Origin of the sequence: Streptomyces odontotermitis (assembly GCF_050510915.1) — a bacterium.
Lineage (GTDB): Bacteria > Actinomycetota > Actinomycetes > Streptomycetales > Streptomycetaceae > Streptomyces.
Window position 1 is genome coordinate 165,080 of the sequence record NZ_JBNJLS010000003.1, and the last position, 55,315, is coordinate 220,394.

A 55,315-nucleotide genomic window follows, 5' to 3' on the forward strand; every position below is an offset into this window, starting at 1 on the left:
CCGCCGCCCGAGAGGGCGAACCGAAGACCAACAACCGAATACCGCTCATCCAGAGGGGCAGAGGGATACGGCCCGTTGAAGCCCCGGCAACCCTCCAGCCGGTCTCGTGGCGACGCCGCAACGTCGACACCGCGAGGCTCCCGGCTAGGGAAGGTGCCAATTCCGTCTCGCGGCGAAGTGCGTCGCGGGGAAGATGAGGAGAAAGGGCCTCGCCTCCATGGCTGTGCAGACTGTCGCCACCACTGGTACCACCACCCCCGTAGACCTCGGTCCGGCCTCCGGCCTCTCCTGCCGTGAGTGCGGAACCCGCTTCGAGCTCGGCCCGATCTTCGCCTGCGCCGAGTGTTTCGGCCCCCTCGAAGTCGCCTATGACTTCCCGGCCACTGGCCCGGAAGCCCTCCGCAAGCAGATCGAGTCCGGCCCCGCCAACGTCTGGCGCTATGCCCCGCTGCTGCCCGTCCCGGCCGACGTCGCCGAGAAGCCGAACCTGAACCCGGGCTGGACGAAGCTGGTCAAGGCCGACAACCTCGCCCGTGAACTGGGCGTCGCGCAGGGCAAGTTGTTCGTCAAGGACGACTCCGGCAACCCCACGCACTCCTTCAAGGACCGCGTCGTCGCGCAGGCCATCGAGGCCGCGCGCGCCTTCGGCTTCACCACCCTGTCCTGCTCCTCGACCGGCAACCTGGCCGGTGCCGTCGGCGCCGCCGCCGCCCGCGCCGGCTTCCGCTCCTGCGTCTTCATCCCGCACGACCTGGAGCAGGGCAAGGTCGTCATGGCCGGTGTCTACGGCGGTGACCTCGTCGCCATCGAGGGCAACTACGACGACGTGAACCGCTTCTGCTCCGAGCTCATCGGCGACCCGCTGGGCGAGGGCTGGGGCTTCGTGAACGTGAACCTGCGGCCGTACTACGGAGAGGGCTCCAAGACCCTCGCGTACGAGATCTGCGAGCAGCTCGGCTGGCAGCTGCCCGACCAGCTGGTCATCCCGATCGCCTCCGGCTCCCAGTTCACGAAGATCGACAAGGGGCTGCAGGAGCTGATCAAGCTCGGCCTCGTCGAGGACAAGCCCTACAAGCTCTTCGGGGCCCAGGCCGAGGGCTGCTCGCCGGTCTCCGTCGCCTACAAGGGCGGCCACGACGTCGTCCGCCCGCAGAAGCCGAACACGATCGCCAAGTCCCTCGCGATCGGCAACCCGGCCGACGGCCCGTACGTCCTGGACATCGCGCGCCGCACGGGCGGTGCCGTGGAGGACGTGAACGACGAGCAGGTCGTGGACGCGATCAAGCTGCTCGCCCAGACCGAGGGGATCTTCGCCGAGACGGCGGGCGGCGTGACCCTGGGCGTCACCAAGAAGCTGATCGAGGCGGGCGCCATCGACCCGAACCTCACCACGGTCGTGCTGAACACGGGCGACGGCCTCAAGACGCTGGACGCCGTCGCCGACAGCTCGCAGGCGACCGCCACCATCCGCCCCAGCCTGGACGCGTTCCGCGACGCGGGCCTGGCCCACTGATCCACGTACGACCGCGTCCGCAGGAAGGACCCACCCCATGAGCGTCAACGTCCGCATCCCCACCATTCTCCGCACCTACACCGGCGGCCGGGCCGAGGTCCCCGCCGAGGGAGCCACCCTCGGTGAGGTCATCGCCGACCTGGAGAAGAACCACACGGGCATCGCCGCCCGCGTCCTGGACGACCAGGGCAAGCTGCGCCGCTTCGTGAACGTGTACGTGAACGACGACGACGTGCGCTTCGAGCAGGGCCTGGAGACCGCGACGCCGGACGGCGCGGGCGTTTCGATCATTCCCGCCGTCGCGGGCGGCTGAGCCGCGAAGGAGGTCCGTCCGCGGACTTCCGCAACAACTCTGCGTTATTCGGATTGCCCCCTCCGGGAGAAAGCGGAGGGGGCAATTCTGTGTCGTTGAGCGCGGTACAGTTGAGGAGCACGCTGTGCCGTTAGTGCCGAGCGCATATACGAAGTCGGCCGCTCGCCCGCCAGAAGTAGCCAAAGTACCTTGCCCATTTGGGCTCATTGCGGCATTTGCCGGGCCCGACTTGCCCTGAACTCCGGCAGAATCGCCGGATATTACCGATCGGGCGTGCCCAGAATTCTCGTCCGATTGACCTGTTGCAGACGGCAGTTGGGCAGATACATTCAGCCGCGGTCGACGCGTTCCGGCGCACACCCCCATCACCAATGGGGCGTGAGGTCTGACCCGGGTCCGCGAAGTGCGGTCCTGCGCAAGGGCCAGTAATAGGGGAGTTAGGCATGGCTCAGGGCACCGTCAAGTGGTTCAACGCGGAGAAGGGGTACGGCTTCATCGCGGTCGACGGTGGTGCGGATGTATTCGTCCACTACAGCGCGATCCAGATGGACGGGTACCGCACCCTTGAAGAAGGTCAGCGGGTCGAGTTCGAGATCTCGCAGGGCCAGAAGGGTCCGCAGGCGGACATGGTCAAGCTGGCCGTCGGCTGAGCTGGCGCGTCCGGCCAACTAGGCACTCACGGCGAGGGCCCGTATCCCGAGAGGGGTACGGGCCCTCGTGCGTGCCGGGGCGCGCCGGTGCGCCCCGTTCGGGATCCGTGAGAGCCGCTTGCACTCGCATGGGTCGAGTGCTAATCATTGGCGTTAGCACTCTACGAGTGAGAGTGACAGAACTTGGATCGGGCCGGTGAGGTCGGCAGACCGGGTGGGGCAAGGAACCACAAGGGCTGCGGGCCGTCCGTCGCGGGCGCCAGTGCGGTCCTGCTTTCCACCCCTGTCCGGGAGGACCACTTCACATGGCCAAGATCATCGCGTTCGACGAGGAGGCACGGCGCGGCCTCGAGCGCGGCATGAACCAGCTCGCCGACGCCGTCAAGGTGACCCTGGGCCCCAAGGGTCGCAACGTCGTCCTCGAGAAGAAGTGGGGCGCCCCCACGATCACCAACGATGGTGTCTCCATCGCCAAGGAGATCGAGCTCGAGGACCCGTACGAGAAGATCGGCGCCGAGCTGGTCAAGGAGGTCGCGAAGAAGACGGACGACGTCGCCGGTGACGGCACGACGACCGCGACCGTCCTGGCCCAGGCCCTGGTGCGCGAGGGTCTGCGCAACGTGGCCGCCGGTGCCAACCCGATGGCTCTGAAGCGCGGCATCGAGAAGGCCGTCGAGGCTGTCTCGGGCGCCCTGCTCGAGCAGGCGAAGGATGTCGAGACCAAGGAGCAGATCGCTTCGACGGCCTCCATCTCCGCCGCCGACACCCAGATCGGCGAGCTCATCGCCGAGGCCATGGACAAGGTCGGCAAGGAAGGCGTCATCACGGTCGAGGAGGCCCAGACCTTCGGTCTGGAGCTGGAGCTCACCGAGGGCATGCGCTTCGACAAGGGCTACATCTCGGCGTACTTCGCCACCGACATGGAGCGTATGGAGGCGTCGCTCGACGACCCGTACATCCTGATCGTCAACTCGAAGATCGGCTCGGTCAAGGACCTGCTGCCGCTCCTCGAGAAGGTCATGCAGTCCGGCAAGCCGCTGCTGATCATCGCCGAGGACGTCGAGGGCGAGGCCCTGTCCACCCTGGTCGTCAACAAGATCAAGGGCACCTTCAAGTCCGTCGCCGTCAAGGCCCCGGGCTTCGGCGACCGCCGCAAGGCGATGCTGAACGACATCGCCATCCTCACGGGCGGCGAGGTCATCTCCGAGGAGGTCGGCCTCAAGCTGGAGAACGCCGGTCTGGAGCTCCTCGGCCGCGCCCGCAAGGTCGTCATCACCAAGGACGAGACGACCATCGTCGACGGCGCCGGCAGCAGCGACCAGGTCCAGGGCCGGGTCAACCAGATCCGCGCCGAGATCGAGAACTCGGACTCGGACTACGACCGCGAGAAGCTCCAGGAGCGCCTGGCGAAGCTCGCGGGCGGCGTGGCCGTCATCAAGGCCGGTGCCGCGACCGAGGTCGAGCTCAAGGAGCGCAAGCACCGCATCGAGGACGCCGTGCGCAACGCGAAGGCGGCCGTCGAGGAGGGCATCGTCGCCGGTGGTGGCGTGGCCCTGCTGCAGGCTTCCTCCGTCTTCGAGAAGCTCGAGCTCGAGGGTGACGAGGCCACCGGTGCCGCCGCTGTGAAGCTGGCCCTGGAGGCCCCGCTGAAGCAGATCTCCGTGAACGCCGGCCTCGAGGGTGGCGTCATCGTGGAGAAGGTCCGCAACCTCACCCCCGGTCACGGCCTGAACGCCGCGAACGGCGAGTACGTGGACATGATCGCCGAGGGCATCATCGACCCGGCGAAGGTGACCCGCTCTGCCCTGCAGAACGCCGCCTCCATCGCCGCGCTGTTCCTCACCACCGAGGCCGTCATCGCCGACAAGCCGGAGAAGGCCGCCGCGGCCGCTCCGGGTGGCATGCCGGGCGGTGACATGGACTTCTGAGCCCCCGAGGTTCAGTAGTTCATGGCGTGACCCGCAGTACCCGCAGTACCCGCTTCACGTCGAGGGCGGCACCCCTTCTCCCAGGGGGGTGCCGCCCTCGGCGCGTGGTGCGGGGCCTGTTGGGGCGGCGGGGCCCGCTGTGCTTGCGGTGGAGTGCACTCCAACTCCTAGAGTGCGGTCATTCTCAGGGCGCGGTCGCCTTCGACGGGCCGCCTTCGGCAAGGGAGTTCACCATGCGCTACCGCGCTCTCGGCGGCACCGGCATCGAGGTCAGCACCTACTGCCTCGGCACGATGATGTTCGGCGCCGTCGGCAATCCCGACCACGACGCGTGCGTGCGCGCCGTCCACACCGCGCTCGACGCGGGCATCAACTTCGTGGACACCGCCGACATGTACTCCGCCGGCGAGTCCGAGGAGATCACCGGCAAGGCGCTGCGCGGCCGCCGCGACGACGTCGTGCTCGCGACGAAGGTGCACTTCCCGATGGGCGAGGTCCCCAACAGGGGCGGGAACTCGCGGCGTTGGATCGTGCGTGCCGTGGAGGACAGCCTGCGCCGCCTCGGCACCGACTGGATCGACCTCTACCAGATCCACCGCCCCGACCACACGACGGACATCGAGGAGACCCTCGGGGTGCTCGGCGACCTCGTGCGGGAGGGCAAGATACGGGCCTTCGGGTGCTCGACCTTCCCCGCCGAGGACATCGTCGAGGCCCACCACGTCGCGGAGCGGCGCGGGCTCATGCGCTTCCGCACCGAGCAGCCGCCGTACTCGCTCCTGGCCCGCGGCATCGAGAGGTCGGTGCTGCCGACCGCGCGCCGCCTCGGTATGGGCGTCCTGACCTGGGGGCCGCTCGCCTCCGGCTTCCTCTCCGGCAAGTACCGCACGGGGCTGCCCGTGGACCTCGACGGCAACCGCGCCAAGCTCAACCGGCAGCGGTTCGACCCGGCCGTTCCCGGCAACACCGAGAAGCTGGCCGTCGCGGAGCAACTGCACCAGCTGGCCGGGGAATTGGGCTGCACGCTGCCCGAGCTGGCGGTGGCCTTCCCGCTCGCGCACCCCGCCGTCACCTCGGTGATCCTCGGCCCGCGCACCCAGGAGCAGCTGGACCTGTTCCTGAAGGGCGCCGAGCTGACCCTCGACGACGCGACGCTCGACCGCATCGACGAGCTGGTCCCGCCGGGCACCGACCTCTACCGGGCCGACGGCGCCTGGACCCCGCCCGCCCTCACCGACACGGCGGGGCGGCGGCGCGCGGCGGGGGACCGGGCCGCGGCCTGAGCCCGGGGCTCACAGGGCGAGGGCCAGGAAGCCCAGCAGGTAGGCGAGGGCGAAGACGACCGGGACCCACTGCTCCACGTACGAGATCTGGAGGTACTTCCTCGGGTCCCGGCCCTCGCCGAGGAAGCCCCACTCCGCGCGCGAGTACGCGTACGCGGGCAGCCGCTCCTCCAGGGCGCCGATGACCTGCCACTTGACCTTGTTGAGCTGGCGGTAGGAGCGCACGAGGACGAACCACGAGACGCACATCGTCAGCAGGATCACGAACCCGGGCAGCAGCAGCCACACCGAGATCCCGTCGCGCAGCTCGGGGGCGGCCGTGGCGAGCACGGTGACGAGGACGCTGTTGGCGGTGAGGAAGAACGTGTTGGAGACGCTGCGGCGCGCGCTGGAGCGGTCGGCCAGCTCCACGCACAGCTTGTACTGCTCGAAGACGGCGGTGCGGTAGCGGTCGGAGGAGTCGGACTCGCGGTAGTCGGCCGGGCCTATGGACTCGTTCCAGAGGGCGTCCCGCATCTCGGTCATGGCGGAATGATGCCGCGCAACTCCCTTGCCCCACCAGACCCTTGGAAACCGTCGGCGGCCGGTCGGCGGCCGGTCACCGACCGTCGGCTAGGGTCCGGGACATGACCATGACCGGGAGCGCCACGACCGCCACGGCCATCGCGGTGACCGGGCACATGGACCTGGCCGGGCCGACCGTGCCGCTCGTACGCGCGGAGCTGGAGCGGCTGCTCGCGCCGTGCGCCGGGGCCGGGCTCACCGGTCTGTCCTGTCTGGCGGCGGGCGCCGACGCGCTGTTCGCGGACGCGGTGCTGGCGGCGGGCGGCCGTCTGGTCGCCGTCATCCCGTCGCGGGACTACCGCGCCGCGCAGGTCGCGCCGTCGTACGCCGCGGACTTCGACCGGCTGGTGCGGGCGGCGGCCGAGGTGGCGGTCATGCCGTACGAGTCGGCGGGCCGGGACGCGTACGAGGCCGCGAACCGCGCCCTGCTCGCGCGCGCCGACCGGCTCGTGGCCGTGTGGGACGGGACCGCGCCCACCGGGAAGGGCGGGGGCACCGCCGATGTGGTGGGCGCGGCACGGGAGTTGGGGCTGCCGGTGGACGTGGTGTGGCCGCGGGGGGCCCGGCGCGGCGCCTAGCGATGCTTCAGGGCGCGGCGCCGAGGGGGTGCTCGGTGCCGCGCCCGGGGGCAGGGGTGCCCGGCGGGTCAGACCTTCGCCGCTTCCGGGGCCGGGGCCGCCGGGCCCAGGGGGTCCGTTCCCTCCGCCCGTGCCGCCGCCGGCTCTCCCGCGGCTGCCTCCTGGGGATCCGCGTTCAGGTCCACCAGCATCTGCTTGCTGAAGCCGAAGAAGTACGTGGTGAAGAAGCCGACCAGGTAGCCGACGAGGAGGCCGCCGCCGTAGATCGCGGCGGTGAGGCCGAGGCCCTTGTTGCCGTCGAGGAGGGGGAACAGGGCCCAGCCGGACGGGCCGATGGCCGTCGAGCCGACCTTGTCGCCGAGCATCGAGAAGGCGCCGATGAACGCGCCGCCCGCCGCGCCGCCCACGCACGCCGTGATGAAGGGGCGGCCGAGGGGCAGCGAGACGCCGTAGATCAGGGGCTCGCCGACGCCCAGGAAGCCTGCGGGGAGGGCGGACTTGATCGTCGTACGGATCGACTTGTTGTGCTTGAGGCGCTTGTAGACCGCGATCGCGCAGCCGACCTGGCCCGCGCCCGCCATCGCCAGGATGGGCAGCAGGACCGTGAAGCCCTGCTGCTCGATCAGGGTGGTGTGGATGGGGATGAGTGCCTGGTGCAGGCCCAGCATGACCAGCGGCAGGAAGAGGCCGCCGAGGACCAGGCCCGCGAAGGCGCCGGTGTTGTCCAGGAGCCAGTTCGCCGCCGTGCCGATGCCCGTGGAGACCTCACCGGCCGCGTACATCAGGCCGAAGATCGTGACGAGGCCGGAGATGAGGACGGTGAGGGTGGGGGTGACCAGGACGTCCACCGCCTCCGGCACCCTTCCCCAAGCTCTCGACTTCGCTCGACCAGGGGAGACCCCATCCCTGCACCACTTCTCGACCCGCGTCGCCAGCCACGCCGCGCCGAGCGCACCCAGCACACCGCCCTGCCCCGGGGAGAGCTTCTGCCCGAACGCCTCGATGTTCGCGACGCCCGCGTACACGATGATCGCCGCGACCGCGCCGCCCAGGATCGGGGTGCCGCCGAACTCCTTCGCCGTGTTGTAGCCGACGAACACCGCGATCAGCGCCATGAAGCCGGAGGCCATCGCGGTCAGGGCGGGCGTGATGCCGGGCAGCCACTCCAGGTTGACGAGGAGGCCGTTGATGCCCGCGATGATGCCGCAGCCGATCAGGGCCGGGATGAGGGGCACGAAGATGTTGGCGATGCGGCGCAGGAAGAGCTTGAACGGGGTGGCGTTCTTCTCCTTCCGCGCCGCCTTGATGGCCGCGCCCTGGGCCGCCAACTCGTCGGCGTTCAGGGTGTGTTCGGGGGCCGGGGCCGTGGGTGCGGCCGGGGCTGCGGCCGCGCGTCCCTCCGCCACCAGCGCCTCGAACTCCGGCGTGACCCGGGCGACCTTCCCGGGGCCGAGGACGATCTGGTACGTGTCGTCCTCGACCACACCCATGACGTCCGGCAGCGCCCTCAGCGCCTCGTCCTGGACCAGGGAGCGGTCGGCGAGGCCCAGGCGGAGCCGGGTCATGCAGTGGGCGACGGTGGTGACGTTGGCCGCCCCTCCCACGAGGGGGAGGATCGCGGCGGCGGTGGCGCGGTTCTTGTCTGTGCTCATGGTGCGGCCTTACGCGGTGCGGTGGTGCTCGGTGGCTCTGGGCTTCAACTGGTGCTCTGGGAAGGGGCGTTGGACAGGGCCGCGCGGAGGTGGCCCTTCGACTCCGTCAGCAGGCGGGCGGCCGTCGGGCCGTCCACGTCGCCGAGGATCGTGAGGATCGCGTTCTTCACCTCCCCGTCCGTCGCGGCGAGTGCGGCCTCGATGGCGGCGTCGTCGGCGCCCGTGGCCAGGGAGACGATCCGGCGGGAGCGGGCCCGCAGCTTCTCGTTCGAAGCGCGTACGTCGACCATCAGGTTCCCGTACGTCTTGCCGAGCCGGATCATCGTGATCGTGGAGAGCATGTTGAGGACGAGCTTCTGGGCGGTGCCCGCCTTCAACCGGGTGGAGCCGGTGAGGAGTTCGGGCCCGACGACGACCTCGATGCCGTGGTCCGCGGCGGCGGCCAGGGCGCTGTCGGCGTTGCAGGAGAGCCCGACGGTGAGCGCGCCGTACCGCGCCTTCGCGTGCTCGACGGCGCCGATCGCGTACGGGGTGCGGCCGGAGGCGGAGATGCCCACGACGGTGTCGTCCGCGGTCAGGTGCAGGGCGTCCAGGTCCGCGGCGGCCAGCTCCTTGCTGTCCTCCGCGCCCTCGACGGCGGTGACCATCGCGCTCGGGCCGCCCGCGATCAGGCCGACGACCTCGTCCGGGCCGGTGTTGAAGGTGGGCGGGCACTCGGAGGCGTCGAGCACGCCGAGGCGCCCGGCGGTGCCCGCGCCCGCGTAGATCAGGCGGCCGCCGCGGGCCATGCGCGCGGCGGTGCCGTCGATGGCGGCGGCGATCGCGGGGAGCTGGGCGGCGACGGCGGTGGGGACGCTGGCGTCCTCCCCGTTCATGATCCGCGCGATCTCCGCCGTGGGCAGCCGGTCGATCTCGGAGAGCTCCGGCCGGAACGCCTCGGTGGTGAGGGTGTCCAGCTGGGCGCGCAGCTCTCCGTAGTTCTCCCCGGGGGCGGCGGCGTCGGTGGTGGAGGTCATGGCGTGCGGCTCTTTCTCAGTACGGGGGAGGGGTGGGGGTCTCGGTGTCTCGGATCCGGTCCGGGGCGGGCCGTGGTCAGCGGCCGGTGCCCCGGGGGCTGTGGCGGGGGGCCAGCGCCTCGTACGAGGCGGCGAGGGCGGGGGCCGCGGTCTCGTACGTCCGCTGGGCGACGCCCACGAACAGGCAGTCCACGACGAGGAGTTGGCTGGTCCGCGAGGACATCGCGGCGGGGCGCAGCTCGCTCTCGCGGGCGGTGGAGGTGGTCAGGACGTGGTCGGCGTACTGGGACACGGGCCCGTCCGGCCGGCCGGTGATCGCGATGGTGGTGGCCCCGTGCTCGAAGGCGACGCGCAGCGGCTCGATGACGTCGCCCGTGGACCCCGAGTGGGTGATGGCGACGGCCACGTCCTTGGCGCGCAGCGTCACCGCGTTCGTCACCGCGAGGTGCGGGTCGGAGTGGGCGTGCGCGACCTGGCCGATGCGCAGCAGCTTCTGCGCCAGGTCGAGGGCGACCAGGCCGGAGGCGGCGACGCCGTAGATGTCCACGCGGCGGGCCCCGGCCAGGGCGGAGACGGCGGCGCCGAGCTGGACCGTGTCGAGCCCCGCGGCGGTGTCGGCGAGGGTCTGCTGCTCGTCGTAGGCGAGCTTGGCGACCACGTCGGCGATGGGGTCGTCCACGGCGATGTCGGCCGTGACGGCCGGGGCGCGGCCCGACTGCTGCTGGGCGGCGAGCCCGGCGAGCGCGAGGCGCAGGTCCCGGTAGCCGGGGTAGCCGAGGAGCCGGGCGGTGCGGACCACGGTGGCCTCGCTGGTGCCGGTGAGCTCGGCGAGTCCGGTGACGGTGAGCGCCGCGCAGCCCGCCGGGTCGCCCGCGACGGCCTCGGCGACGCGCTGCATGGAGCGGGTCATCGACGGCGCGAGGGTGCGCACCTTGGCCGCGAGGGCCGCGGGGGCGGGCGGCGCGGCGCCTGCGAAAATTTCCTTCACGTCATTGCTCACGCTTGAAAGATATTTTCGGAGTCCTTACGCGGTCAAGAGCCCGAAGGTCCTGGGCTTCGCCGGGACTTTCACCGGGGCCTTCGGGCCGGGTGGGGCGTGGGGCGACAATGGACCCATGGATCCATCGGAACAGGCGCTCCACGCGGCCCGCGCCCTCGTCCTCGCCGACCTCGTCTCGGGCGACGTCGCCGAGCCGGACGTCGTCTCGCTGGTCGAGGACTCGATCGTGCAGCGCCGCTGGTGGGTCGGGCAGTGGCCGGAGGGTGCGGAGTACGTGGCGGGGCTCGTCGCACAGGACGTCCAGGACGCGCTCCTGGAGAAGTACGGGCGCTGGCCGCTGTGCCCGGTCTGCGGCTCGGGCGATCCGCATGCGCTGGACGTGGAGCCGGAGCTGGGGGCCGATCCGCACTGGGTGTGCGGGAAGGCGGGGGTGGTGGTTGCGGCGGTGGGGTCGCTGGGATCTCCGGGGGCCCCGGGGGCCCCGGGGGCGCCGGGCGGCTCGTTCTCGTGACCGTGTACATAGACCCGCCGACCTGGCCGGGGCACGGGCGGCTGTGGTCGCACCTGGTGAGCGATGTCTCGTTCGACGAACTGCACCGGTTCGCGCGGGAGTTGGGGGTGCCGGAGCGGGCCTTCGAGCGGGACCACTATGACGTGCCGTCGGCTCGGTACGGGGACGCGGTGCGGGCCGGGGCGGTGGAGGTGGGGTCGAAGGAGCTGGTGCGGAGGCTGACGGAGGCGGGGTTGAGGCGGCCGAAGGGTCGGCCGGCGTAGGGGGCGGGTACCCCTGCCGGGGGCCTTTTCCCCGGATCCCGCCCCTTCCCGAAACCGCTCCCGCGGCCCTGGGGGAGCTCTTACTGGGGCGCTCTTCCTGGGGCTTCGCCCCTAGCCCCCGTATCGGCCTGGACGGCCTCGTCCTCGAACGCCGGACGGGCTGAAAGCGGCTACGGCCGCGCCTCGTACACGCGCAGCTCCCCGCGGTCGGCGACCCGTACGAAGCCGGCTCGCTCGGCCAAGCCCTGCGATGCCCCGTTGTCCTGGTCGACGACGGCGTGCAGCACCGCCGCCTTTTCGGGCTGCTCGAAGGCCCAGGAGACAAGGACACGCAGCGCCTCCGTCGCGTACCCCGCGCCCCGCGCCCCCTCGACCAGGTCGTACCCGACCTCCGCCCGCCCGTCCTCGTCCGGCCGCCCGTGGAAGCCCATGCCGCCCACCGCGACCCCGTCCTCCGCGCGCACGATCGCGAACATGCCCCACTCGGGCCGGTGAGTCCCCTCCGCGTACGCCTTGGTGACCTGGCCCGCCGCCCTGCGCGTCCCCTCGAAGGGGGCGCCGCCGAGCCACTCCAGGAAGCCCGTGCCGCCCGCCGCCAGGTCGGCCGCCGCGGCGGGGGTGACCTCCTTCAGGGCGACGCGTCCGGCGGGGGAGGGGAGGTGGATCGCGTTGTGCCACTTCCACTGCGGCAGGCGGGAGCGGCCGGGGAGCGTGCCGCGGCCCGTGGCCCAGAGCAGCGTGGGCCAGTGCGCGGACGCGTCCGTGGCCGGTGTGACGTGCGGGAAGATCCAGGCCAGCAGGGCCTCGCAGAGGTCGGACGGCGGCTCGTACCCGTCGCCGAGCGCGGTCATGATGTCGTGGGTGTGCAGGAGCAGTTCGGCGATGCCCATGGCGGCGAAGCCGGTCGCGTCGGCGCTGCCGTTCGGATACGGGTGCCAGCCGCGCGCCGTCGCCGGTGCGGTCCTGACGACGGCGGCGAGCAGGCCGCCGGTGGCCTCGACGACGCGGACGGCGCCCTCGGGGTCGGTGCCCTTCTCCAGGATGATGTCGAAGGGGACGTAGTCGCCGTGCGCGGCCGTGCGGCCCGTCACGTTCGTCGCGTATCCGATGAAGTCGCCCGCGATGTGCTCGGCCGTGTAGAGGCAACTCCACTCCAGGCCGCCCGCGTTGACGCTCCAGTCCTGGTCGGTCACGGTGCGCAGCGCGGCCACCGCGTGCGCCACCGCCTGGTCGACTTGGTCTCCACCCATGGCAAGCATGCGCAGAGGGTATGCAGGCGGGGCGTCAGGGGGACAGCGGATTTAGGGCTTCAGGGGTTTCACGGGGACAGCAGGGTCAGCTCCGTGGTCAGGTTCTCGCGGGCCCTGGCCTCCCACTCCTTCGCCCCGTACGGGGTGCGGAACAGGCGGGGCAGGTCGAGGAGCTGGCGCAGCACCGCCGCGCGGCCCTGGCGGAACGCCTCGTCCGGCACGAAGGCGTACTCCTCGCGGACGGCGGCGGCATAGGCGGCGTACGCGTCGTCGGGCGCCGCCAGGATCGCGAGGTCCGCGTCGCACAGCACCTCGCCGTCGCGGTCGCCCTCGGCCGGGTCGTGCGTGACCGTGAGCCGCACCAGGCGGGCGACCTCGGCGGTGGCCTCCTGGCTCAACCCGGCCTCGGGCAGGGCCCGTTCGGCGAGGCGCGCGGACCGCTCCTCGTTCTCGGACCGGTCCGGCGCGTACACGGCGTCGTGGAACCAGGCCGCGAGCCGCACCAGATCGGGCGCGTCCGCGTGCTCCTCCAGTACGTCGATGTGGTCCAGGACCGCCGCGAGGTGCGCGGTGGTGTGGTACCGGCGCCGGGGTTCGGCCCAGCGGGCGAGGAGGTTGTCCGCGTAGGGGGCGGGGTCGGGCGACCGCGCGCCTTCGCGGGCGCGCACCAGCGTCTCGCGCCAGCGGTCGCGCAGCCCCGAGTCCTCTTCATCTGCCATGTGCCGACCCTAACCACCGCGGCACCCATGGCGGACACGCGCCGGCTCCCGCTCGGCTGCTCCCTCCTGAGCGACCCGACGCACGATCCGACGCACGATCCGACGCACGACGAGACGCACGACGAGACGCACGACCCCGAGCGCCGGCGCCGCGTCAGTGCGCGTGCCCGCCGGGGGCCTCGTCGCCGCCCGTGGCCTTGTCGCCCTCCGTGGCCTTGTCGCCGCCCGCCGTCCCCGCGTGCACGGTGAACGCCGCCGTGCGGACCGTGCCCTCGTGCTTGAAGTCGAGGAACAGGCGGTACGCGCCCGGGCTCGCCGCCGTCGCCGTGAAGGAGACGCCGGGGCCCGCCGCGGTCCTGCCGTCGCCCGGCTCGCCGTTCGGGTGCACGTGGAGGTAGGCGAGGTCCCCGGCGCGCAGCGCGACCAGGTGGCCGTAGGAGCCGAGGTAGGGCTGCAGGTCACGTACCTTCTTGCCGTCCTTCGTCACGTTCAGGGTCAGCTCGCTCGCCCGGCCCGCGGTCAACTCGCCCTTCAGGCGCACCTCGTAGCCGTCCACCCGGGCCGTGGCGCTGTGCTCGGGCAGCTCCTTCGGCGCGTACGCGCCCGCCACCGCGAGGTCCGCGCCGAGGGTGAGGCCCTCGTTCGCGTCCGCCGCCCGGAAGTCGGCGAAGACGCGGTAGCCGCCCGCCTCGGGCAGCGTGACCGGTGTCGACCAGGTGCCGTCCGCCGCGCGTGTCGGATGCAGGTGGCGGTAGGTGGTCAGGTCGCGTGAGGCGACGATGAGGTGCAGCTCCTTGCCGTGTTCCGTCCGGTACGCGGTGACCTTGCGCCCGGTGGCGTCCTTGACGACGGCGAACCGCAGCTCCGCGCGCCGGTCGGCGGTCAGACGCGGCGTCTTCAGGTCCAGCGTGTAGCCCCGGTCCGAGATCTGCAGGCCGCCGGGGGCGGCGGCCGCCCGGCCCCCGTGCCCGCCGTGGCCCGTCTGCCCGTCGTCCTTGTGCTTGCCCGTGTGCTCTTCCTCCCCCGAGCCGCCGGCGCCGTCATGTCCCCCGTGCTGTGCCGCCGGGGCCTTGTCCGCGACGGGGTCGACGCCCTTGCCCACCCCGTACGCGGTCCCGAAGGTCGCGGCGACGGCGGCGGCGAAGGCGGTGATCTTCAGTCCCGTGTTCATGACGGCTCCCTGAGCGCTCGGTGGACTCGACTCACTCGAAGATACCCCCTAGGGGTATGAAGTCAAGCGGGATCGACCCTTGCATTGGGTACCCCCCAGGGGTATAAATGTGGTCGTCGGCGATACCCACCCAGGGTATCCGGTCACCCGGCTACCCGAGCACGAGGAGCGGCAGACATGTCCACCACCACACCTGGGCCCGCCGAGGTGGCAGAGGTCGAACTCGCCATCGGTGGCATGACCTGCGCCTCCTGTGCCGCCCGGATCGAGAAGAAGCTCAACCGCATGGAGGGCGTCGAGGCCACCGTCAACTACGCCACCGAGAAGGCGAAGGTCAGCTACCGCGTCGACGAGGGCGCCGCCGTCGCCGTCGCCGACCTCATCGCCACCGTCGAGGCCACCGGTTACACCGCACAGGAGCCCGCCCCCGTACGGCAGGACGCCGCCCCCGGGGAAGAGGGGGAGGACGAGGACGGCGGTGCCGAACTGCGGCCGCTGCGCGAGCGGTTGATCACCGCCGTCGTGCTGTCCGTGCCCGTCATCGCCATGGCGATGGTCCCCGCCCTCCAGTTCGAGTACTGGCAGTGGCTGTCCCTGACGCTCGCCGCGCCCGTCGTGACGTACGCGGCCTGGCCCTTCCACAAGGCCGCGTTCACCAACGCCCGGCACGGCGCCGCCACCATGGACACGCTGATCTCGGTCGGCACCTCGGCCGCGTTCCTGTGGTCCCTGTGGGCGCTGTTCTTCGGCACGGCCGGGACGCCCGGCATGACGCACGCCTTCGAGCTGACCATCGAGCGCAGCGACGGCGCGGGCAACATCTATCTGGAGGCGGCGGCCGGTGTCACCGCCTTCATCCTCGCCGGCCGCTACTTCGAGGCCCGCTCCAAGCGCAAGGCGGGCGCGGCCCTGAAGGCGCTGCTCCAGCTGGGTGCCAAGGACGTCACCGTCATCCACGACGGCGGGCACGAAATGACCGTCCCCGTCGGTGAGTTGAAGGTCGGGGACCGGTTCCTGGTCCGGCCCGGGGAGAAGATCGCCACCGACGGGCGCGTCGTCGAGGGTGCCTCCGCCGTGGACGCCTCGATGCTGACCGGCGAGTCCGTGCCGGTCGAGGTCGCGGTCGGGGACTCCGTCACCGGGGCCACCCTGAACGTGGGCGGGCGGCTCGTCGTCGAGGCCACCCGCGTCGGCGCCGACACCCAGCTCGCCCGGATGGCCAGGCTCGTCGAGGACGCGCAGAACGGCAAGGCGGCGGCGCAGCGCCTCGCGGACCGGATCTCGGCGGTCTTCGTGCCGGTCGTCATCGGCCTCGCCCTCGCCACCCTCGGCTTCTGGCTCGGCAACGGTGCCGGACTCACCGCCGCCTTCACGGCCGCCGTCGCCGTCCTGATCATCGCCTGCCCCTGCGCCCTGGGGCTCGCGACCCCGACCGCGCTGATGGTGGGGACGGGGCGCGGTGCGCAGCTCGGCATCCTGATCAAGGGCCCCGAGGTCCTGGAGACCACCCGCAAGGTCGACACGATCGTCCTCGACAAGACCGGCACGGTGACCACGGGCCGTATGACGCTGCTCGCCGCGCACACCGCCGAGGGCGTCGAGGAGGCCGAAGTCCTGCGGCTGGCCGGGGCGTTGGAGCACGCCTCGGAGCACCCCGTCGCACAGGCCGTGGCGACCGGGGCGGCCGAGAAGGTCGGTGCGCTGCCGGTGCCGGAGGACTTCGCGAACGTCGCGGGCCTCGGGGTGCAGGGCATCGTCGAGGGCCACGCCGTCCTCGTCGGCCGCGAGAAGCTGCTCAAGGAGTGGGAGATCCACCTGCCCGTCGCCCTGGAGCGGGCCAAGGCCGAGGCGGAGGCCGCGGGGCGCACCGCCATCGCGGTCGCCTGGGACGGCGAGGCGCGGGCGGTCCTGGAGGTCGCCGACGCGGTGAAGGAGACCAGCGCGGAGGCGATCCGGCGGCTGCGCGACCTCGGCCTGACGCCGATCCTCCTGACCGGCGACAACAAGGCGGTCGCGGAGTCGGTCGCGGCCGAGGTCGGCATCGCCCCGGAACACGTCATCGCGGAGGTCATGCCGCAGGACAAGGTGGACGTCGTCAAGTCCCTCCAGGACGAGGGCCGTTCGGTCGCGATGGTGGGCGACGGCGTCAACGACGCGGCGGCGCTGGCGCAGGCCGACCTCGGTCTGGCGATGGGCACGGGCACGGACGCCGCGATCGAGGCGGGCGACCTGACCCTCGTACGCGGGGACCTGCGCGCCGCGGCCGACGCGATCCGGCTCTCCCGCAAGACCCTCGGCACGATCAGGTCGAACCTGTTCTGGGCCTTCGCCTACAACGTGGCGGCGCTGCCGCTGGCCGCGTCGGGGCTGCTGAACCCGATGATCGCGGGTGCGGCGATGGCGTTCTCGTCGGTCTTCGTGGTCGGCAACAGCCTGCGCCTGCGGGGGTTCAAGCCGCTGAGCTGAACCCTGTATGGCATGTACATGTACTAAACCTTACGATCGCCCCGGTGCTTCGGAAGCGCGCCGGGGCGATCTGCGCGTACGCTGGTGGATAATTGGACTAGACCTGTGTGTCCCCCGCCTGGTGACCGAACGGAAGGACCCCCATGAGCGAGCGTGCAGTCCTGGAGGTGATCGCCCTCGACGCCGAGGACGCGGTCGCCGCCCAGGCCGGAGGCGCGGACCGGCTCGAGCTGGTCACGGACATGGCCGCGGACGGGCTCACCCCGTCCCGCGAGACCTTCGCCGCGATCCGTGCCTCCGTGGACATCTCGCTGCGCGTGATGCTGCGCCTCGCGGACGGCTTCGCGGCCGGAGACGTGGCGGAGCTGGTCCGCCGGGCGCGCGAGCTGCGCGCCGAGGGCGCCGACGAGTTCGTGCTCGGCTTCCTCACCGAGACGGGCGAGGCGGACCTCGCGGCGGTCGAGGCCCTGGTGGGCGCGCTCGACGGCTGCCGCTGGACCTTCCACCGGGCCATCGACCGCGCCGCCGACCGCGACGCCCTGCGCAAGCAGCTCGCGGACCTGCCGGGCCTGGACACGTACCTCACGGCGGGCTCGGCCGCGGGCGTCGACGACGGGCTGCCGACGCTTCTCGCGGAGGCGGGGCGGCGCGGTGAGCCCGGCTACGAACAGCAGATGCTCATCGGCGGAGGGCTCCGCCTCGGCCATCTCCCGGGGCTGCGCGCCGCCGGGGTCGACGCCTTCCACATCGGCGGCGCGGCGCGCCCTGCGGGCTGGGCCGCCCCGGTCTCCGCCGAGGCGGTACGGGAGTGGCGGGACGCGCTCGACAGCTGAGCTCTCGGCGGGGCGCCCTTCTCCGGGGGCTCCGCCCCCGGGACACCCGTATCGGCCTGAACGGCCTCGTCCTCGAACGCCGGACGGGCTAGTCGGCCAACTCTTCCGGCAAGGGCGCCGCGTGCACCACCGTCAGCCCCGACACCGCACGCGTCAGCGCCACGTACAGCCGCCTCAGGCCCGTCCGTTCGTCGGGCTCGCCGTCGACCACGGCGGCGGGCTCGTCCAGGACCACGTAGTCGTACTCGAGGCCCTTGGCGAGGGAGGCGGGGACGAGGGTGAGGCGGGTCTCGGCCGTCGTCTCCTCGCCCGGGGAGAGATGGGTGAGCCCGGCCGCCGACAGCGCCGCCGCGAGGGCGGGGACGCGGGCGTCCGCCGCGATGAGCCCGATCGAGCCCTCGCGGCGCAGCGACTCCTCGACGGCCGCGACCACGTCGGCGTCCGAGGCGATCGCGCGGACGCTGAAGGCGCCCGGGTTCTCCCGGACCGAGGAGACCGGGGTGAGCCCCGGCGCGATGTGCGGGAGCAGGCGCGAGGCGTACGTGATGACGTCCGTCGGCACGCGGAAGCCGGCCGTCAGCTCCTCCACCACCGCCTCCCGCTTGCCGAGGTGCGTGAGCGCCTCCTCCCAACTCCGCGTCGCCCAGGGCGTGGTGCCCTGCGCGAGGTCGCCGAGGACGGTGGCGGAGCCGGTGGTGCAGCGGCGCCCCACCGCGCGGTACTGCATGGGGGAGAGGTCCTGCGCCTCGTCCAGCACGACGTGGCCGAGCGAGTGCGTGCGCGCGACGAGGTCGCTCGCCTCGTCGATCAGCACGGCGTCGGCGGCGGACCACTTGGCGGTCTTCACGCTGCGCGCGGGCTTGGTCCACAGGACGGTCTTCTGCTCGTCCTCGCTGAGCAGCCCCTCCGCGTGCGCGGCGAGGAAGTCGGCGTCGGAGAGCAGCCGGAGCACCAGCTTGGCGGGGTCGACGGGCGGCCAGATGGCCTTCACCGCGGCCTTCACCGCCGTGTTGCGCGCGACGGAGTCCTGCACCCGGTCGTCCGGCGCCTCCCCGGACCGCTCCATCTGGACGAGCACCGCATGCGCGATGCGCTGCGGCAGCGCGTCCCTGGCGGCCCCGTACCGCATGTCGCGCGCGAGCAACTCCTCGACGATCTCTTCGAGTTCATAGGACGCCACGCGCCACCGCCGCGACCCGCGCACCACCACGAGACCCTCGGTCGGCAGGACGACATGCGAGCGCACCGCACGCCGCAGCACCTCCGCCATGCGGGCGTCGCCCTTGACCACGGCCGCCGCGGCCGCGTCCTGCCCGCGCACCTCCACGTGCGCGACCAGGTCGTCGACGGTCGCCTGTTTGACCTCCAACTCGCCGAGCGCGGGCAGGACTTGCTCGATGTAGTGGAGGAAGGACCTGTTCGGCCCGATGACGAGCGTCCCCGTCCGGGCGAGCCGCTCCCGGTGCGCGTAGAGGAGATACGCGACGCGGTGCAGGCCGACGGCGGTCTTTCCCGTCCCTGGCCCCCCTTGCACGCACACGCTCCCGCTCAGGTCGCCGCGCACGATCTCGTCCTGCTCGGGCTGGATGGTGGCGACGATGTCCCGCATCGGCCCGACGCGCGGCCGCTCGATCTCCTCCTGGAGGAGCTTGCTCGCGTACGCGTCCGGGGCGGTGTCGTCCCCGAGGTTCTCGTCCTCGTACGCGGTGAGGTCGCCGCCCGTGTACCCGAACCGGCGCCGCAGGGCGACGTCCATCGGGTCCTTCTTCGAGGCCCGGTAGTAGGCGTGCGAGACCGGCGCGCGCCAGTCGATCACCATCGGGTCCCCGTCGGCGTCGTGCACGTGCCGCCGCCCGATGTAGAACTGCTCGCCCTCCGCACCCTCGGCCTGCTCCGCCCCCGGCGCGTGCAGGTAGTCGAGGCGTCCGAAGAACAGCGGGGTGTGGGAGAGGTCGGCGAGCGCCTTGATGCGGTCGTCGATCTGGCTCTGCAGGACGGCGGCGTTCACCCAGTTCGCGGTGACGTCTCTGATGTCCAGGGCCTCGGCGTCCTCCCGCATGGCGCGCAGGGCGGCACGGGACGCGGCGAGGTGGGCGCGCTCGCGGGAGAGCGGGTCCGAGGGGTCGTGGGCGGGCGGGCCCGAGGGGGCGGACGGGGCTGACAAGGGGTTCCTCCGGCGGCGACGGGGTGTGGCTGGCCTGGAGCCTTGCGGCGTCGGGCCGACCGGTTTCCGTCCGGGCGGCAGCTCTCCACTCAGAGGGAGGCGGGGGAAAGGAGGATCCTAAGCGAGGGGTGGGTGGGGGTGCCAATGAATTTCTCCCACCGCCCGGGCAGAGCCGCCCCCGCCCGACCCTCCGTGATCGTCCGCCCGATGCGGCACACTGGACGTTTGGCCTCCCGGCCGATTCCGAGCAGAAAGGGCCGAGCGCGCGGTGAACGGACCCCTGATCGTCCAGTCGGACAAGACTCTCCTGCTGGAGGTCGACCACGAGCAGGCCGACGCCTGCCGTCGCGCCATCGCGCCCTTCGCGGAGCTGGAGCGCGCCCCCGAGCACATCCACACCTACCGGGTCACGCCGCTCGGCCTGTGGAACGCGCGCGCGGCCGGGCACGACGCCGAGCAGGTCGTGGACGCCCTCGTGGAGTTCTCGCGCTACCCCGTGCCGCACGCGCTGCTCGTGGACGTCGCCGAGACGATGGCCCGCTACGGACGGCTGACCCTCTCCAAGCACCCCGTCCACGGGCTCGTGCTCACCACCACCGACCGGCCCGTCCTCGAAGAGATCCTGCGGTCGAAGAAGGTCCAGCCGCTGGTCGGGGCCCGCGTCGACGCGGACACCGTCGTCGTGCACCCCTCCGAGCGCGGTCAGATCAAGCAGACGCTGCTCAAGCTGGGCTGGCCCGCCGAGGACCTCGCCGGGTACGTGGACGGCGAGGCGCACACGATCGACCTCGACGAGAGCGGCTGGGCGCTGCGGCCCTACCAGCAGCAGGCCGTCGAGGGCTTCTGGCACGGCGGGAGCGGCGTGGTCGTGCTGCCCTGCGGGGCCGGGAAGACCCTGGTGGGCGCGGGGGCCATGGCGCAGGCCAAGGCGACCACGCTCATCCTGGTGACGAACACCGTCTCCGCGCGGCAGTGGAAGCACGAGCTGGTGAAGCGGACGTCCCTGACCGAGGACGAGATCGGCGAGTACAGCGGGACGAAGAAGGAGATCCGCCCCGTCACCATCGCCACCTATCAGGTCCTCACGACGAAGCGGAAGGGCATCTATCCGCACCTGGAGCTCTTCGACTCCCGGGACTGGGGGCTCATCGTCTACGACGAGGTGCACCTGCTGCCCGCGCCCGTCTTCAAGTTCACCGCCGACCTGCAGGCGCGGCGGCGGCTCGGGCTCACCGCGACGCTCGTACGCGAGGACGGGCGGGAGTCCGACGTCTTCTCGCTCATCGGGCCCAAGCGGTTCGACGCCCCGTGGAAGGAGATCGAGGCGCAGGGGTACATCGCCCCGGCGGACTGCGTCGAGGTCCGGGTCAACCTCACCGACTCCGAGCGGCTCGCGTACGCCACCGCCGAGGCGGAGGAGAAGTACCGCTTCTGTGCGACGACGGCGACGAAGCGGAAGGTGACCGAGGCGCTGGTCAGGAAGCACGCGGGCCAGCAGACTCTCGTCATCGGCCAGTACATCGACCAACTCGACGAGCTGGGCGAGCACTTGGACGCGCCCGTCATCAAGGGCGAGACGACGAACGCGGTGCGCGAGAAGCTCTTCGACGCGTTCCGGCAGGGCGAGATCTCCGTGCTCGTGGTGTCGAAGGTCGCGAACTTCTCCATCGACCTGCCGGAGGCGACCGTCGCCATCCAGGTGTCGGGCACGTTCGGCTCGCGCCAGGAGGAGGCGCAGCGGCTCGGACGGGTGCTCCGCCCGAAGGCGGACGGGCACGAGGCCCGCTTCTACTCGGTCGTCGCCCGCGACACCATCGACCAGGACTTCGCCGCCCACCGGCAGCGGTTCCTGGCCGAGCAGGGGTACGCGTACCGGATCATGGACGCGGACGAGCTGCTCGCGGGGGGCTGACTTCGCCGGAGCGGTGCCGTCGCCGCCGGGCCCTGGCTACCCTGGAGGCACCAGGAACGCCAGGGCAAGGAGTACGACATGGCACCCCAGGAGAGCTACGAGGTGCTGTACACGGAGGACGCGGCCCGCGACCGCGACCGCCTCGACCCCGCGCGGCGCGCCTCGTTCGACAAGGCGGTCGAGATCCTCGCCCGCGATCCGTACACCGAGCTCTCCCGTCCGATAGGGGCGGGCGAGCAGGACCGCGAGATCCGGCTCACGTCACAGATCGTGGCCGAGTACATGGTGTCGCGGGGCCGGCTGCTGCTCGTGGTGCTGCGGATCTTCGACGACGCGGACATCCTCCTGCCGGAGGGCTGACAGCAGCAGGCCGAGCGCGAGCAGCGGATACGGCGACGCCAACGCCTGCTGCCACCACGGCAGTCGCAGGTCCAGGTCGCCCGCATGGGGCAGCAGCCACATCGTGCGGGCCGTGAAGACCACCGCCACCGCCACCGCCGTGCGCCGGTGCCCCCGCGCCCACAGCAGCACGAGCAGCGGCACGCACCACACCCAGTGGTGGGACCAGCTGATGGGGGAGACCAGGAGCGCGGTGCAGGCGGCCGCAAGGATCCCCCACGGCCCGTCCCCGCTCCGGCGGGCCAGCCACAGCCCCGCGACGCCGATCAGCCCCGCCGGAACGGCCCACGCGAGGCCCGGCTCCGCGGTGTGCAGGACGCGGGCGACGAGCCCCTGCAGCGACTGGTTGTCGACGATCCACGCCTTGCCGACCCGGCCCGTCTCGAAGACCCGCCGGGTGAAGAACTCGACGGTGGCGTACGGCAGGACGAGCGCGCCGAGGAGCACGGTGCCGCCGAAGGCCGCGAGCGCCGTCATGCCCTCGCGGGTGCGGCGGGTCAGGAAGAGGTGGGCGATGAAGACGGCCGGGGTCAGTTTGATCCCGGCCGCGACGCCGATGCCGAAGCCGCGCGCGAGGGTGCCCGGAGGATCAGTGGGGCGCGAAGCGCCTTCCTTGGAAGGGCGGTGGCGGGAGACGGGCGGGCGGGTCAGGTCCCACAGCACCAGGCAGGCCAGGGCGAGGTTGATCTGCCCGAACAGGACGGTCTGGAAGACGGGTTCGAGCCAGAGGGCCAGTGCCGTCGCGGCGCACAGGGGCGCGGCGCGCGTGGGGAGCCCGGCCGACTTCGCGGAGAGGTGCAGGAGCAGGGCGAGCAGGGCGGTGTTGGCGGCGAGGAAGGCCGCCTTGAGGGCGGCGACCGGCAGCCACGTCGTCGGGACGAAGAGGATCGCCGCGAACGGCGGGTACGTGGCGGGCAGTTGCCACTCGGTGACGGTGAAGCCGTAGAGGTCGCTCCCGCTCGCCACGGCCGCCCCTTCGGCCCGGTAGACCAGGGCGTCGGCCATGGGCAGGCCCTGGAGGGCGCAGAGGGTGACGAGGGCGGTGAGGGAGACGGCGAGCAGGGCGAGTGCGGACTGTGATCTAAGGGTCACAGTCCGTCGACTGTAGTGGGTGGGCGGGGAGTTGGCCCCGCACCCCCGGGTCAGGCGCGGCGGACGCCTGCCTCTTCCGCGTACTCCCCGAGGACGACGACCCCGAAGGCCGCGCCGGCGAAGACCTTCGCGGCGCGCAGGGCGTCACCGAGGCGGTGCGGGCGGTGGGCCGCGGCGGACGATGCCGTGGCCCCATGGGCTGAGAAGGAGGCGGCCGGTGCGGCCGCCGCGGACGACGGGCTGAAGGCTGCGGTGCTCATGTATCCATGGTGGATCGGGGCGGTTTGATCCACATCGGCCTGCGGGGGTAACCCGTGGCCGAAAGCTCTCCACCCGCAGGCTGAGCCCGACCCCTAGGTCCCCCTCAGGGTCTACTCCTCCGCGAGCTCCGCGACCCCCGTCACCCGGTGCAGCGGATACGTCCGCACCTCGTCCGCCGTGTGGTCGTAGCCCGTCACGAAGCCGCCCTCGACCCGGATCGGGGCGATGACGCGCTGGCTCGCCGCGCCCTCCGCGTTGACGTAGCCGATCCACAGGGCGTCCCCGGTCAGCACGGCGGCCTGCATCGTGGCGAGGGTCTCGGCTGCCGTGGTGCGCGGGAGTTCGCCGCCCGACGTGTGCGCGGCCGTGGCGCCTGCCCCCTCCTTGCGGGGCGCCGTCGAGGCCAGGTCGCCCGCGCGGATGGCGCGCACGGCGGCGCCGATCAGGGTGTCGTCGGGCAGCGGCGGCCCGTCCGGCACCGGCTCGGGCGCCGTGCGCGGGGGTGTGCGGTGGGCGTGTGCGCGGGCGATCAGGACGTCGCCCTCGGGGCCCTCGGCGGCGGGCGCGAACCCCATGGAGCGCAGCCCTTCCAGGAGGCCCGCCGGGTCGGCCTGGGCGGCCAGGACGGTGGGCGCGAGGCGGCGCAGGCGGAGCCCGGCCGAACGCTTGTCGGCGAGGATCTCGTTCAGGAGCGCCTCGTCGTCGCAGCGGACGTAGGCGGAGGCCGCGCCGATGCGCAGGTGGCCGTGGCGCCGCGCCACGTCGTCGATCAGATACGTGAGGGGCTGCGGGACCGGCGTACGGGAGTGGGCGGCGAGGAAGGCGTGCAGGTCGGACGCGGACCGCCCGGCGTCGAGCGCGCGCCGCACGGAGCCGGGCGTGAAGCGGTAGACCGTGGCGCCGCCCTTCGACTCGACGTCCGCGAGGACGGCGAGCGCGTCGGCGAGCGGGCGCTCCAGCGGGCCGGGCGCGACGGCGGTGAGGTCGGCCTGGAGCAGGACGTGGTCGAGCGGCTCGGGCAGGAGCGGGGCGAGCAGGCGGGCCGACGCGGCGGCGGCCAGGGAGAGTTCGGCGGCGGTGGGGCCCGTGGTGAAGGCGGCGGCCGGTGCGGCGTCGCCGTCCGGGCCGAGGAGCGCGCGGCCGTGCGCAGACAGCGCCCCGCGCCCCGTCACCCCGAGCAACTCGGCCTCGGTGACGGCCCATTGGGCCATCCTCGTACGCAGCTCAAGAGATGCCGGGGACGGGCGCTGCCAGCGCAGGCGGCCCAGGAGCGAGTCCGGGTCCGGGGACGCGCCCTCGGGCAGCGACGCGATGAGGCCGAGGACGCGGCGGCGCACCTCGGGGGCGGCCGAGCGGTCCAGGTGCGGGCCGAGCGCGGAGAGGGTGCGGTCCTTGCCGTCGCGGCCGCCGACCAGGCCCGCGGTGCGGGTGGCGGCGAGCCAGGCGGAGGCGAGGGACGACCAGCGCTGGGCGGCGGGGAGTTCGAGCCACTCGTCGTACGCGGGGGTCGCCGCGTACCGCTCGTCGGCCTCGCCGTCGGCCGCCAGCAGCCCGGCGGCGTAGGCGAGTTCGACCCAGAAGGCGGCCTGCGGCTCCGGCACGTCCAGGGCCACCGCCGTCCGCTTCAGGTCGCGCACGCTGAGCCCGCCCGCGCGCAGCACCGCGGGCCCGCCCTCGTCCCAGTCCTTCAGGAGCTCCTCGACGGTGGCGAGCGCCGTGTACGCCTGGCCCGCCGCCGTCGCGTCCACAACCTGTGGACGGTGCTCGCGGGCGGCCGTGACCTCGGGCGGCTGCGGTTCGGCGGCGCGGTGGGCGCGGCCGCCACGCAGGTGGAGGGCGGCCTCGCGGGGCAGCACGACGGTGCCGGGCGAGGTCGGCACGAGCAGGGCGCGGTCCAGGAGCCAGCGCAGATGCGCGGCCGGTTCGGCGGTGACCTGGCCGTACGGCGGTCCCCAGACGAGGCGCGAGAGGACCTCGACGGCGGCGGCGGGCGCCTCGTCCAGGAGGGCCGACATCCGGGCGCGGTCGGTGAACAGCTCGGTCAGGGAGCCCACGGCGGAGACCGCGTCGTGCGTCGAGGGCAGGCCCACCGCCGCGACGATCTCCTGGATGCGGCCCGGCGACATCCCGGAGGTGGCCTCGGCGACGGTCGGCCCGAGACCGGTCGGGGACGGGTGCTGCGGGGCGGGCGCGAGCAGCTCGCGGACGGTGCGCACCAGGCGGAGCCGGTCGTCGGGCCCCCAGACCAGGGCCTGTGCGCGCAGCGTGCCGAGCGCCCGGCGCAGTCCCGCCTCGACGGCGCCCCGGTCCCGCACGCCGCCCTGCCCGTCCCCGGCGAGGAGGCTCAGGAGCTCCGCGTACGAGGCGGGGTCGGGCGCCACCGCGAGGGCCTCGGCGGTCTGCTGCGCGAACCGGTCGAGATGGTCGAGGGCGCGCACCACGGAGGCCCGGGTCCCGGCCCGGGTGGCGAGCTGCGTGAGGTCGTTCGGCACCGGGGAGAGCAGGTCGGGGCGGGCCCGGAGCAGCCCGGCGAGCTCGGCGTCCCCGCTGGCGCGCAGGGACTCGGCGAGGGAGCGCGGGACGGCATCGGCGGGGCGCGCTGCGGAGTCCGCGGCCTGCCCGGCCGCCTGCTCGTGGGTGCTCATCCGGCCCACGGTAGCGGGTCGGGTGGGCACGGGGGGCCCACGTCACCGGGTGCAGGCGGTACCGTCACCTGCGGGGAGAACCGTCAACAGAGCCGCCCCGGAGGGGACTTCGTGGGGATCGAGAGCGACAAGCTCGTCTTCGACTACCTGAGCCGCGTCGGCGACGTGGCCCAGCAGCGTCAACTGCCCTCCGGCACCCGTATGCGCCTCGTCTCGGAGCTCCGCGGCGAGATCGAACGCCGCCGCGGAGCGGCCGCCGACACCCCGGCGGGCGTCCGCCGCCTCCTCAGCAGCCTCGGCACCCCGGAGGAGCTCGTCGACGCGGCGGGGGAGGGCGGCGACGGCCCGCGCGTGCCACGGGAGACCCGCGTCGAACTCCCCTCCCAGCGCGGGGCAGGGGCCGACGACGCCCCGCTCTCGGAACGCCTGCGCCGCAAGGTCCCCCGCCCCCGCACCCCCCGTACGACACGCCTGGACAAACCCGCCGGGCCCGCCAAGTCCGCCGGGCCCGCCCCCGACGCCCGCCGCGACGCCCCCTCCCCGCCGCACCTCGCCGGCATGGACGAGCTCGGCGACCACAGCGGCGTGGAGCCGGACTGGTGGCGGGTCGACCGCCGCACCAGCCCGTTCGGGCTCGACGACAGCCTGCCCGGGTTCACCGGCGGCGTGGAGATCCCCGAGATACTCAAGCCCCCGCCGCCCCAGGGCGAGGAAGAGGAGGCGGAGGAGACAGAGGGGGAAGAGGGCGAGTACGAGGAAGAGGAGTACGAGGAGGAGGCCGAGGACGGCGAGGCGCAGGACGGGGACGACGACGGCGGCGCCGTCGAAGCCGCTCCCCGCCGCCGCATCCTCGGTGGCGGCCGCCGCTCCGCCCCCGCCAGGGAGCCCCGCTCGGGCCCCGCCTTCGTGAACCCGCTGCTTCTCATCGCCGCCGCGCTGCTCACCGTCGGCGCCATCGTCGGCAACCTCATCGCGCTCGGCGTCGGCTGGGTGATCGCCTACACCACCCGCAAGCTCAGCCGGGCCGAGGCCAAGTGGGCCGTGCTCGGCATGCCGGGCCTGGTCGCGGCGGGCGGCATCGCGTGGCTGTGGGGCCGCACCCAGGGCCGCTGGGGCGAGCCGATCGCGGACGGGCACATGAACGACGCGATCGTGGAGACCTGGCCGTGGGTGCTGCGGGGGGCGGCCGTCGCCTCCGCGCTCTTCCTGCTGTGGAGGTCGCAGCGGCCACGGCCGTGACCAACTACCGCGCGGGGCAGGCTACTTCGTGAGGTCCCGCTGCATCTCGTCCAGGATCTTGTTCGCCGCCGTGTAGCCGATGCCCTGGATCCACAGCTCGTCGTCGACCTTGTGGACGTTGCCCGACTTCACGGCCTTCATGTTCTTCCACAGGCCGCTGCCGACGGTCTGCGTCTCCTTCGCCTTCTTCGGGTCGCCGTACGTCGACTGGAAGATGACGTCCGTGTCCGCGAGGTCGATCTTCTCGGGGCTCAGGTCGTAGGAGAACCCGTCCTTCGCCTTCTTCACGATCGCGGGGCGGCCGAGGCCGACGTCCTTGAGGACCGTCGCGATGTAGCTCTGGTCGCCGTAGAGGCGGATGTCGGCGCCCTCCAGGAAGCGGAGGACGTTGACCTTGGTCGCCCCGGCCTTCTCGGGGCCGCCGAGCGCCGTCGTCACCTTCTTGGCGTGCGCCATGTAGGCCGCGGCGACCTTCTTGGCCTCGTCCTGCTTGCCGAGGGCCTCGGCGTGCACCTGGAAGTTCTGCCGCCAGGGGTAGCCGGTGGTCTCGGTCATGACGGTCGGCGCGATGCTCTTCAGCTGCTCGTACTTGGCGCCGTGCCGGATCTTGCTGGTGAGGATGAGGTCCGGCTTCAGCGCGGCGATGGCCTCCATGTCGGGGCTCTCCATCACGCCGACGTCCTTGACGCCCTTGAGCTCGCCCTTCGGCAGATAGCTCGGGAAGCCCTCGGCGGCCTCGACGTGCGTGGCCCCGACCGGCTTCACGCCGAGCGTCAGCGCGGAGTCCAGCTCGGCGGTGTCGAGCACCACGACGCGCTGCGGGTGCTCCTTCACCTGGACCTCGCCCATGGCGGTGTCGACGGCACGGGTCCTGCCGCCCGCGTCCTTGCCGCCGTCGCCGGAGCCGGAGGAGCCGCAGGCGGACAGGACGAGTCCGCCGGTCAGTGCGAGCGCGCCGACGGCGAGGGCGCGGCGGCGGGCGGGGGAGCCGGTCGGGACGGTCGGGCCGGTCATGAGGAGAGCCTTTCGTCGGTGGGACGGGGGGCGGTGGCGCTCCAGGGCGCGCCGGGAACGATCAGGGGCGAGCCCGTCACCGGGTCCGGGACGACCACGCACTCCAGGCCGAAGACCTCCCGTACGAGCTCCGCGGTGACGATCTTCGAGGGGGCGCCCTCGGCGACGATCCGCCCTGCCTTCATGGCGACGAGGTGGTCGGCGTAGCGGGCGGCCTGGTTGAGGTCGTGCAGCACGACGGCCACGGTGCGGCCGGGCGCGCCCTCGGGCGTCGGTGCGGCCAACTGCCGTACGAGATCGAGGACTTCGACCTGGTGGGAGATGTCGAGGTAGGTCGTGGGCTCGTCGAGGAGCAGCAGGTCCGTCTCCTGCGCGATGACCATCGCGATCCACACGCGCTGCCTTTGCCCGCCGGAGAGCTCGTCCACGGACCGCTCGGCGAGGGCGGTGACGTCGGTGCGCGCCATGGCCTCGGTGACGGCGCGCTCGTCCTCGTCGGACCACTGCTGCCACCAGTGCTGGTGCGGCTGGCGGCCGCGCGAGACGAGGTCGGCGACGGTGATGGCCTCGGGGGCGACGGGGGACTGCGGGAGCAGCCCGATCCGCTGGGCGATCTTCTTCGTCGGCAGCTTGGCGAGCTCCTCGCCGTCGAGCAGCACGGCACCGCTCTTCGGCTTCAGCAGCCGCCCGAGGGCGCGCAGGGTGGTCGACTTCCCGCAGGCGTTGGGGCCGACGATGACCGTGACCTGCCCGTCGGGGATCGCCAGGTCGAGCTCGTGCACGACGGCGCGGTCCTCGTAGGCGAGGGTCAGCTCCGTGGTCGACAGACGGGCTGTCGTCATGCGGTGCCTCCATTGCGGACGGTACGGCTCCGAATGATGAGCCAGATCAGATAGGGCGCCCCGACAGCCGCCGTGAGGACGCCCACCGGAAGCTCCGTCGGTGCGAGGAGCCGCCGGGCGAGCAGGTCGGCGAGGACGACGACGAGGGCGCCGAGCAGCGCCGAACTCAGCAGCGGGATCTGCGCGGTGCGGGTCAGGCGCCGGGCGATCTGCGGGGCGAGCAGCGCCACGAAGTCGACGGGCCCGGCGGCGCCGGTCGCCACGGACGCAAGGACCACGCCGAGCGCGACGAGCCCCAGGCGTACGCGTCCCAGGCGCACCCCGAGCGCCGTCGCGGTGTCGTCGTCGAGGGTGACCGAGCGCTGCGCGCGGGCCGCCCAGAGGACGAAGGGCAGCAGCACGAGGAGGGCCGGACCGAGCGTGTCCGCCTCGGCCCAGCCGCGCCCGTTGAGGGAGCCCGTCATCCAGATCTGCGCCTGCTGGGCGACGAGGTAGTCGCCCTTGGTCATGAAGAGCGTGGTGACGGACCGCAGCGCGATCGCGAAGCCGATGCCGATGAGCACGAAGCGGGTGGCGTGCAGGCCGCCGCGCCAGGCGAAGACGTACACGAGGGCGGCGGCGAGGACCCCGCCGAGCACCGAGAGATAGGGCAGCACCGCGTACGAGGTGATGCCGAAGGTCATCGCGCCGACGGTGAGCGCGCTCGCGCCCTGGCTGATGCCGATGATGTCGGGGCTGGCGAGGGGGTTGCGGGCGACGGTCTGGATGAGTCCGCCCGCGACGCCGAAGGCGGCACCGACGAGGAGGCCGACGACCATGCGGGGCTCGCGGAGCGTTCCCACGACCAGCTCGTCCTGGGACGGTTGCCCGAAGACGACCTTCAGGGCTTCCGTGGGCTGGACGAAGGACTCTCCCACGCAGAGGTACGCGAGACAGCTCGCTCCGAGGAGCAGAGCCAAGGCCGTCGCGACCACTGTCGCCCTGCGGTGCACCAGGAAGGAGGCTGGGCCCAGGCGGACCACCTCGTATCCCGCTGAACGTAGGTGCCGGAGGCGCCCGGCGACGGGGGCTGTCTTTGGGTCGGGCTCCGCCGTGCGGAACGCCTGCCCACAGCGGGTACTCACGCCGGTACCGCCTTCCTGCGCACCAGCGCCACCAGGAACGGCACCCCGATGAGCGCCGTCATCACCCCGGCCGGGACCTCGCTCGGCGGGAAGATCACGCGCCCCACGGTGTCCGACACGAGCAGCATCACCGGGCCGAGGACCGCCGCCATCGGCAGCACCCAGCGGTGGCCGCCGCCCACGAGGGCGCGGGCGATGTGCGGGACCGCGAGGCCGGTGAAGGCGATGGGCCCGGCGGCCGCGACGCCCGCGCCCGTCAGGACCGTCGCCCCGAGCCCGCCCACGACGCGCACCGTCGCGACCTTCTGCCCGAGCCCCTTCGCCACGTCCTCGCCGAGCGCGAGCGCGTCAAGGCCCCGGGCCACGGAGGCGACGAGGAGCAGCCCGACGACGAGGAACGGCCAGATCTGGCCGACGATCTCGGCGTCGCGCCCGGAGAGCGAACCCACCTGCCAGAAGCGGAACTCGTCGATCGCGGACGCCTTCGTGGTGAGGACCGCCGTGGTCACCGAGACGAGCAGTGCGTTGATCGCGGCGCCGCCGAGCGCGAGCTTCACGGGCGTCGCGCCGCCCCGCCCGCTCGCCGCGATCGCGTACACGGCGACGGAGGCGAGGCCGGCCCCCGCGAACGCCCACCACACGTACCCGGTCAGCGTGTGCACGCCCGCGAACGCGATGGCGAGCACGACGCCCACCGAGGCGCCCTGGCTCACCCCGAGGATGCCGGGGTCGGCGATGGGATTGCGGGTGATGCCCTGCAGGGCGGTGCCCGCGACGGCGAGCGCGGCGCCGACAAGCACCCCGATCACGGTGCGCGGCACCCGCATCCCGCGGACCACCTCGGCGGCGTCGCTGTGCCCGCCGTGCAGCAGGGCGTCGAGGACGGCGGAGGGCGCGATGGCGCGGGCGCCGACGGAGAGGCTGAGCAGAATCGCGAGCAGCAGGGCCACGACGGCCGCCGTCATCGCGACCGCGCGTCTGGCTGGCACACGCATCGGCTGAGGCTCGTTTCAGAGGGGAGGGGACGGTCGCGGCAAGGCCGGTGGGGACTCGGCACGCCGCGGTCGGGCTCGGTGAGGCTTGGTAAGGCTTGGTAAGGCTTGGCTAAGTCTACGGCGGGGGAGGGATGCCCCGGCCTGGCCCAGGGGCGCCACAATGACCCCATGACTTCACGCGCGTTGACCGTCGGCTTCGACCTCGACATGACCCTGATCGACTCCAGGCCCGGCATCCGCGCCGTCTACCTGGAGCTTTCCGAGCGCACGGGTACGTACATCGACGCGGACCTCGTCGTCACGCGGCTCGGCCCGCCGCTGGAGGAGGAGATCGCGAACTGGTTCCCGGCCGACAAGGTCGCGGAGATGAGCGACCTCTACCGTGAGATGTATCCCACACACGCGATCACCGGGACGCTCGCGATGCCGGGCGCGCGCGAGGCGATCGACGCGGTGCACGCGGCGGGCGGCCGCGCGATCGTCGTCACCGCGAAGTACGAGCCCAGTGCCAAGCTCCACCTGGCGCACCTGGGCCTCGACGCGGACGAGCTCATCGGCAACCTGTGGGCCGAGCGCAAGGCGGAGGCCCTGCGGGAGCATGGTGCGTCCGTGTACGTCGGGGACCACACCGGTGATGTACGCGGTGCGCGTACGGCGGGCGCGCTCTCCGTCGCGGTGCCGACGGGGCCGTGCGACGCAGCGGAACTGCGCGCGGCGGGCGCGGACGTGGTCCTGGCCGACCTGACCGAGTTCCCGTCCTGGCTCGCTTCCTACGCCTCCGCCTAGGACTTGGCCTGCCTGCGCTGTACGGCGACCCCGCGCAGCACGCCCGCGGCGGCGATCAGGAACCCCACGCCCATCAGCATGCACACCGCGTACGCGATCGACGGGAAGGGGTCCGAACCGAGGAAGAGCGGGGCCACTGTGACCAGTGTGGCCACGGCTCCGACGAAGAAGACGATCGCTCCGACGCGGACGAGGCCGTCGCCCGGTCCGGCGGAATTGGCTTGGGTTTTGTCACGCACCGGACCAGGGTAGTTCCCAGCGCGTAGGAAGAATCCGGGGACGTCTTGTCAGCGGCCCCCGGACCAATAGTCTTGGAGCTGGCGGGTCGGTCGACCCGCTGTAGTGCTATCCAGAGCCGTTTTTCACGACGACAAGTACGAGGACGAGGACTTCACGTGCCTACCGGCAAGGTCAAGTGGTTCAACAGCGAGAAGGGCTTCGGCTTCCTCTCCCGTGACGACGGCGGTGACGTCTTCGTGCACTCCTCCGTCCTGCCCGCCGGCGTCGACACACTCAAGCCCGGACAGCGCGTCGAGTTCGGCGTGGTCGCGGGGCAGCGGGGCGACCAGGCCCTGTCGGTGACGATCCTCGACCCGACGCCGTCCGTGGCGGCGGCGCAGCGCCGCAAGCCGGACGAACTCGCCTCCATCGTCCAGGACTTGACCACCCTTCTGGAGAACATCACGCCGATGCTGGAGAAGGGCCGCTACCCGGACAAGGCGTCCGGCGCCAAGATCGCCGGCCTCCTGCGCGCGGTGGCGGACCAACTGGACGTGTAGCTCTCCCCGCTCTCGGACGACGCCGGACGGGCTGGTGCAGCCCGTCCGGCGTCCGTGTCCGTCACGGGAACGTCAGCGCACCCGGCGCCAGGGCCGGGACCAGGCCCTCCGCCGCCGCCCGCGTCAGCAGGCCCCGCACCGCCGCGTACCCGTCCTCCCCGAGGTCGGCGGTGAATTCGTTCACGTACAGGCCGATGTGCTGGTCGGCGACCGCCGGGTCCATCTCCTGGGCGTGCTCCAGGACGTAGGGCCGGGACGCCTCGGGGTCGTCCCAGGCCATGCGGACCGAGGTGCGCGCCGCGGCGGCCAGCTCCCGCAGCACCCCTTCCCCCAGCGACCGCTTCGCGATGATCGCGCCCAGCGGGATGGGCAGGCCCGTCGTCGCCTCCCAGTGCTCCCCCATGTCGGCAAGGCAGTTGAGCCCGTAGTTCTGGTACGTGAAGCGCGCCTCGTGGATGACCAGGCCCGCGTCCACCTTCCCGTCCCGCACCGCCGGCATGATCTGGTCGAAGGGCAGCACCACGATCTCGCCGACCCCGCCCGGCACGACGTCCGCGGCCCACAGCCGGAACAGCAGGTAGGCGGTGGACCTCTCGCTCGGGACGGCGACGGTCCTGCCCGCCAGATCCGCCCCGGCTCCCGGCTCCCGGGTCAGCACCAGCGGCCCGCACCCGCGCCCCAGCGCACCCCCGCAGGGCAGCAGGGCGTACTCGTCGAGGACGTACGGCAGCACCGCGTACGACACCTTCAGCACGTCGAACTCGCCGCGCTCCGCCATGCCGTTGGTGATGTCGATGTCCGCGAAGGTGACATCGAGGGCGGGCGCGCCGGGGACGCGGCCGTGGGCCCAGGCGTCGAAGACGAAGGTGTCGTTGGGGCAGGGGGAGTACGCGATCTTCAGCGCGGCGTCCGTGGGGCCGTCCGTGGGGTCAGTCGTCATGCTGGGTCCAACTCTCCAGTACCGGTGGGAACTTCCCGAAGGCGTCGGTGAGGGCGGCGAGTGCGTCCCCGATGCGCCAGGCGGCGCGGTCGCGCGGGCCGACGGGGTTGGAGACCGCGCGGATCTCCAGGACGGGCAGCCCGTGGACGGCGGCGGCCTCGGCGACCCCGAAGCCCTCCATCGCCTCGGCGAGGGCCCCAGGGTGGCGTGCGCGCAGCGCCTCGGCCCGCGCCGCCGTGCCCGTCACCGTCGACACGGTCAGGACCGTTCCGGTCGCCGCACCGGTGGCGGCGGCGACATCTCGTACGAGGGAAAGCGGCGGACCGTGGGTGACGGCCCCGAAGCCGAGTTCGGTGACCGGCAGGAAGCCGCCGGGGGAGTCCGGGGACTCGGCGCCCAGGTCGGCGACGGTGATGGCGTCGGCCACGACGAGCGAGCCGACGGGTGCGTCCGGGGCGAAGCCGCCGCCGATGCCCGCGGAGACGACGAGGCCGTACGGGGCGTCGGCACGGGCCAGGGCGGTGGCCGTGCCCGCCGCGGCGGCGGCCGGACCGACTCCCACGGCGAGGACGTCGAAGGCACCGGCGGGGGCGGCCGTGAACGCGCGCGCCACCGCGTCCCGTTCGGCCGGGACGGCGGTGGCGATCAGGACACGCATACGGGAGAGGGGAGGGCTCGCTCGGTCAGTCCTCGTCCGCGTTCTTGAGCTTGAAGTTCCACACGCCCTTGTACTCGTCGCCCGCCTTGTTCTGCTCGACGACGCTGATGTACAGCTGCTTCGGGGCCGGCTGGCCCTGCTGCGGGGCGAAGAGGTCGACGCCCTGGAAGGCGAAGTAGGTCTTCTTGGAGGGGTTGGTGACCTGCTGGCCGTTGATGTACAGCGACCAGCCCGTGTCCGCGACCTCCGGGTCGACGCCGATGCGCAGGGTGTCGCCCTGGCCCATCGAGATCGACTTCGACGCCTTCTTGAGGGCGCACGCGATGGCCTTCTTGCGGCCGATGTCCTTGCCGTCGTCGTAGCAGGTGGCCTGCGAGTTCACCGAGTTCTTGCCGATCGTCACGGTGGCCATCGGGGTCGGCTTGTCGCAGGCGGACAGGACGAGGAGTCCGGCGGAGACGGCGCCGATGGCGGCCACGGTGCGGCGGCGGCTCGTCACGCTGGTACGGCCGCGGGGCTGGGAGGTCATGCGGGAAGGCTATCGGGCGCCTCGGGCCCGCCCGCCACGTGGGGTCGGCGTGCCGCGGACCCGGTCCCGGCGGCGCGCGGACCCGCACCGGCACGCGCGGACACCCGCGCCGTCAGGCGACCCTGGCCCGCCGTGCCCCGCCGTGCCGGGCCGAGGTGAGCAGCCCCCGCACCGTCGACGCCCAGCCGAGCGCGACGATCGACGCCGCCACCGACAGGCCGACCTGCCCGATCAGCGGCAGCGCGATGCCGATCGCACCGCCCACCACCCACGCCATCTGCAGCAGCGTCTCGGAGCGCGCGAACGCCGAGGTGCGCACCTGTTCCGGCACGTCCCGCTGGATCAGCGCGTCCAGCGAAAGCTTCGCGAGCGCCTGCGCGAACCCGGCGACCGCGCCGAGACACGCCACGCCCACCGCTCCGAAGAAGACCGCCGCGGTGACCGCGACACCGAGGACGACGCCGACGACGGTCACGATGATGATCTCCGGGGCCCGCGACTGCAGCCACGCACCGACCGCCGTGCCCAGGGCGTTGCCCGCGCCCGCCGACACTCCCACTATCCCCAGCGACACCGCGGCGCTCTGCCCCGCCAGGGGCTCCTCGCGCAGCAGGAACGCCAGGAAGAAGATGAGGAACCCGGACAGACAGCGCAGCGTGGCGTTGGCCCCGAGCGCATGCGTCACGGCGGGCCCCACCGTCCGCAGCCCCGGCCGCCGCTCGCGGCCCCCGGCGGTCGCCGTCTCCCGGGCCGCCGGGCCGTGCAGATGCGCCTCGTCGGCGGCGAGCAGCGCCTTGTCCTCGCCCTTCGCCGAGTCGACCTTGTGCGGCAGCGAGAGCGACAGGAACATCCCGCACATGAAGATCACGAACGCCCCGTAGAGCGGCCAGCGCGGCCCGACCGACTGCAGCCCCGCCCCGATCGGCGCGGCGATGCCCGTGGCGAGCAGCCCGCCGAGCGTGACCCGCGAGTTCGCCTTCACCAGGGAGAAGCGCGGCGGCAGCAGGCGCGGTACGACGGCGCTGCGCACCACCCCGTACGCCTTCGACGACACCAGGACGCCGAGCGCCGCCGGATACAGCTCCATGCTGCCGGTGACGACCGCCCCGGACAGGACCAGCGCGAGCAGCGCCCGCGCCAGCATCGCGCCCGCCATCGCGGCCCGGCGCCCGTGCGGCAGACGGTCCAGGAGCGGGCCGATGACGGGGGCGAGGAGGGTGAAGGGAGCCATGGTGATGGCGAGGTAGAGGGCGACGCGCCCGCGCGCCTCGTCGGTCGGCACGGAGAAGAAGACGGTCGAGGCGAGCGCGACGGTGACCATCACGTCGCCCGCGCCGTTCACCGCGTGCAGCTCGATCAGCTTGCCGAGCCCCGACTCGCCCGCGCCGTGCGCGTGGGTGGCCTTGCGGATGCCGCGCGCCGTGCCGGTGAACGGCAGGTGCAGGGCGCGGCCGACCGCACGGCCGGCCCGTCTCACCAGGCCCGGCCGGTCCGATCCGTAGGACGACCTCGTGGGAGCCACCCCGTCATAGTGCCCTCTGAGGGGACTGGCTAGTGCATTTATGGACGGGCGGCTGAAGGAAGATCCCCGCGGGGAACGCGCCGGGAACGCGCCGGGAGGCCGCCAGGAACGCCGCCACCGGGGCCCCGCGGGCACCGCCGGAGCACGCCGGGAGCAGGGTGAGAGCACGAGGAGTCGTACGTCGGTGTGGGCGCGGGCGCCGGGAACAGGTAGCGTGCGTAGCGCGCCTGCGGCGGTTGTTCTTGGCCGCGCGCCTCTCGGTCATCCCGCAGAATGGATGACGTAGGTGCGCCCGAGAACGTCGGGCGCGGACGTCGACGCGGCCCTCCGGTCCGCTCCGTCCGCACCTCCGCGTAAGGGTGGCGCACTCGTGAGACGGCGTAGGAGAGAAGCGATACCTGTGAGCGCAGCGACAACGCGAAGCCGTACCCCGCGCACCCCGCGTACGCCCGACCGGCTCTGCGCGGAGGCGGTCGGCCTCGCCCGCGCGGCGGCCGAGGAGGCGGCGGCGCCCGGCGTGGTCGGGGAGCACGTCGAAGTCGTCGTCGAGGGCGATCGCGTCGTCACGCACCTCTTCGAGTGCAAGGAACCCGGCTACCGGGGCTGGCGCTGGGCGGTGACCGTCGCCCGCGCCTCGCGCGCGAAGGTCGTCACGCTCGACGAGACCGTTCTGCTGCCCGGCCCGGACGCCCTCCTCGCACCCGAGTGGGTGCCGTGGAGCGAGCGGCTCCGCCCCGGCGACATGGGCCCCGGCGACCTGCTCCCCACGGACGCCGAGGACCTCCGCCTGGAGCCCGGCTTCTCCGGCGAGGAGGAGCCCCCGCCGAACTCCGCGGTCTCGGAGGAGATGGCGGAGCTGGTGGAGGCGGAGGACGCCGAGGTCACCTCGGGCACGCCCGCGACCCTGCCGGTGGCGCCCGCGCGCGGCTCGATCGCCGCCGTCGCCGACGAACTGGGCATGCGCCGTGCCCGCGTCCTCTCCCGCTACGGCCTGCACACGGCGGCCGACCGCTGGGAGGAGTCGTACGGGGGGAAGACCCCGATGGCGCAGGCGGCGCCCGCGTCGTGCGCCAGCTGTGGTTTCCTCGCGCCGATCGGGGGGTCGTTGGGGCAGGCGTTCGGGGTGTGCGCGAACGAGTTCGGCCCTGCGGACGGGAGGGTCGTCTCTCTCTCGTACGGGTGTGGTGGCCACTCGGAGGCCGCGGTCATGCCGAAGCCCCCGCGGCCGGCTCCGCCGGTCCTGGACGAGACCCGCGTCGACGTCCTGCCGCTGCGTCCTGACTCCGACTCGGGGTCGGTGTCGGTGTCGGCGGAGGGGCCGAGCGAGGATCTGGGCCACTCGTAGGTGGGGGCTCGCGCCTCCGGCGGTTTTTCCCCCATCCCGCCCCTTCCCGAAACCGCCGGCTCCGTCGGCCCTGGGTGGGCCTGTATCGCCTTAAGGGCTCGTCCTCAAACGCCGGACGGGCTGGGTGGCTTGCCCGAGCGGGAACGGCACAGCCCGTCCGGCGTTTGAGGACGAGGCCCGCCCAGGCCGACGGAGTCGGGGGATTCGGGTAGGGGCGGGGGTGGGGAGAGGAAAGACCGCGCCCGGCCACGCGGTAGCGTTCCGCCCGAATCCGCGGACGGCAACAAGGAGTGACCGTGAGCAAGCCCGTGCGGCCCGCCCCCGAGGGAACCGACCCCTTCGGCACCACCCGCCTCCGCCGCACCGTCCTGGACGGCTGGGCCGCAGCCCCCGCCCGCTTCCGCGAGGACGCCAACGCCGAGGAAGACCTCGCCCTCGGCGGCTACCGCGACCGCCTCGTCGTCGAGCTCGCCCAGAACGCCGCCGACGCCGCGGCCCGCGCCCGCGTCCCGGGCCGCCTCGCCCTCACCCTCCGGGACGGCGTCCTCGCCGCCGCCAACAACGGCGCCCCGCTGGACGCGGCGGGCGTCGAGTCGCTCTCCACCCTCCGTGCCTCCGCCAAGAGGGAGAGCCGGCAGGGAGAGGGGACCGGCAGCGTCGGCCGCTTCGGCGTCGGCTTCGCCGCCGTCCTCGCCGTCTCCGACGAGCCCGCCCTCGTCGGCCGCACCGGCGGCATCCGCTGGTCCCTCGCCGAGGCCCGTGAACTCGCCGCCGAGACCGCCCGGTTCAGCCCGGGGCTCGGCGAGGAGATCCGGCGGCGCGACGGGCACGTGCCGCTGCTGCGGCTGCCGCTCCCCGCCGAGGGCACCGCCCCCGACGGCTATGACTCCGTCGTCATCCTGCCGCTGCGCGACGCCGCCGCCGAGGACCTCGTGGCCCGCCTCCTCGACGGCATCGACGACGCCCTCCTGCTGGCCCTCCCGGGCCTCACCGAGGTCCGCGTCGAGACCCCCGACGGCACCGTCCGCACCCTCCGCCGCCGCGACGAACCCCCGTACACCGTCGTCGAGGACAGCACCACCGGTACGGGCGGCGACACCGGTACCGGTACGACGCGCTGGCGCACCCACAGCGCCCACGGCCCCCTCGACCCGGCCCTCCTCAAGGACCGGCCCGTCGAGGAGCGGCTGCGCCCCCACTGGTCCGTGACCTGGGCCGTGCCCACCGCGGCCGACGGCGGGCCCGAGCGGCCGCGCACCGCGCCCGTCGTGCACGCGCCGACCCCGAGCGACGAGCCGCTCGGCGTGCCCGCCCTGCTCATCGCCTCGTTCCCGCTGGACACCACGCGCCGGCACGCCGCCCCCGGGCCGCTCACCGACTTCCTGGTGCAGCGCGCCGCCGACGCCTACGCCGAACTCCTCGACGGCTGGCGGCCGGTGACCGAGGGAGCCATCGGGCTCGTGCCGGGGCCGCTCGGCTCGGGCGAGCTGGACGGGGCGCTGCGGCACGCCGTGCTCGAACGGCTGCCGCGCACCGCCTTCCTGCCCCCCGCCGTGCCCCGGTCGGGTGACGACGACGCCGACGAGGGGCTGCCCGAGGCGCTGCGCCCCCGCGACGCCGAGGTGGTCGAGGGCGCGGGCGCCGACACCGTACGCGTGCTCGCCGAGGTGCTGCCGAGCCTGCTGCCCGCCGGGCTCGAACGCCGCGCCGAGCTGCGGACACTGGGCGTGGCCCGGGTCCCGCTGACCGAGGCCGTCGACCGGCTCGCGGGCCTGGAGCGGGAGCCCTCCTGGTGGCGGCGGCTCTACGACACCCTGGCGGGCGTCGACCCGGACCGGCTGACCGGGCTGCCCGTTCCGCTCGCAGGGGGCACCTCCCAGGCTTTCGGCACTGGGGGAGGGCGGACAACGATCGGGCCCCGGCAGATCCTGCTGCCGGGCGGCGAGAGCGGCACCGGGGGCGCCGATCCCGCCGCGCTTGCCCGCCTCGGTCTCAAGGTCGCCCACCCCGACGCCGCCCACCCCCTCCTGGAGAAGCTCGGCGCGCTGCCCGCCACCCCCCGCGCCGTCCTCACCACCCCCCAGGTGCGCGCCGCCGTTGCCGCCTCCCTCGACGACGACACCTGGTACGAGGACGAGACGGCCGAAACCTCCCTGGACGGGGAGGAGTTGGCGGAGCTGGTGCTCGGCCTCGTGCGGGACGCGCACCTCGCCCCGGGTGACGAGCCGTGGCTCGGTGCGCTCGCGCTGCCCGACGAGGACGGGGAGCCGGCGCCCGCCGGGGAACTCGTGCTGCCCGGGAGCGACTTCGCGCAGGTCATGCGGGAGGGTGAACTCGCCGCCGTGGACGAGGAGTTGGCTGAGCGGTGGGGGGAGCAGCCGCTCGCCGCCTGTGGGGTGCTCGCGAACTTCGCGCTGGTGCGCGCCGCCGACACCGTCCTCGACCCGGACGAACTGGAGCCCCGCGAGGGCGACTTCGCCGAGCCCGACGACGCGGGGCTGCTCGACGCCGTGGACGTGTGGTGCGAGGACGTGCTCGACCGGCTGCCCGACAGCCCGGTGCCGCCGGTCGCGACGGAGCTCATCGCCGTACGGGATCTGGACCTGGTCGACGACGACCAGTGGCCGCGGGCGCTCGCGCTGCTGTCGCGGCCACCGCTGCGGGACGCCCTGACCCAGCCGCTGCGGGTGCTGCTGCCCGACGGCACCACCGAGTCCGTCCGCTCCTACACGGCCTGGTGGCTGCGCGGGCATCCGGTCATCGGCGGCCGTCGTCCGGCGGGTCTGCGCGCCGCGGGGAGCGACCCGCTGCTCGCCGGGCTGTACGACGAGGCGGACGCCACCGGCTTCGACGACGAGCAGGTGCTGCGGGCGCTGGGGGTGCGGACGTCGGTGGCCGCGCTGCTCGGCGAGCCGGGGGGCGCCGCCGAGCTGCTGGACCGGCTCGCGGACCCGGACAGGACCGTTTCCCCCGGTCAACTGCACGCCCTCTACAGCGCGTTGGCGGACCTCGACCCCGAGCAGGTGACGCTCCCGGACGAGCTGCGGGCCGTCGTGGACGGGGAGGTGCGGGTGGTGGACGCGGCCGACGCGCTGGTCGCCGACGCCCCGGACCTGCTGCCGCTGACCGCCGGGGTGCCGCTGCTGCCCGTACAGCCGAGGAAGGCGGCGGACCTTGCCGAGCTGTTCCAGGTGCGCAGGCTCAGCGGGTCGGTGCCCGCCGAGGTGACGTCGGCCGGGGTGGAGCGTGACGTGCCCGATTCCGTACGGGTGCTCCTCGGTCCTTCGACGCCGCGCACGTATGTGGAGCACGAGGAGCTGCTCGCGGGGGAGACCCCCCTCGACTGGCGCCGGGCGGGCGACGGGGCCGTGCACGCCGCGACCCTGGAGGGCGTCGCGGCGGGGCTCGCGTGGGCCACCGGGCACTGGCCGCGCCGCTTCGAGGTGGCGGCCCTCCTGGAGGACCCGTCGCGGACGGAGGAGTTGGCGCGGGACCGCTGGTTCGACTGAGTGCGGGGACGTGGAGTTGTGGGGTTGTACAGAAGTCAACTTCCTGTACAACCCTCCGCCCCCGTCGCGGGTCTGATCACCCGAGTCAACAGACTCCTAGATCACTCGGGCTCCGCGTGACAGCGGCGACGCTCCGCGGAGCCCCTTCTCCACCTGGGGAAACGCATGCGCATTCGCGCCACTGTGGCCGCCCTGTCCGGCGCCCTGGCCCTGTCCGCCCTCGCCGTCCCGGCCGCGCAGGCCGACACGGCCGTAGGCGACACCAAGATTACGAAGGTCACCGTCAACGGCGGCAAGGACATCGTGGTCGGCACCACCGCGAAGAAGAAGGTCACGATCGCCATCACGGCGACCGACCCGTCCGGCATCGTGAAGATCGACGGATTCCTGTGGCACGGCTCCAACTTCGACAACGTCGACGGCTCGGTCGTCCACCCGTCGGACTACCGGCCCAGCTGCACCACCGTGAACGCGACCACCAAGACGTGCACGATCACGCTCACGGTCGACCCGAAGAAGAACCTCTACGACAACTCCCTCGCGGGCAGCTGGAAGGTCCTCGCGGCCGCGCACGGCTCGGACGGCGACAAGCTCGTCAAGGACGCCTACAACACGGTCCGCTTCCAGCGCGCGTCCCAGCTCACCGTGAACGCCTCCCCGGAGCCGGTCAAGAAGGGCAAGACCATCACGGTCACCGGCGCCCTGACCCGCGCCAACTGGGACACGAGTAAGTACGCGGGCTACACGGGCCAGTCCGTGAAGCTCCAGTTCAAGAAGAAGGGCGCGAGCTCCTATTCCACACTGAAGACGGTCAAGTCGGGCTCCAAGGGCGCCCTGAAGACCACGGTCAAGGCGTCGGCGGACGGCACCTTCCGCTACTCCTTCGCCGGTACGTCCACGACCCCGGCCGTGAACTCCGCCGGTGACGCGATCGACGTGCGCTAGGCCCTGAGGTCCTGTCCGGGGACACGTGCGTAACGGACATCACGCGCGAAGATCCCCGAACTCGTACAACCAGTCACGCAGGTCGCAGGTCTGTTCTCGGGGTCGACCCGACCCCGAGAACAGACCGCACCACCTGGGGAAACACATGCGCTTCCGTGCCACCGCGGCGACCCTGACGACCGCCCTGGCCCTGTCCGCACTCGCCGTGCCCGCCGCGCACGCGGCCGAGAAGGCACCCGCGAAGAAGGCGTTCGCGAAGAACTCGGGCAAGACCAAGATCACGAAGGTCACCGTCAACGGCGGCAAGGACATCGTGGTCGGCACCGTCAAGAAGAAGAAGTTCACCATCGCGGTCACCGCGACCGACCCGAAGGGCGTCGACGGAGCCAGCGCCTTCCTGTGGCACGGAAAGAAGCTGGACAGGGCCGACGGCCTGCTGGTTCCCGGGAACGTCGAGGGCAAGTGCAAGGCCGTGAACAAGACCACCAAGACCTGCACGGTCACGGTCGTCGCGGACCCCTACGTCGACGTGTACGGCAACAACCTGGCCGGTCAGTGGAAGGTCTGGGCCGCCGCGGGCGGCAAGCAGGGCGGCTTCTACTCCAAGGACGCGTTCAAGACCGTCCGCGTGAAGCGTGCCGCGAAGCTCACCGTGAACGCCGCCCCGGAGCCGGTCAAGAAGGGGAAGACCATCACGGTCACCGGCGCCCTGACCCGCGCCAACTGGGACTCGGGCAAGTACGCCGGCTACGCCAAGCAGCCCGTGAAGCTGGAGTTCAAGAAGAAGGGCTCCAGCACGTACAAGGCGCTCAAGACGGTCCGCACGGACGGCAAGGGCAAGCTGCGCACCACGGTGAAGGCGTCGGTGGACGGCACCTTCCGCTATGTCTTCGCGGGCACCTCGACGACCCCGTCCGTGAAGTCCACGGGCGACTTCGTCGACGTCAAGTAGCAGCAGCTATGCGGCGAAGCGGCGGTCGACCCAGCGGAACGTGAACTCCACGGCCGCCGCGGCGGCCGCCGCGATGCCCACCGCGGCCCACGGCATCGTCGCGCCCGCCAGCTTCAGGGCGAAGAAGTCCTGCAGCCACGGCACCGCGAGCACCACCAGGAACGCCAGACCCATCGCCGCCACCAGGCAGATCCGCCACCACGTGTACGGCCGGGCGATGATCGCCAGGACCCACATGGAGACCAGGAAGAGCGTGAGCGTCGCCGCGCTGGTCTCGGCCTCCCGGGCGCCGTCCCCGGTGTAGTAGCTGCGGGCCAGCATGTACGTGAGGAAGGTGGCGGCGGCCGCGATGATGCCGCCGGGCAGCGCGTACCGCATGACCCTGCGCACGAAGTGCGGTTTCGCGCGCTCCTTGTTGGGCGCGAGCGCCAGGAAGAAGGCCGGGACGCCGATCGTCAGGGTGGACAGCAGCGTCAGGTGGCGCGGCAGGAACAGGTACTCCACCTGCGAGCACACCACGAGCAGCGCGATGACCACCGAGTAGACGGTCTTCACCAGGAACAGCGTCGCCACGCGCGTGATGTTGCCGATGACGCGGCGGCCCTCCGCGACCACCGAAGGCAGCGTCGCGAAGCTGTTGTTGAGGAGCACGATCTGCGCGACGGCACGGGTCGCCTCGGAGCCCGAGCCCATGCTCACGCCGATGTCGGCGTCCTTCAGCGCCAGTACGTCGTTCACGCCGTCGCCCGTCATCGCCACCGTGTGGCCGTGCGACTGGAGGGCGGAGACCATGTCCCGCTTCTGCTGCGGGGTGACGCGGCCGAACACCGCGTTCTCGTCGAGCTGCCGCGCCATCTCCTCCTGGTCCGTGGGGAGATGGCGGGCGTCCACGGTGTGCTCGGCGCCCGGCAGGCCGAGCTTTCCGGCGACGGCGCCCACGGAGACCGCGTTGTCACCGGAGATGACCTTCGCCCTGACGTCCTGCTCCGCGAAGTAGCGCAGGGTGTCGGCGGCGTCGGGGCGGAGCCGCTGCTCCAGGACGACGAGGGCGGTGGCCGTGGCTCCGGCCGCCACCTGGGGGTCGTCCAACTCCCCGGCGGCGCGGGCGAGCAGCAGCACGCGCAGGCCCTGCTTGTTCAGCTCCTCGATGTCGGTGAGCGAGGGATCGCCGTCCGGCAGCAGGACGTCGGGGGCGCCGAGCAGCCACGTCGAGTTCTCGCCGTCGCCCTCGCTGAAGGAGGCGCCGCTGTACTTGCGGGCGGAGGAGAAGGGCAGCGACTCCGTGCACCGCCACTCCTCGCTGTCCGGGTAGGCGTCGATGATCGCCTGGAGCGAGGCGTTGGGCCGCGGGTCGGACTCGCCGAGGGCGCCGAGGACCTTCCGTACGTACGTCTCGTCCGCGCCGTTCAGCGGCCGCAGGTCCGTGACGTCCATGCCGCCCTCGGTGAGGGTGCCGGTCTTGTCGAGGCAGACGGTGTCGACGCGGGCGAGCCCCTCGATGGCCGGGAGCTCCTGCACCAGGCACTGCTTGCGGCCGAGCCGGATGACGCCGATCGCGAAGGCGACGGAGGTGAGGAGCACCAGCCCCTCGGGGATCATCGGCACGATCCCGCCGACCGTGTACGCGATCGACTCCTTGAAGTTGTCGTCCTTGACGACGAGTTGGGAGATGACGAGGCCGATGGAGGTCGGGATCATCAGCCACGTCACGTACTTGAGGATCGTGGAGATGCCGGAGCGCAGCTCGGAGTGGACGAGCGTGAAGCGGCTCGCCTCCTCGGCCAGCTGTGCCGCGTACGCCTCGCGCCCCACCTTCGTCGCGGTGAAGGCGCCCCCGCCCGCGACCACGAACGAGCCCGACATCATCTTGTCGCCGGGCTTCTTCAGGACCGGGTCGGCCTCACCGGTGAGCAGCGACTCGTCGACCTCCAGGCCCTCGGCCTCGACGGTCTCGCCGTCCACCGCGATCTTGTCGCCGGGCCCCAGCTCGACCAGGTCCCCGAGCACGATGTCGGAGGTGGAGATCTCGGCCGCCACCCCGTCGCGCCGGACCGTGGGCTTGGCCTCGCCGATGACCGCGAGCCCGTCCAGGGTCTTCTTGGCGCGCCACTCCTGGATGATGCCGATGCCGGTGTTCGCGATGATCACGAAGCCGAACAGGCTGTCCTGGATCGGCGCGACGAAGAGCATGATCACCCAGAGCACGCCGATGATCGCGTTGAACCGCGTGAAGACGTTGGCGCGGACGATCTCGCCGAGCGAGCGACTGCTGCGCACCGGAACGTCGTTGACCTCGCCGCGCGCGACACGCTCGGCCACCTCGGCGGCGCTCAGTCCGGTCGCCCGCCCGGTGGGCGGCGCGACGGGGTGGACCGGATCGAGTTCGGCGCCCGCGTCGATATGCGTCATGCATTCGACGGTACGGGGGGAAAGGTCGGTTCACCCCTTGAGATCCGGAAAGATCCGACCTCGGGAGGAGAAGGACGGTCCCGTGGTCGTACGGGGCTACTGCGTGGGTTGGGCTTCCGGGCCCGCCTGCCCCGCCGCGCCCGCCTGCCCTGCCGGGCCCGCCGCGTGCCGCTTGATCGCCGCGTCCCGCTTGCGCACGTACCAGATGCCGATGCAGCCGAGCCCCGCGCCCGCCAGACACGTCCACACCCACCAGGTGTGCCCGTGGTCGTCGAACCAGCCGTAGAAGGGGAGCTGGACCAGGAAGAGGACGAACCAGAGGATCGTGCCGCCCGTGATGGTGGCGACAACGGGGCCCTCCAGGGGCTCCGGCGCCTCGTGTGTCGGTGTCCACTTCGCCATGGGGACAGCTTACGAGGGCCGGTGATCGCCCCGCGCACCCCTTGCGGGGCAAGGCTCTACGCGCGGAGATAGCCATTTGCGCCTCATGTATTCATACTGAAACAGCTTGTTAATGGCCGATTGCTTTCGTACGAAAGAACAATTCGAGCCCGTTCTGAACTCAAGAGGTCACGCATGTCCCCCTCGGCCAGCGCCCCGGTCGACATAAAGCCGCAGCCGACGCCCCCGCAGGGCGCCCTCGACCGCTACTTCAAGATCTCCGAGCGGGGTTCGAGCCTCGTCCGCGAGGTCCGCGGCGGCTTCGCGACCTTCTTCGCGATGGCCTACATCATCGTGCTGAATCCGATCATCCTCGGCAGCGCGAAGGACATGTACGGGCACCAGCTCGATCACGGCCAGCTGGTCACGGCGACGGTCCTGACCGCCGCCTTCACCACGCTCCTCATGGGCGTCATCGGCAACGTCCCGATCGCGCTCGCCGCCGGTCTCGGCGTGAACACCGTCGTCGCCCTGCAGCTCGCGCCCCGCATGGCGTGGCCGGACGCGATGGGCATGGTCGTGCTCGCGGGCTTCGTGGTGATGCTGCTCGTCGCGACCGGGCTCCGGGAGCGCGTGATGAGCGCCGTGCCGCTCGGCCTGCGCAAGGGCATCGCGATCGGCATCGGCCTCTTCATCATGCTGATCGGCCTCGTCGACTCCGGCTTCGTCTCGCGCATCCCGGACGCCGCGCACACCACGGTCCCGCTCCAGCTCGGCGGCGACGGGCACCTCAACGGCTGGCCCGTGCTCGTCTTCGTGATCGGCGTGCTGCTGACCCTCGCGCTGATCGTCCGCAAGGTGCCGGGCGCGATCCTCATCAGCATCGTCGTCATGACCGTCGCGGCCATGATCATCAACGCGGTCGCGGACATCCCCTCCTGGGGCCTGACCACCCCCGAGTGGCCCGGCAACCCGGTCGCCACCCCGGACTTCGGGCTCGTCGGCCAGATCAGCCTCTTCGGCGGCTTCGGCAAGGTCGGCGTCCTGACCGGCATCCTCTTCGTCTTCACCGTGCTGCTGTCCTGCTTCTTCGACGCCATGGGCACGATCATGGGCATCGGCGACGAGGCCAAGCTGACCGACGCCAACGGCAACATGCCCGGCATCAACAAGGTCCTGTTCGTGGACGGCATCGCGGTCGCCGCCGGCGGCGCGTCCTCGTCCTCGGCCACCACGTGCTTCGTGGAGTCCACGGCGGGTGTCGGCGAGGGAGCCCGTACGGGCTTCGCGAACCTCGTCACCGGCGGCCTTTTCACCGTGGCGCTGTTCCTCACGCCGCTCGCCACGATGGTGCCGTCCCAGGCAGCCACGCCCGCGCTGCTCGCGGTGGGCTTCCTGATCCTGTCCGGCTCGATCCGGCAGATCGACTGGAGCGACTACACGATCGCGATCCCCGCGTTCGTGACGATGCTGATGATGCCGTTCACCTACTCGATCACGAACGGCATCGGGATGGGCTTCATCGCCTTCACGGTGCTCCGGGTGGCGGCGGGCCGGGCCAAGGAGGTCCCGGTCGCCATGTACGTGGTGTCGGCGGTCTTCGCCTTCTACTACCTGATGCCGGCGCTGAACCTCACGTAACGCACGGCAGGGCTGAGCCCGCGCACGTCAGGGCTACGCCACCCCGTAGAACCTCTCTGTCTCCTCGACGGACGTCTTGAAGCGCTCGTCGAAGTCATCGCGAATGAGCGTCCGGACCACGTAGTCCTGGACGCTCATTCCCCTTTTCGCCGCGTGCTTGCGGAGCCGGTCGAGCAGCTCCCCGTCTATGCGCAGGCTGAGCACTGTCGATCCCATGCCCGCCAGGGTCGCGGCACGCCGTCGGGGGATGCCTCACTTTCCGAAGTCACCTCACTCATATGGGTGACGAAAGGGTTCTCTGTCCGCTGTGACGGGCATCGCCGTTCAACCGCGTGGTCCTTAGTCAGGGTAATGAGTTATGCTAACGAACATGCCGGACCTCTCCCATGGCGACAACGCCGCCGCCGTGAACTCCCTGCGCTCCGCCGTGATGCGGCTCTCCCGCCGCCTGAAGCACCAGCGGGTCGACGAGTCGCTGAGCCCCACCGAGATGTCGGTGCTCGGCACCCTCGCCCGCTGCGGCAGCGCGACACCGGGCGAGCTCGCCCGCAAGGAGCACGTGCAGCCGCCGTCGATGACCCGCATCGTCGCGCTGCTCGAGGCCAAGGGCCTGGTCCGGCTCGAGCCGCATCCCGAGGACCGCCGCCAGAAGGTGGTGACCCAGACGGAGACCGCCGAGGCGATGCTCGAAGAGAGCCGCCGCAAGCGGAACGCCTGGCTGGCCAGCCTGGCCGCGGACCTGGACGACGACGAGTGGGCCAAGCTCCGCGCCGCCGCCCCGGTCCTGGAGAAGCTCGCACACCTGTAAGACCGCACAGCCCGCACAGCCCCATTCGGGACGTGGGGACCACCGCAATCGCCAAGGAGGCGACGCCACCTTGAGTACGGGACCCGGAGCAGACTCCGCCCCCGCACCAACCGCCCTCGACACCCCTGCCCGCCCCCGCAAGACCTCGATGTTCGCCAGCCTCAAGGTCCGCAACTACCGGCTCTTCGCCACCGGCGCCGTGGTGTCCAACACTGGCACCTGGATGGCCCGCATCACCCAGGACTGGCTGGTCCTGAGCCTCACCGGATCCTCCGCCGCCGTCGGCATCACGACGGCGATGCAGTTCCTGCCGATGCTGCTCTTCGGCCTGTACGGCGGCGTCATCGCCGACCGCTTCAGCAAGCGGAAGCTCCTCTTCTGCACCCAGGGCGCGATGAGCCTCTCCGGCCTCTTCCTCGCGGCCCTCACGCTCTCCGGCAACGTCCAGGTCTGGCACGTCTACGCCGCGGCCTTCTTCACGGGCCTCGTCACGGTCGTCGACAACCCGACCCGGCAGTCCTTCGTGTCCGAGATGGTCGGCCCCGACCAGGTGCGCAACGCGGTCTCGTTGAACTCCGCCAACTTCCAGTCGGCGCGGCTCATCGGCCCCGCGGTCGCCAGTGCCCTGACCGCGGCCGTCGGCCCCGGCTGGGCGTTCCTCGCCAACGGCCTGTCCTTCCTCGCCCCGCTCACCGGCCTCATGCTGATGCGCACCAAGGAGCTGCACCACACGCCCCGCACCCCGCGCGGCAAGGGGCAGCTGCGGGAGGGACTCCAGTACGTCCGCCGGCACCCCGAGCTGATCTGGCCGATCGTGCTCGTCGGGTTCATCGGCACCTTCGGCTTCAACTTCCCGATCTGGATGTCCGCGTACGCGGATGACGTGTTCCACGGCGGCGTCGGGATGTACGGCCTGTTCAACACCCTGATGGCGGCCGGTTCGCTCGCGGGCGCACTGCTCGCGGCCCGCCGCCGCTCGACCCGCCTGCGGGTCCTGACGGGCGCGGCACTCGGCTTCGGCGCGCTCCTGGTGGTGGCGTCCTGGGCGCCCGGCGTGTGGATGTTCGCGCCGCTGGTCGTGGTGCTCGGCATCCTCGGCCTGACGGTGAACGTCACGGCCAACTCGTCGGTCCAGATGGCCACGGACCCCGAGATGCGCGGCCGCGTGATGTCCCTCTTCATGATGGTGTTCACCGGCGGCACCCCGCTCGGGGGCCCGCTCTTCGGCTGGCTCGCCGACGCCTACGGGGTGCGGGTCAGCATGACGCTCGGCGGACTGATCTGCGCGGTCGCCGCGGTGGCCGTCGGCCTGGCGCTGGCCCGTGCGGCGGACCTGCGGTTGAAGCTCGACCTTCGCAAGGGTGAGCGTCATCTGCAGTTCGTGCCGCGGGAGCGGGAGCTGGCAACCGCGGCGTAGGGCTCCGCCCGGGGGTGCGGGTGGTGGGGGCTGGGCTCTTGCGCCCACGCGGCGGAGCCGCATATCGGCACAGCCCCGCGCCCCTGCCCCGCGCTCGCTCAGACTCGCCTCTCCAGGACCTGGCCCGGCCAGGTGCCGTCCTTTTCCAGGAAGGACTCGGTGCGGGTGAAGCCCTGGCTCTCGTAGTACGCGACGAGCTTGCCGTCGTCGCCCGCGTAGCAGTCGACGCGGAGGAGGGAGACGCCCGCCCTGCGGGTCTCCTCCGCGGCGTGCGCGAGCAGCGCCCCGCCCACGCCCCGGCCCGCGAACGCGTGGTCGGCGGTGAGGAGGTGGATGTAGCGCTCGGGCTCCTCGACGGGCGCGATGTAGGGGCCGGGCCCGTCCGTGAGGGTGACCGTGCCGACGGGCCGCCCGTCGATCTCCGCGATCCAGGGCGAGCCCTTCGTCACGTACTTCTCGACCATCTCGACGGTCCTCGGCCGCGTCGACCACGGCTCGGTGCCCCACTGCCCGGTGCGGCCCTGCGCGACCAGCCACTCCATGGCACGGTCGAAGAGGCCGAGGATGGCGGGGACGTCCTCGGCGCCGCCCGCCCTGATCTTTATCTCGTCGATCTTCATCTCGTCCATGGCGGCAGCGTAGTCGGCAGACTACGGGCATGAGACTCTTCGCGGCCGTCCTGCCCCCGGCCCCCGCGGCCGCCGAACTCGCCTCGTACGCGGACCGGTTGAGGGAACTCCCGGGCGCGGACGAGCTGCGCTGGACGGCGCGCGAGGGCTGGCACTTCACGCTCGCGTTCCTGGCGGAGGTGGCGGAGGAGACGCTGCCCGAGGTGTCGCAGCGGATGGAGCGGGCGGCCCGCCGCACCCCCGCCTTCCCGCTCTCCCTGCACGGCGGCGGGCGCTTCGGGGAGCGTGCCCTGTGGGCCGGGGCGGCGGGGGACGTGGCCGCCCTGCGGCTGCTCGCCGCCCGCGCGGACGCGGCGGCGCGCAAGGCGGGGGTGCCGATGGAGGAGCACCGCGCCTACCGCCCCCACCTCACGCTCGCCCGCGCCCGTGGCGGCGATGTCGACCTGCGCCCGTACGTCGCCGCGCTCGGCTCTTTCGCGGGCACGCCCTGGACGGTGGCGGACCTGGCCCTCGTCCGCAGCAACCTGCCGCACAGCGGGGTGGCGGGGGAGCGGCCCCGTTACGAGGTGGTCGGCCGCTGGGGGCTGGGCGCCCCGCGTGCTGCATTTCCCGGGGGATGACCCCCGGACCCCCAGCCGGACAAGCAGCGGGGTCTGGGTAACCTCGCATGTGTGGACCCGAAGACCAGGAACCGGATCATGGCCGGTGTGCTCGTGTTGATGTTCGCCGTGGTGGCGGTGGCGGCCGCGGTCGGCAAGTAGCCGCGGGGCGGCCGCCACCCGCCGGAGCGGCCACCGGAGCGGCAACCACCCGTCACACCCGCCCCGCCCGTCACATCTGCCCGGCCCGCCTCACCAGGCGAACGCCTCCGGTGACGGCCCCGTCCCCGGGAAGATCTCCTCCAGCGACGCCAGCAGCTCCTCCGACAGCTCCAGGTCGACGGCGCGGACCGCCGAGGCCAGCTGGTCGGCGGTGCGGGGCCCGACGATGGGACCGGTGACGCCGGGCCGGGTGAGCAGCCAGGCGAGCGCGACCTCGCCGGGCTCCGCGTGCCCGTGCTTGTCGAGCAGGTCCTCGTACGCCTGGATCTGCGCGCGGACCTCGGGCTTCTCCAGGGCGCTCGCGGCTCGCCCGGCACCCGCCCTGCGCCCCTCCGTCGCCTGCTTCTTCAGCACGCCGCCGAGCAGCCCGCCGTGCAGCGGTGACCAGGGGATGACGCCGAGCCCGTACTCCTGCGCGGCCGGGATGACCTCCATCTCGGCGCGGCGCTCGCTGAGGTTGTAGAGGCACTGCTCGCTGACGAGACCCACGCGGCCGTGGGCGCGGGCGGTCTCGTTGGCCTGCGCGATCTTGTACCCGGGGAAGTTCGAGGACCCCGCGTAGAGGATCTTCCCCTGCTGGACCAGGGCGTCGACGGCCTGCCAGATCTCCTCGAACGGGGTGTTCCGGTCGATGTGGTGGAACTGGTACAGGTCGATGTGATCGGTCCGCAGCCGCTTGAGGCTGGCGTCGACGGCGCGGCGGATGTTCAGGGCGGAGAGCCGGTCGTAGTTGGGCCAGGGCTGTTCGCCGTCGGGCGTCATGTTCCCGTAGACCTTGGTGGCGAGGACGACCTTGTCGCGGCGCCCGTCGCCCTTGGCGAACCAGTTGCCGATGATCTCCTCGGTGCGGCCCTTGCCCGCGCTCTGCCCGTAGACGTTGGCGGTGTCGAAGAAGTTGATCCCCGCGCCGAGCGCGGCGTCCATGATCGTGTGACTGGCGGCCTCGTCCGTGTGCGGCCCGAAGTTCATGGTGCCGAGGGTGAGGCGGCTGACGTTGAGTCCGGTGCGGCCTAGCTGTGTGTACCTCATGGGGGCTCAGCCAAGGGCGTGGAGTGCTCTCTGGGCAAGGGGGTCGGGGGTGGCTTGGGTCTATCGAGGGGGAGGCGAGCGCTGGGCGGAGGTCACGCCCCGCCCAGCCAGCCCGCCGCGTCCAGGCGGAACGCCTCCGGGGGGACGACGGTGCGCAGGCCGTCCTCCAGTTCCCGCAGCCGGCCCGCGCCGAGCGCCCCCGCCCACTCCGCCCGCAGTTCGTCGAAGACCGCTGCCGAGCGCGCCAGCGCGTCGAGGCCGTGCGGGGTGAGCCGGACCAGCTTGCGGCGGGCGTCGGTCGAGTCGGCCGACCGCTCCGCGTAGCCGAGGGTGATGAGGCGGTCGACGGTCTTGCCCGCCGCCTGCTTGGTCACGCCGAGGCGGCGGCCGATCTCGCTCGCCGTCGCCCCTTCGAGCCCGATGGCCTGCATGGCGAAGCCGTGCGCGGGGCGGACGTCGGGGTGGCCCTGGCGGGCGAGCTCGGCGTGCAGGCGGTCGATGAGGGTGCGGAAGCCCCCGAAGAGGAGGAGGGGGAGCTCGTACCCCTTGCCGGTTTCGACAACCTGGTTTACCTTCTTCTTCGGCGATGAATCGTCAACCATGTTGTCCATCGTAGGGGTGGGGTACGGAATGGCAGACACGGCACTCAGTCAGCAGGTCATCGAGAACGCGAAGGACAAGCTCGGCGTCTCGCCCGAACTGCTCGACGCCTTCCTGGAGTTGAGCGCCCGGTTCGAGAAGACCACGCTGGAGCCGGTGGCCCGCGAGGTCGTCATCATGACCGTCGCCGCGCGCAACGAGTGCCGGCTGTGCGTGGCGATGCACACGGGGAAGCTGCGGGCGCTGGGGGCGGGCACGGAGCTCATCGCGGCCCTGCGGGAGCAGCGGGCCCTGGACGATGAACGGCTCGAAGCCGTACGGAAGTTCACGCTGGACGTGCTCGCGACCGCAGGTGGCGTCGGGGACGCCGAGCTGGCCGCCTTCCGCGCGCACGGGTTCACCGACCGCAACGCCCTGGAGGTCGTCATGGGGATCGGGACCTACACCATGTCCACGTTCGCTAACCGGCTGGTGCGGGTGTAGTGCCTGGTGCGCCACTGTGCGACGGCTGGGCCCGGTACCGGCCCGGTGTCGTGCCGAACTCCCTGTTGAAGGCGTGCGAGAGGGCGAAGGGGGTGCTGTAGCCGACCCGGCGGGCGATCGTGTCGAGGGGGTCGGCGGAGTCGCGCAGGAGGGCGGCCGCGCGGGTCATGCGCCACCAGGTCAGATACGTCATCGGGGCCCGGCCCACGCGGGCCGTGAAGCGCCGGGTGAGGGTCGGCCGGGACACCCCGGCCTCGGCCGCGAGGCGGTCGTTGGTCCACGGGGCGGCGGGGTCGGTGTGCAGGGCGCGCAGGGCGGTGGAGACGACGGGGTCGCCGAGGGCGGCGGGCCAGCGCAGGCCGGAGCCGTCGGCGGGGCTCTCGGCGGTGTGCTCCGTGATCCACGTGCGGATCATGTAGACGAGGAGCAGGTCCAGGAGTCCGGGCACCGCCAGGCAGGCGCCGGGGCGGGCCGCCGCACCGTCCAGCTCGATCCCCAACAGGTCGACCGCGCCCCGGAGTTCGGGGTTGCGGCCGAGGCGGTGGGGGAGGTGGATGACGTCCGGGAGCTCGGCCATGAGGGGGTGGGCGCGGCTGCGGTTGAGGCGGTATTTGCCGCAGAGGAGTTCGGTGGGAGTGGTGGGGGAGGCGGGGGAGGCGGGGGAGGCGGGGGATCCGTTTCCCTCGTGGTGCAGGTCCCCGGTCATCCAGTCCTCGAAGGGGATCGCGCGCTCCACGGTCGTGGCCCGGTCCGCCGGGTTCGCGGGGGGTGCGTCGGCCATGACGTGCCCGGTGCCGTGCGGCAGCAGGACGGCGTCGCCGGGGCCGAGCGTGATCGGCTCTCCGCCCCCGTCCGGCAGCAGCCAGCAGCCGCCCGCGAGGACGACGTGGAACCCCGCCCCCTCGTACGGCGCGAACCGCGCGCTCCAACTGCCTGTCACCCGGGCCCGGTTGGAGAAGGGCTCGCCGACCCGGACGGTCGATATCGCGTCGCTCACCACGTCCATGCGGGCAGGGTATACCCATGGCGATGGCCAGTGAGCTGAACGCGTATGTGAGCGAGCCGATGAGGCATTGAGAGGCTCGCTGGCTGCTTCTAAGTTCGTTCGCATGACGACGAACGAGAGCAACGAGACCATCGTCCTGGGCGACGTGGAGATCACCAAAGTCGTGGAGCTGGCCGGGGCGTTCATGCCCGGCACCGACCTCGTCCCGGACGCGGGTGCCGAGATCTGGAAGCGCGACGCGGACTGGCTGGCGCCGGACTTCATGGACGCCGGGAGCGGCTGGGCGGTCGCGGCGGTGCAGACGTGGGTGGTGCGGACCGGGGGCCGGACCATCCTCGTCGACACGGGCGTGGGCAACGGCCGGGAGCGCCCCTCCCGCCCCGAGTTCCAGCACCTGGAGACGGACTTCCTGGACCGGCTGAAGGCGGCCGGGGTGCGCCCCGAGGACGTGGACGTCGTGGTCAACACGCATCTGCACGGGGATCACGTGGGCTGGAACACGTATGACGCGGGCGGGAGTTGGGAGCCGACGTTCCCCAACGCCAGCTACCTCGTCCCCGCCGCCGACGACTTCCACTTCGGCCCTGCGGGCGGCTACGCGGGCGGGGAGCGCCCCGACGACCGGCTGCTCTACGAGGACAGTGTGGCGCCGCTGCACCGGGCCGGGCTGGTGCGGCTGTGGGAGGGGAGCCATCGCATCGGCGATGGGCTGACCTTGGAGGCGGCGCC

The 55,315-nt window shown here is 72.4% G+C and carries 52 protein-coding genes and 1 riboswitch (1 of these 53 only partly in view); of the genes, 25 read left to right on the forward strand and 27 right to left on the reverse strand.

The features are described 5' to 3' along the window. Nucleotides 1–42 precede the first annotated feature (42 nt). Nucleotides 43–200, forward strand: a riboswitch (SAM riboswitch). Nucleotides 201–217: 17 nt separating this feature from the next. From thrC to ACQB60_RS11555, 5 genes are all read left to right on the forward strand, one after another. Beyond that, a complete protein-coding gene (thrC, locus tag ACQB60_RS11535) occupies nt 218–1,513 on the forward strand; it encodes a threonine synthase (RefSeq protein WP_496925807.1) in 1,296 nt (431 codons plus the stop codon). Nucleotides 1,514–1,550: 37 nt separating this feature from the next. Next, nucleotides 1,551–1,826: a MoaD/ThiS family protein gene (locus ACQB60_RS11540; protein WP_496925808.1), complete on the forward strand. Its 276-nt coding sequence runs from the start codon at nt 1,551–1,553 to the stop codon at nt 1,824–1,826. 443 nt (nt 1,827–2,269) lie between these two features. Next, on the forward strand, nt 2,270–2,476 hold the full coding sequence (locus ACQB60_RS11545; protein WP_003967346.1) for a cold-shock protein: 207 nt from the start codon (nt 2,270–2,272) through the stop codon (nt 2,474–2,476). A gap of 305 nt (nt 2,477–2,781) precedes the next feature. Continuing rightward, entirely contained in the window at nt 2,782–4,404 is a 1,623-nt protein-coding gene (gene groL / locus ACQB60_RS11550) for a chaperonin GroEL (RefSeq protein WP_384836068.1), read from the forward strand. Between the two features lie 233 nt (nt 4,405–4,637). Beyond that, nucleotides 4,638–5,687, forward strand: coding sequence for an aldo/keto reductase (locus tag ACQB60_RS11555; protein WP_496925809.1), 1,050 nt, complete (start codon nt 4,638–4,640; stop codon nt 5,685–5,687). A gap of 9 nt (nt 5,688–5,696) precedes the next feature. Here ACQB60_RS11555 and ACQB60_RS11560 read toward each other — a convergent pair whose 3' ends face one another. After that, a complete protein-coding gene (locus ACQB60_RS11560; protein WP_496925810.1) occupies nt 5,697–6,212 on the reverse strand; it encodes a RipA family octameric membrane protein in 516 nt (171 codons plus the stop codon). Between the two features lie 101 nt (nt 6,213–6,313). Here ACQB60_RS11560 and ACQB60_RS11565 point away from each other — a divergent pair, with 101 nt between their 5' ends. Further along, nucleotides 6,314–6,829, forward strand: a complete 516-nt coding sequence (locus ACQB60_RS11565; protein WP_496925811.1) for a hypothetical protein — start codon at nt 6,314–6,316, stop codon at nt 6,827–6,829. A 68-nt stretch (nt 6,830–6,897) separates the two neighbouring features. Here ACQB60_RS11565 and ACQB60_RS11570 read toward each other — a convergent pair whose 3' ends face one another. The 3 genes from ACQB60_RS11570 to ACQB60_RS11580 all read right to left on the reverse strand — a co-directional run bounded on the left by ACQB60_RS11570 (nt 6,898) and on the right by ACQB60_RS11580 (nt 10,497). Beyond that, a complete protein-coding gene (locus tag ACQB60_RS11570) occupies nt 6,898–8,481 on the reverse strand; it encodes a PTS transporter subunit EIIC (protein ID WP_496925812.1) in 1,584 nt (527 codons plus the stop codon). 44 nt (nt 8,482–8,525) lie between these two features. Continuing rightward, a complete protein-coding gene (gene murQ / locus ACQB60_RS11575; protein ID WP_496925813.1) occupies nt 8,526–9,497 on the reverse strand; it encodes an N-acetylmuramic acid 6-phosphate etherase in 972 nt (323 codons plus the stop codon). Nucleotides 9,498–9,573: 76 nt separating this feature from the next. Then, on the reverse strand, nt 9,574–10,497 hold the full coding sequence (locus ACQB60_RS11580; RefSeq protein ID WP_496925814.1) for a MurR/RpiR family transcriptional regulator: 924 nt from the start codon (nt 10,495–10,497) through the stop codon (nt 9,574–9,576). Nucleotides 10,498–10,612: 115 nt separating this feature from the next. On the opposite strand from ACQB60_RS11580, the gene ACQB60_RS11585 reads away from it, so the two are divergent. Both ACQB60_RS11585 and ACQB60_RS11590 read left to right on the forward strand, forming a co-directional pair. Further along, a complete protein-coding gene (locus tag ACQB60_RS11585) occupies nt 10,613–11,008 on the forward strand; it encodes a DUF8819 family protein (RefSeq protein ID WP_496925815.1) in 396 nt (131 codons plus the stop codon). Further along, the gene (locus ACQB60_RS11590) at nt 11,005–11,271 is read left to right on the forward strand and encodes a DUF4031 domain-containing protein (RefSeq protein WP_384836045.1); all 267 of its coding nucleotides are present in this window, start codon (nt 11,005–11,007) and stop codon (nt 11,269–11,271) included. Before ACQB60_RS11585 ends, ACQB60_RS11590 begins: the two co-directional genes overlap by 4 nt. Nucleotides 11,272–11,441: 170 nt before the next feature. On the opposite strand, the gene ACQB60_RS11595 is transcribed toward ACQB60_RS11590, so the two are convergent. The 3 genes from ACQB60_RS11595 to ACQB60_RS11605 form a co-directional block, all read right to left on the reverse strand. Beyond that, nucleotides 11,442–12,530, reverse strand: coding sequence for a GNAT family N-acetyltransferase (locus ACQB60_RS11595; RefSeq protein WP_496925816.1), 1,089 nt, complete (start codon nt 12,528–12,530; stop codon nt 11,442–11,444). A 59-nt stretch (nt 12,531–12,589) separates the two neighbouring features. Then, nucleotides 12,590–13,240 (reverse strand): HD domain-containing protein, encoded by a 651-nt coding sequence (locus ACQB60_RS11600; RefSeq protein WP_496925817.1) that lies wholly within the window; start codon nt 13,238–13,240, stop codon nt 12,590–12,592. 154 nt (nt 13,241–13,394) lie between these two features. Then, entirely contained in the window at nt 13,395–14,411 is a 1,017-nt protein-coding gene (locus ACQB60_RS11605) for a DUF8832 domain-containing protein (protein WP_496925818.1), read from the reverse strand. Nucleotides 14,412–14,588: 177 nt separating this feature from the next. Between ACQB60_RS11605 and ACQB60_RS11610 the strand changes: the two genes are divergently transcribed. Both ACQB60_RS11610 and ACQB60_RS11615 read left to right on the forward strand, forming a co-directional pair. Then, complete coding sequence (locus ACQB60_RS11610; RefSeq protein ID WP_496925819.1) at nt 14,589–16,877, forward strand: heavy metal translocating P-type ATPase; 2,289 nt, start codon at nt 14,589–14,591, stop codon at nt 16,875–16,877. A 143-nt stretch (nt 16,878–17,020) separates the two neighbouring features. Beyond that, nucleotides 17,021–17,710 (forward strand): copper homeostasis protein CutC, encoded by a 690-nt coding sequence (locus ACQB60_RS11615; protein WP_496925820.1) that lies wholly within the window; start codon nt 17,021–17,023, stop codon nt 17,708–17,710. An 88-nt stretch (nt 17,711–17,798) separates the two neighbouring features. On the opposite strand, the gene ACQB60_RS11620 is transcribed toward ACQB60_RS11615, so the two are convergent. After that, nucleotides 17,799–19,874: a HelD family protein gene (locus tag ACQB60_RS11620; protein WP_496925821.1), complete on the reverse strand. Its 2,076-nt coding sequence runs from the start codon at nt 19,872–19,874 to the stop codon at nt 17,799–17,801. 268 nt (nt 19,875–20,142) lie between these two features. Between ACQB60_RS11620 and ACQB60_RS11625 the strand changes: the two genes are divergently transcribed. Together ACQB60_RS11625 and ACQB60_RS11630 are read left to right on the forward strand one after the other, a co-directional pair. Further along, nucleotides 20,143–21,786, forward strand: a complete 1,644-nt coding sequence (locus ACQB60_RS11625) for a DNA repair helicase XPB (RefSeq protein ID WP_496925822.1) — start codon at nt 20,143–20,145, stop codon at nt 21,784–21,786. A 78-nt stretch (nt 21,787–21,864) separates the two neighbouring features. Then, nucleotides 21,865–22,146, forward strand: coding sequence for a type II toxin-antitoxin system RelE family toxin (locus ACQB60_RS11630; RefSeq protein ID WP_496925823.1), 282 nt, complete (start codon nt 21,865–21,867; stop codon nt 22,144–22,146). Here the strand turns inward: ACQB60_RS11630 and ACQB60_RS11635 are convergent. From ACQB60_RS11635 to ACQB60_RS11645, 3 genes are all read right to left on the reverse strand, one after another. Next, entirely contained in the window at nt 22,048–23,247 is a 1,200-nt protein-coding gene (locus tag ACQB60_RS11635) for a glycosyltransferase 87 family protein (RefSeq protein ID WP_496926169.1), read from the reverse strand. The genes ACQB60_RS11630 and ACQB60_RS11635 overlap by 99 nt on opposite strands. An 80-nt stretch (nt 23,248–23,327) precedes the next feature. Continuing rightward, entirely contained in the window at nt 23,328–23,537 is a 210-nt protein-coding gene (locus ACQB60_RS11640) for a hypothetical protein (RefSeq protein WP_496925824.1), read from the reverse strand. Between the two features lie 111 nt (nt 23,538–23,648). Then, on the reverse strand, nt 23,649–26,183 hold the full coding sequence (locus ACQB60_RS11645; RefSeq protein ID WP_496925825.1) for a helicase-associated domain-containing protein: 2,535 nt from the start codon (nt 26,181–26,183) through the stop codon (nt 23,649–23,651). Between the two features lie 111 nt (nt 26,184–26,294). On the opposite strand from ACQB60_RS11645, the gene ACQB60_RS11650 reads away from it, so the two are divergent. Further along, a complete protein-coding gene (locus ACQB60_RS11650) occupies nt 26,295–27,422 on the forward strand; it encodes a hypothetical protein (RefSeq protein WP_496925826.1) in 1,128 nt (375 codons plus the stop codon). Between the two features lie 21 nt (nt 27,423–27,443). On the opposite strand, the gene ACQB60_RS11655 is transcribed toward ACQB60_RS11650, so the two are convergent. The 4 genes from ACQB60_RS11655 to ACQB60_RS11670 form a co-directional block, all read right to left on the reverse strand. After that, entirely contained in the window at nt 27,444–28,436 is a 993-nt protein-coding gene (locus ACQB60_RS11655; protein WP_496925827.1) for an ABC transporter substrate-binding protein, read from the reverse strand. After that, entirely contained in the window at nt 28,433–29,278 is an 846-nt protein-coding gene (locus ACQB60_RS11660; RefSeq protein ID WP_496925828.1) for an ABC transporter ATP-binding protein, read from the reverse strand. The genes ACQB60_RS11655 and ACQB60_RS11660 overlap by 4 nt, the downstream gene beginning before the upstream one ends. After that, entirely contained in the window at nt 29,275–30,300 is a 1,026-nt protein-coding gene (locus ACQB60_RS11665; protein WP_496925829.1) for a FecCD family ABC transporter permease, read from the reverse strand. The genes ACQB60_RS11660 and ACQB60_RS11665 overlap by 4 nt, the downstream gene beginning before the upstream one ends. Nucleotides 30,301–30,398: 98 nt before the next feature. Further along, the gene (locus tag ACQB60_RS11670; protein ID WP_496925830.1) at nt 30,399–31,397 is read right to left on the reverse strand and encodes a FecCD family ABC transporter permease; all 999 of its coding nucleotides are present in this window, start codon (nt 31,395–31,397) and stop codon (nt 30,399–30,401) included. Nucleotides 31,398–31,565: 168 nt separating this feature from the next. Between ACQB60_RS11670 and ACQB60_RS11675 the strand changes: the two genes are divergently transcribed. Further along, the gene (locus ACQB60_RS11675; protein WP_496925831.1) at nt 31,566–32,183 is read left to right on the forward strand and encodes an HAD family hydrolase; all 618 of its coding nucleotides are present in this window, start codon (nt 31,566–31,568) and stop codon (nt 32,181–32,183) included. On the opposite strand, the gene ACQB60_RS11680 is transcribed toward ACQB60_RS11675, so the two are convergent. Next, nucleotides 32,180–32,422 (reverse strand): hypothetical protein, encoded by a 243-nt coding sequence (locus ACQB60_RS11680; protein ID WP_496925832.1) that lies wholly within the window; start codon nt 32,420–32,422, stop codon nt 32,180–32,182. The two genes, ACQB60_RS11675 and ACQB60_RS11680, sit on opposite strands and share 4 nt — an antisense overlap. Before the next feature lie 156 nt (nt 32,423–32,578). Here ACQB60_RS11680 and ACQB60_RS11685 point away from each other — a divergent pair, with 156 nt between their 5' ends. After that, nucleotides 32,579–32,962, forward strand: coding sequence for a cold-shock protein (locus ACQB60_RS11685; protein WP_055701393.1), 384 nt, complete (start codon nt 32,579–32,581; stop codon nt 32,960–32,962). 61 nt (nt 32,963–33,023) lie between these two features. Here ACQB60_RS11685 and ACQB60_RS11690 read toward each other — a convergent pair whose 3' ends face one another. From ACQB60_RS11690 to ACQB60_RS11705, 4 genes are all read right to left on the reverse strand, one after another. Continuing rightward, on the reverse strand, nt 33,024–33,902 hold the full coding sequence (locus ACQB60_RS11690) for a 1,4-dihydroxy-6-naphtoate synthase (protein WP_496925833.1): 879 nt from the start codon (nt 33,900–33,902) through the stop codon (nt 33,024–33,026). Further along, nucleotides 33,892–34,560, reverse strand: coding sequence for a futalosine hydrolase (locus ACQB60_RS11695; RefSeq protein WP_496925834.1), 669 nt, complete (start codon nt 34,558–34,560; stop codon nt 33,892–33,894). Before ACQB60_RS11695 ends, ACQB60_RS11690 begins: the two co-directional genes overlap by 11 nt. A gap of 25 nt (nt 34,561–34,585) precedes the next feature. Further along, entirely contained in the window at nt 34,586–35,089 is a 504-nt protein-coding gene (locus tag ACQB60_RS11700) for a hypothetical protein (RefSeq protein ID WP_496925835.1), read from the reverse strand. Nucleotides 35,090–35,201: 112 nt separating this feature from the next. After that, complete coding sequence (locus ACQB60_RS11705; protein ID WP_496925836.1) at nt 35,202–36,611, reverse strand: MFS transporter; 1,410 nt, start codon at nt 36,609–36,611, stop codon at nt 35,202–35,204. A 400-nt stretch (nt 36,612–37,011) separates the two neighbouring features. Here ACQB60_RS11705 and ACQB60_RS11710 point away from each other — a divergent pair, with 400 nt between their 5' ends. The 4 genes from ACQB60_RS11710 to ACQB60_RS11725 all read left to right on the forward strand — a co-directional run bounded on the left by ACQB60_RS11710 (nt 37,012) and on the right by ACQB60_RS11725 (nt 43,362). After that, nucleotides 37,012–37,956 carry a DUF3027 domain-containing protein gene (locus tag ACQB60_RS11710; protein WP_496925837.1) on the forward strand — a complete coding sequence of 315 codons (945 nt, stop codon included), beginning with the start codon at nt 37,012–37,014 and terminating at the stop codon, nt 37,954–37,956. Between the two features lie 296 nt (nt 37,957–38,252). Then, nucleotides 38,253–41,465, forward strand: coding sequence for a sacsin N-terminal ATP-binding-like domain-containing protein (locus tag ACQB60_RS11715; RefSeq protein ID WP_496925838.1), 3,213 nt, complete (start codon nt 38,253–38,255; stop codon nt 41,463–41,465). Nucleotides 41,466–41,630: 165 nt separating this feature from the next. Continuing rightward, entirely contained in the window at nt 41,631–42,410 is a 780-nt protein-coding gene (locus ACQB60_RS11720) for a calcium-binding protein (protein WP_496925839.1), read from the forward strand. Nucleotides 42,411–42,555: 145 nt separating this feature from the next. Continuing rightward, nucleotides 42,556–43,362 (forward strand): calcium-binding protein, encoded by an 807-nt coding sequence (locus tag ACQB60_RS11725; RefSeq protein WP_496925840.1) that lies wholly within the window; start codon nt 42,556–42,558, stop codon nt 43,360–43,362. Between the two features lie 6 nt (nt 43,363–43,368). On the opposite strand, the gene ACQB60_RS11730 is transcribed toward ACQB60_RS11725, so the two are convergent. Together ACQB60_RS11730 and ACQB60_RS11735 are read right to left on the reverse strand one after the other, a co-directional pair. Further along, nucleotides 43,369–45,771, reverse strand: a complete 2,403-nt coding sequence (locus ACQB60_RS11730) for a cation-translocating P-type ATPase (RefSeq protein ID WP_496925841.1) — start codon at nt 45,769–45,771, stop codon at nt 43,369–43,371. 96 nt (nt 45,772–45,867) lie between these two features. After that, entirely contained in the window at nt 45,868–46,173 is a 306-nt protein-coding gene (locus ACQB60_RS11735) for a DUF2530 domain-containing protein (RefSeq protein ID WP_496925842.1), read from the reverse strand. A gap of 174 nt (nt 46,174–46,347) precedes the next feature. Here ACQB60_RS11735 and ACQB60_RS11740 point away from each other — a divergent pair, with 174 nt between their 5' ends. Further along, nucleotides 46,348–47,793, forward strand: a complete 1,446-nt coding sequence (locus ACQB60_RS11740) for an NCS2 family permease (protein WP_496925843.1) — start codon at nt 46,348–46,350, stop codon at nt 47,791–47,793. A gap of 33 nt (nt 47,794–47,826) precedes the next feature. Here the strand turns inward: ACQB60_RS11740 and ACQB60_RS11745 are convergent, their stop codons facing one another. Next, nucleotides 47,827–48,009 (reverse strand): ribbon-helix-helix protein, CopG family, encoded by a 183-nt coding sequence (locus ACQB60_RS11745; RefSeq protein ID WP_384835942.1) that lies wholly within the window; start codon nt 48,007–48,009, stop codon nt 47,827–47,829. A gap of 154 nt (nt 48,010–48,163) precedes the next feature. Here ACQB60_RS11745 and ACQB60_RS11750 point away from each other — a divergent pair, with 154 nt between their 5' ends. Beyond that, a complete protein-coding gene (locus tag ACQB60_RS11750; protein ID WP_496925844.1) occupies nt 48,164–48,601 on the forward strand; it encodes a MarR family winged helix-turn-helix transcriptional regulator in 438 nt (145 codons plus the stop codon). A 70-nt stretch (nt 48,602–48,671) separates the two neighbouring features. After that, nucleotides 48,672–50,018: an MFS transporter gene (locus tag ACQB60_RS11755; protein WP_496925845.1), complete on the forward strand. Its 1,347-nt coding sequence runs from the start codon at nt 48,672–48,674 to the stop codon at nt 50,016–50,018. A 98-nt stretch (nt 50,019–50,116) separates the two neighbouring features. Here the strand turns inward: ACQB60_RS11755 and ACQB60_RS11760 are convergent, their stop codons facing one another. Then, nucleotides 50,117–50,647, reverse strand: coding sequence for a GNAT family N-acetyltransferase (locus tag ACQB60_RS11760; protein WP_496925846.1), 531 nt, complete (start codon nt 50,645–50,647; stop codon nt 50,117–50,119). 29 nt (nt 50,648–50,676) lie between these two features. Between ACQB60_RS11760 and thpR the strand changes: the two genes are divergently transcribed. Further along, complete coding sequence (gene thpR, locus ACQB60_RS11765; protein ID WP_496925847.1) at nt 50,677–51,267, forward strand: RNA 2',3'-cyclic phosphodiesterase; 591 nt, start codon at nt 50,677–50,679, stop codon at nt 51,265–51,267. Between the two features lie 231 nt (nt 51,268–51,498). Here the strand turns inward: thpR and ACQB60_RS11770 are convergent, their stop codons facing one another. Both ACQB60_RS11770 and ACQB60_RS11775 read right to left on the reverse strand, forming a co-directional pair. Next, nucleotides 51,499–52,497 (reverse strand): aldo/keto reductase, encoded by a 999-nt coding sequence (locus ACQB60_RS11770; protein ID WP_496925848.1) that lies wholly within the window; start codon nt 52,495–52,497, stop codon nt 51,499–51,501. A gap of 92 nt (nt 52,498–52,589) precedes the next feature. After that, on the reverse strand, nt 52,590–53,108 hold the full coding sequence (locus ACQB60_RS11775; RefSeq protein ID WP_496925849.1) for a MarR family winged helix-turn-helix transcriptional regulator: 519 nt from the start codon (nt 53,106–53,108) through the stop codon (nt 52,590–52,592). Between the two features lie 19 nt (nt 53,109–53,127). Here ACQB60_RS11775 and ACQB60_RS11780 point away from each other — a divergent pair, with 19 nt between their 5' ends. After that, the gene (locus ACQB60_RS11780; RefSeq protein WP_496925850.1) at nt 53,128–53,580 is read left to right on the forward strand and encodes a carboxymuconolactone decarboxylase family protein; all 453 of its coding nucleotides are present in this window, start codon (nt 53,128–53,130) and stop codon (nt 53,578–53,580) included. Here ACQB60_RS11780 and ACQB60_RS11785 read toward each other — a convergent pair. Further along, a complete protein-coding gene (locus ACQB60_RS11785) occupies nt 53,558–54,586 on the reverse strand; it encodes an AraC family transcriptional regulator (RefSeq protein WP_496925851.1) in 1,029 nt (342 codons plus the stop codon). The genes ACQB60_RS11780 and ACQB60_RS11785 overlap by 23 nt on opposite strands. 103 nt (nt 54,587–54,689) lie before the next feature. Here ACQB60_RS11785 and ACQB60_RS11790 point away from each other — a divergent pair, with 103 nt between their 5' ends. Next, nucleotides 54,690–55,315, forward strand: partial view of an MBL fold metallo-hydrolase gene (locus ACQB60_RS11790; RefSeq protein WP_496925852.1) — the 5' portion only. The gene runs 283 nt beyond the window's last position; the window shows 626 of its 909 coding nt (coding positions 1–626); the start codon lies at nt 54,690–54,692; its stop codon lies off the right edge, out of view.

Excerpts from the sequence above, each read along its gene's own strand:
- ACQB60_RS11700 (WP_496925835.1), bottom strand. The coding sequence starts at position 35,089 with ATGACCTCCCAGCCCCGCGGCCGTACCAGCGTGACGAGCCGCCGCCGC.
- ACQB60_RS11545 (WP_003967346.1), top strand. The coding sequence starts at position 2,270 with ATGGCTCAGGGCACCGTCAAGTGGTTCAACGCGGAGAAGGGGTACGGC.
- ACQB60_RS11560 (WP_496925810.1), bottom strand. The coding sequence starts at position 6,212 with ATGACCGAGATGCGGGACGCCCTCTGGAACGAGTCCATAGGCCCGGCC.
- ACQB60_RS11610 (WP_496925819.1), top strand. The coding sequence starts at position 14,589 with ATGTCCACCACCACACCTGGGCCCGCCGAGGTGGCAGAGGTCGAACTC.
- ACQB60_RS11615 (WP_496925820.1), top strand. The coding sequence starts at position 17,021 with ATGAGCGAGCGTGCAGTCCTGGAGGTGATCGCCCTCGACGCCGAGGAC.
- ACQB60_RS11735 (WP_496925842.1), bottom strand. The coding sequence starts at position 46,173 with ATGGCGAAGTGGACACCGACACACGAGGCGCCGGAGCCCCTGGAGGGC.
- ACQB60_RS11750 (WP_496925844.1), top strand. The coding sequence starts at position 48,164 with ATGCCGGACCTCTCCCATGGCGACAACGCCGCCGCCGTGAACTCCCTG.
- ACQB60_RS11785 (WP_496925851.1), bottom strand. The coding sequence starts at position 54,586 with ATGGACGTGGTGAGCGACGCGATATCGACCGTCCGGGTCGGCGAGCCC.
- ACQB60_RS11745 (WP_384835942.1), bottom strand. The coding sequence starts at position 48,009 with ATGGGATCGACAGTGCTCAGCCTGCGCATAGACGGGGAGCTGCTCGAC.
- ACQB60_RS11770 (WP_496925848.1), bottom strand. The coding sequence starts at position 52,497 with ATGAGGTACACACAGCTAGGCCGCACCGGACTCAACGTCAGCCGCCTC.
- ACQB60_RS11775 (WP_496925849.1), bottom strand. The coding sequence starts at position 53,108 with ATGGACAACATGGTTGACGATTCATCGCCGAAGAAGAAGGTAAACCAG.
- ACQB60_RS11600 (WP_496925817.1), bottom strand. The coding sequence starts at position 13,240 with ATGGCAGATGAAGAGGACTCGGGGCTGCGCGACCGCTGGCGCGAGACG.
- ACQB60_RS11760 (WP_496925846.1), bottom strand. The coding sequence starts at position 50,647 with ATGGACGAGATGAAGATCGACGAGATAAAGATCAGGGCGGGCGGCGCC.
- ACQB60_RS11565 (WP_496925811.1), top strand. The coding sequence starts at position 6,314 with ATGACCATGACCGGGAGCGCCACGACCGCCACGGCCATCGCGGTGACC.
- ACQB60_RS11555 (WP_496925809.1), top strand. The coding sequence starts at position 4,638 with ATGCGCTACCGCGCTCTCGGCGGCACCGGCATCGAGGTCAGCACCTAC.
- ACQB60_RS11585 (WP_496925815.1), top strand. The coding sequence starts at position 10,613 with ATGGATCCATCGGAACAGGCGCTCCACGCGGCCCGCGCCCTCGTCCTC.
- ACQB60_RS11660 (WP_496925828.1), bottom strand. The coding sequence starts at position 29,278 with ATGACGACAGCCCGTCTGTCGACCACGGAGCTGACCCTCGCCTACGAG.
- murQ (WP_496925813.1), bottom strand. The coding sequence starts at position 9,497 with ATGACCTCCACCACCGACGCCGCCGCCCCCGGGGAGAACTACGGAGAG.
- ACQB60_RS11675 (WP_496925831.1), top strand. The coding sequence starts at position 31,566 with ATGACTTCACGCGCGTTGACCGTCGGCTTCGACCTCGACATGACCCTG.
- ACQB60_RS11780 (WP_496925850.1), top strand. The coding sequence starts at position 53,128 with ATGGCAGACACGGCACTCAGTCAGCAGGTCATCGAGAACGCGAAGGAC.
- ACQB60_RS11655 (WP_496925827.1), bottom strand. The coding sequence starts at position 28,436 with ATGACCGGCCCGACCGTCCCGACCGGCTCCCCCGCCCGCCGCCGCGCC.
- ACQB60_RS11690 (WP_496925833.1), bottom strand. The coding sequence starts at position 33,902 with ATGACGACTGACCCCACGGACGGCCCCACGGACGCCGCGCTGAAGATC.
- thrC (WP_496925807.1), top strand. The coding sequence starts at position 218 with ATGGCTGTGCAGACTGTCGCCACCACTGGTACCACCACCCCCGTAGAC.
- ACQB60_RS11695 (WP_496925834.1), bottom strand. The coding sequence starts at position 34,560 with ATGCGTGTCCTGATCGCCACCGCCGTCCCGGCCGAACGGGACGCGGTG.
- ACQB60_RS11730 (WP_496925841.1), bottom strand. The coding sequence starts at position 45,771 with ATGACGCATATCGACGCGGGCGCCGAACTCGATCCGGTCCACCCCGTC.
- ACQB60_RS11740 (WP_496925843.1), top strand. The coding sequence starts at position 46,348 with ATGTCCCCCTCGGCCAGCGCCCCGGTCGACATAAAGCCGCAGCCGACG.
- ACQB60_RS11570 (WP_496925812.1), bottom strand. The coding sequence starts at position 8,481 with ATGAGCACAGACAAGAACCGCGCCACCGCCGCCGCGATCCTCCCCCTC.
- ACQB60_RS11725 (WP_496925840.1), top strand. The coding sequence starts at position 42,556 with ATGCGCTTCCGTGCCACCGCGGCGACCCTGACGACCGCCCTGGCCCTG.
- ACQB60_RS11640 (WP_496925824.1), bottom strand. The coding sequence starts at position 23,537 with ATGAGCACCGCAGCCTTCAGCCCGTCGTCCGCGGCGGCCGCACCGGCC.
- ACQB60_RS11630 (WP_496925823.1), top strand. The coding sequence starts at position 21,865 with ATGGCACCCCAGGAGAGCTACGAGGTGCTGTACACGGAGGACGCGGCC.
- ACQB60_RS11720 (WP_496925839.1), top strand. The coding sequence starts at position 41,631 with ATGCGCATTCGCGCCACTGTGGCCGCCCTGTCCGGCGCCCTGGCCCTG.
- groL (WP_384836068.1), top strand. The coding sequence starts at position 2,782 with ATGGCCAAGATCATCGCGTTCGACGAGGAGGCACGGCGCGGCCTCGAG.
- ACQB60_RS11595 (WP_496925816.1), bottom strand. The coding sequence starts at position 12,530 with ATGCTTGCCATGGGTGGAGACCAAGTCGACCAGGCGGTGGCGCACGCG.
- thpR (WP_496925847.1), top strand. The coding sequence starts at position 50,677 with ATGAGACTCTTCGCGGCCGTCCTGCCCCCGGCCCCCGCGGCCGCCGAA.
- ACQB60_RS11540 (WP_496925808.1), top strand. The coding sequence starts at position 1,551 with ATGAGCGTCAACGTCCGCATCCCCACCATTCTCCGCACCTACACCGGC.
- ACQB60_RS11670 (WP_496925830.1), bottom strand. The coding sequence starts at position 31,397 with ATGCGTGTGCCAGCCAGACGCGCGGTCGCGATGACGGCGGCCGTCGTG.
- ACQB60_RS11605 (WP_496925818.1), bottom strand. The coding sequence starts at position 14,411 with ATGAACACGGGACTGAAGATCACCGCCTTCGCCGCCGCCGTCGCCGCG.
- ACQB60_RS11645 (WP_496925825.1), bottom strand. The coding sequence starts at position 26,183 with ATGAGCACCCACGAGCAGGCGGCCGGGCAGGCCGCGGACTCCGCAGCG.